Origin of the sequence: Rhizobium giardinii bv. giardinii H152 (genome assembly GCF_000379605.1) — a bacterium.
Taxonomy (GTDB): Bacteria; Pseudomonadota; Alphaproteobacteria; order Rhizobiales; family Rhizobiaceae; genus Pararhizobium; species Pararhizobium giardinii.
Genome location: NZ_KB902691.1, coordinates 223,385 through 279,214, shown reverse-complemented (window position 1 = coordinate 279,214; position 55,830 = coordinate 223,385). Strand labels below are relative to the sequence as shown.

Annotated in this window: 55 protein-coding genes (2 of these 55 only partly in view); 32 read left to right on the top strand and 23 right to left on the bottom strand. The window is 62.5% G+C overall.

From position 1 onward, the window contains the following. Positions 1–68, bottom strand: partial view of a nucleoside hydrolase gene (locus tag A3AY_RS0122930; RefSeq protein ID WP_018328026.1) — the beginning only. The gene continues 892 nt to the left of window position 1, outside the view; only the first 68 of its 960 coding nucleotides appear in the window; it begins with the start codon at positions 66–68; its stop codon lies off the left edge, out of view. A 90-nt stretch (positions 69–158) separates the two neighbouring features. Beyond that, positions 159–1,394: an NAD(P)/FAD-dependent oxidoreductase gene (locus A3AY_RS0122925; RefSeq protein ID WP_018328025.1), complete on the bottom strand. Its 1,236-nt coding sequence runs from the start codon at positions 1,392–1,394 to the stop codon at positions 159–161. 255 nt (positions 1,395–1,649) lie between these two features. Here A3AY_RS0122925 and A3AY_RS35880 point away from each other — a divergent pair, with 255 nt between their 5' ends. Then, a complete protein-coding gene (locus A3AY_RS35880; RefSeq protein WP_234913064.1) occupies positions 1,650–2,507 on the top strand; it encodes a hypothetical protein in 858 nt (285 codons plus the stop codon). 132 nt (positions 2,508–2,639) lie between these two features. Here A3AY_RS35880 and A3AY_RS38130 read toward each other — a convergent pair whose 3' ends face one another. The 3 genes from A3AY_RS38130 to gltX all read right to left on the bottom strand — a co-directional run bounded on the left by A3AY_RS38130 (position 2,640) and on the right by gltX (position 6,064). Next, a complete protein-coding gene (locus A3AY_RS38130; RefSeq protein WP_018328022.1) occupies positions 2,640–2,813 on the bottom strand; it encodes a DUF1328 domain-containing protein in 174 nt (57 codons plus the stop codon). Between the two features lie 109 nt (positions 2,814–2,922). Continuing rightward, a complete protein-coding gene (gene lysS / locus A3AY_RS0122905) occupies positions 2,923–4,419 on the bottom strand; it encodes a lysine--tRNA ligase (protein WP_018328021.1) in 1,497 nt (498 codons plus the stop codon). 178 nt (positions 4,420–4,597) lie between these two features. Beyond that, positions 4,598–6,064, bottom strand: coding sequence for a glutamate--tRNA ligase (gltX, locus tag A3AY_RS0122900; protein WP_026203730.1), 1,467 nt, complete (start codon positions 6,062–6,064; stop codon positions 4,598–4,600). Here gltX and A3AY_RS39825 point away from each other — a divergent pair. Further along, on the top strand, positions 6,063–6,209 hold the full coding sequence (locus A3AY_RS39825; protein WP_167332408.1) for a hypothetical protein: 147 nt from the start codon (positions 6,063–6,065) through the stop codon (positions 6,207–6,209). The genes gltX and A3AY_RS39825 overlap by 2 nt on opposite strands. Before the next feature lie 499 nt (positions 6,210–6,708). On the opposite strand, the gene A3AY_RS0122890 is transcribed toward A3AY_RS39825, so the two are convergent. The 3 genes from A3AY_RS0122890 to A3AY_RS0122880 all read right to left on the bottom strand — a co-directional run bounded on the left by A3AY_RS0122890 (position 6,709) and on the right by A3AY_RS0122880 (position 9,283). Next, positions 6,709–7,458, bottom strand: coding sequence for a TerC family protein (locus A3AY_RS0122890; RefSeq protein ID WP_018328019.1), 750 nt, complete (start codon positions 7,456–7,458; stop codon positions 6,709–6,711). 146 nt (positions 7,459–7,604) lie between these two features. Next, positions 7,605–8,444, bottom strand: a complete 840-nt coding sequence (locus tag A3AY_RS0122885) for an AraC family transcriptional regulator (protein ID WP_018328018.1) — start codon at positions 8,442–8,444, stop codon at positions 7,605–7,607. 113 nt (positions 8,445–8,557) lie between these two features. Next, entirely contained in the window at positions 8,558–9,283 is a 726-nt protein-coding gene (locus A3AY_RS0122880; RefSeq protein ID WP_018328017.1) for a TetR/AcrR family transcriptional regulator, read from the bottom strand. A 129-nt stretch (positions 9,284–9,412) separates the two neighbouring features. Here A3AY_RS0122880 and A3AY_RS0122875 point away from each other — a divergent pair, with 129 nt between their 5' ends. From A3AY_RS0122875 to A3AY_RS0122850, 6 genes are all read left to right on the top strand, one after another. Next, positions 9,413–10,639, top strand: a complete 1,227-nt coding sequence (locus A3AY_RS0122875) for an HlyD family secretion protein (protein ID WP_018328016.1) — start codon at positions 9,413–9,415, stop codon at positions 10,637–10,639. A gap of 263 nt (positions 10,640–10,902) precedes the next feature. Beyond that, positions 10,903–12,495 carry a DHA2 family efflux MFS transporter permease subunit gene (locus A3AY_RS0122870; RefSeq protein WP_018328015.1) on the top strand — a complete coding sequence of 531 codons (1,593 nt, stop codon included), beginning with the start codon at positions 10,903–10,905 and terminating at the stop codon, positions 12,493–12,495. 401 nt (positions 12,496–12,896) lie between these two features. Beyond that, complete coding sequence (locus A3AY_RS0122865; protein ID WP_018328014.1) at positions 12,897–13,934, top strand: LacI family DNA-binding transcriptional regulator; 1,038 nt, start codon at positions 12,897–12,899, stop codon at positions 13,932–13,934. Positions 13,935–13,991: 57 nt separating this feature from the next. Beyond that, on the top strand, positions 13,992–15,443 hold the full coding sequence (xylB, locus tag A3AY_RS0122860; protein ID WP_018328013.1) for a xylulokinase: 1,452 nt from the start codon (positions 13,992–13,994) through the stop codon (positions 15,441–15,443). Between the two features lie 30 nt (positions 15,444–15,473). Then, a complete protein-coding gene (xylA, locus tag A3AY_RS0122855) occupies positions 15,474–16,784 on the top strand; it encodes a xylose isomerase (RefSeq protein WP_018328012.1) in 1,311 nt (436 codons plus the stop codon). Positions 16,785–17,083: 299 nt separating this feature from the next. Beyond that, positions 17,084–18,598, top strand: a complete 1,515-nt coding sequence (locus A3AY_RS0122850) for a methyl-accepting chemotaxis protein (RefSeq protein WP_018328011.1) — start codon at positions 17,084–17,086, stop codon at positions 18,596–18,598. Positions 18,599–18,641: 43 nt separating this feature from the next. Here the strand turns inward: A3AY_RS0122850 and A3AY_RS0122845 are convergent, their stop codons facing one another. Further along, a complete protein-coding gene (locus A3AY_RS0122845; protein ID WP_018328010.1) occupies positions 18,642–19,673 on the bottom strand; it encodes a LacI family DNA-binding transcriptional regulator in 1,032 nt (343 codons plus the stop codon). A 165-nt stretch (positions 19,674–19,838) separates the two neighbouring features. Between A3AY_RS0122845 and A3AY_RS0122840 the strand changes: the two genes are divergently transcribed. From A3AY_RS0122840 to A3AY_RS0122805, 7 genes are all read left to right on the top strand, one after another. Further along, positions 19,839–21,365: a sugar ABC transporter ATP-binding protein gene (locus A3AY_RS0122840; protein ID WP_018328009.1), complete on the top strand. Its 1,527-nt coding sequence runs from the start codon at positions 19,839–19,841 to the stop codon at positions 21,363–21,365. Positions 21,366–21,430: 65 nt separating this feature from the next. Further along, entirely contained in the window at positions 21,431–22,435 is a 1,005-nt protein-coding gene (locus A3AY_RS0122835; protein ID WP_018328008.1) for an ABC transporter permease, read from the top strand. A 67-nt stretch (positions 22,436–22,502) separates the two neighbouring features. Next, on the top strand, positions 22,503–23,456 hold the full coding sequence (locus A3AY_RS0122830; RefSeq protein WP_026203729.1) for a substrate-binding domain-containing protein: 954 nt from the start codon (positions 22,503–22,505) through the stop codon (positions 23,454–23,456). 254 nt (positions 23,457–23,710) lie between these two features. Next, positions 23,711–24,763 (top strand): sugar phosphate isomerase/epimerase family protein, encoded by a 1,053-nt coding sequence (locus A3AY_RS0122825; protein ID WP_018328006.1) that lies wholly within the window; start codon positions 23,711–23,713, stop codon positions 24,761–24,763. Between the two features lie 216 nt (positions 24,764–24,979). After that, the gene (locus tag A3AY_RS0122820; protein WP_018328005.1) at positions 24,980–26,161 is read left to right on the top strand and encodes a Gfo/Idh/MocA family protein; all 1,182 of its coding nucleotides are present in this window, start codon (positions 24,980–24,982) and stop codon (positions 26,159–26,161) included. Between the two features lie 89 nt (positions 26,162–26,250). Then, a complete protein-coding gene (locus A3AY_RS0122815; protein ID WP_018328004.1) occupies positions 26,251–26,514 on the top strand; it encodes a type II toxin-antitoxin system ParD family antitoxin in 264 nt (87 codons plus the stop codon). Between the two features lie 244 nt (positions 26,515–26,758). Then, positions 26,759–28,135, top strand: coding sequence for a GH1 family beta-glucosidase (locus tag A3AY_RS0122805; RefSeq protein ID WP_026203728.1), 1,377 nt, complete (start codon positions 26,759–26,761; stop codon positions 28,133–28,135). 16 nt (positions 28,136–28,151) lie between these two features. Here the strand turns inward: A3AY_RS0122805 and trhO are convergent, their stop codons facing one another. The 5 genes from trhO to A3AY_RS0122780 all read right to left on the bottom strand — a co-directional run bounded on the left by trhO (position 28,152) and on the right by A3AY_RS0122780 (position 31,875). Beyond that, positions 28,152–29,111, bottom strand: coding sequence for an oxygen-dependent tRNA uridine(34) hydroxylase TrhO (gene trhO / locus A3AY_RS0122800; protein WP_018328001.1), 960 nt, complete (start codon positions 29,109–29,111; stop codon positions 28,152–28,154). 83 nt (positions 29,112–29,194) lie between these two features. Continuing rightward, positions 29,195–29,563 carry a VOC family protein gene (locus A3AY_RS0122795; RefSeq protein ID WP_018328000.1) on the bottom strand — a complete coding sequence of 123 codons (369 nt, stop codon included), beginning with the start codon at positions 29,561–29,563 and terminating at the stop codon, positions 29,195–29,197. 70 nt (positions 29,564–29,633) lie between these two features. Beyond that, complete coding sequence (locus tag A3AY_RS0122790) at positions 29,634–30,326, bottom strand: helix-turn-helix transcriptional regulator (RefSeq protein ID WP_018327999.1); 693 nt, start codon at positions 30,324–30,326, stop codon at positions 29,634–29,636. A gap of 177 nt (positions 30,327–30,503) precedes the next feature. Then, a complete protein-coding gene (locus A3AY_RS0122785) occupies positions 30,504–31,409 on the bottom strand; it encodes a CHAD domain-containing protein (RefSeq protein WP_018327998.1) in 906 nt (301 codons plus the stop codon). Next, positions 31,393–31,875: a CYTH domain-containing protein gene (locus tag A3AY_RS0122780; protein WP_018327997.1), complete on the bottom strand. Its 483-nt coding sequence runs from the start codon at positions 31,873–31,875 to the stop codon at positions 31,393–31,395. The genes A3AY_RS0122785 and A3AY_RS0122780 overlap by 17 nt, the downstream gene beginning before the upstream one ends. A gap of 237 nt (positions 31,876–32,112) precedes the next feature. Here A3AY_RS0122780 and A3AY_RS0122775 point away from each other — a divergent pair, with 237 nt between their 5' ends. The 4 genes from A3AY_RS0122775 (at position 32,113) to A3AY_RS0122760 (ending at position 34,685) form a co-directional block, all read left to right on the top strand. After that, positions 32,113–32,751: a 2-dehydro-3-deoxy-phosphogluconate aldolase gene (locus A3AY_RS0122775; protein WP_018327996.1), complete on the top strand. Its 639-nt coding sequence runs from the start codon at positions 32,113–32,115 to the stop codon at positions 32,749–32,751. Positions 32,752–32,881: 130 nt separating this feature from the next. Continuing rightward, the gene (locus A3AY_RS0122770; RefSeq protein ID WP_018327995.1) at positions 32,882–33,646 is read left to right on the top strand and encodes a tellurite resistance TerB family protein; all 765 of its coding nucleotides are present in this window, start codon (positions 32,882–32,884) and stop codon (positions 33,644–33,646) included. A gap of 134 nt (positions 33,647–33,780) precedes the next feature. Then, a complete protein-coding gene (locus A3AY_RS0122765) occupies positions 33,781–34,473 on the top strand; it encodes a GNAT family N-acetyltransferase (protein WP_018327994.1) in 693 nt (230 codons plus the stop codon). Continuing rightward, on the top strand, positions 34,470–34,685 hold the full coding sequence (locus A3AY_RS0122760; RefSeq protein ID WP_018327993.1) for a hypothetical protein: 216 nt from the start codon (positions 34,470–34,472) through the stop codon (positions 34,683–34,685). Before A3AY_RS0122765 ends, A3AY_RS0122760 begins: the two co-directional genes overlap by 4 nt. 10 nt (positions 34,686–34,695) lie before the next feature. Here the strand turns inward: A3AY_RS0122760 and A3AY_RS0122755 are convergent, their stop codons facing one another. From A3AY_RS0122755 to A3AY_RS0122745, 3 genes are all read right to left on the bottom strand, one after another. After that, on the bottom strand, positions 34,696–35,769 hold the full coding sequence (locus A3AY_RS0122755; protein ID WP_018327992.1) for a nickel/cobalt transporter: 1,074 nt from the start codon (positions 35,767–35,769) through the stop codon (positions 34,696–34,698). Next, a complete protein-coding gene (locus A3AY_RS0122750) occupies positions 35,763–36,404 on the bottom strand; it encodes a DUF1007 family protein (RefSeq protein WP_026203727.1) in 642 nt (213 codons plus the stop codon). Before A3AY_RS0122750 ends, A3AY_RS0122755 begins: the two co-directional genes overlap by 7 nt. A gap of 118 nt (positions 36,405–36,522) precedes the next feature. Continuing rightward, the gene (locus tag A3AY_RS0122745) at positions 36,523–37,416 is read right to left on the bottom strand and encodes a LysR family transcriptional regulator (RefSeq protein WP_018327990.1); all 894 of its coding nucleotides are present in this window, start codon (positions 37,414–37,416) and stop codon (positions 36,523–36,525) included. Between the two features lie 700 nt (positions 37,417–38,116). On the opposite strand from A3AY_RS0122745, the gene odc2 reads away from it, so the two are divergent. From odc2 to A3AY_RS0122725, 4 genes are all read left to right on the top strand, one after another. Beyond that, on the top strand, positions 38,117–39,250 hold the full coding sequence (gene odc2, locus A3AY_RS0122740) for an ornithine/lysine decarboxylase (RefSeq protein WP_018327989.1): 1,134 nt from the start codon (positions 38,117–38,119) through the stop codon (positions 39,248–39,250). Positions 39,251–39,341: 91 nt separating this feature from the next. After that, the gene (locus A3AY_RS0122735; RefSeq protein ID WP_018327988.1) at positions 39,342–39,932 is read left to right on the top strand and encodes a GNAT family N-acetyltransferase; all 591 of its coding nucleotides are present in this window, start codon (positions 39,342–39,344) and stop codon (positions 39,930–39,932) included. A 164-nt stretch (positions 39,933–40,096) separates the two neighbouring features. Next, entirely contained in the window at positions 40,097–40,789 is a 693-nt protein-coding gene (locus tag A3AY_RS0122730) for an OmpW/AlkL family protein (protein ID WP_026203726.1), read from the top strand. 542 nt (positions 40,790–41,331) lie between these two features. Next, the gene (locus A3AY_RS0122725; protein WP_018327986.1) at positions 41,332–41,775 is read left to right on the top strand and encodes a glyoxalase superfamily protein; all 444 of its coding nucleotides are present in this window, start codon (positions 41,332–41,334) and stop codon (positions 41,773–41,775) included. A gap of 48 nt (positions 41,776–41,823) precedes the next feature. Here the strand turns inward: A3AY_RS0122725 and A3AY_RS0122720 are convergent, their stop codons facing one another. From A3AY_RS0122720 to A3AY_RS0122710, 3 genes are all read right to left on the bottom strand, one after another. After that, the gene (locus A3AY_RS0122720; protein ID WP_018327985.1) at positions 41,824–42,813 is read right to left on the bottom strand and encodes a WD40 repeat domain-containing protein; all 990 of its coding nucleotides are present in this window, start codon (positions 42,811–42,813) and stop codon (positions 41,824–41,826) included. Next, positions 42,813–43,919 (bottom strand): CobW family GTP-binding protein, encoded by a 1,107-nt coding sequence (locus A3AY_RS0122715; protein WP_018327984.1) that lies wholly within the window; start codon positions 43,917–43,919, stop codon positions 42,813–42,815. Before A3AY_RS0122715 ends, A3AY_RS0122720 begins: the two co-directional genes overlap by 1 nt. Positions 43,920–44,063: 144 nt before the next feature. Continuing rightward, complete coding sequence (locus A3AY_RS0122710; RefSeq protein ID WP_018327983.1) at positions 44,064–44,855, bottom strand: creatininase family protein; 792 nt, start codon at positions 44,853–44,855, stop codon at positions 44,064–44,066. 94 nt (positions 44,856–44,949) lie between these two features. Here A3AY_RS0122710 and A3AY_RS0122705 point away from each other — a divergent pair, with 94 nt between their 5' ends. From A3AY_RS0122705 to A3AY_RS0122695, 3 genes are all read left to right on the top strand, one after another. Beyond that, positions 44,950–45,450: a MarR family winged helix-turn-helix transcriptional regulator gene (locus A3AY_RS0122705; protein ID WP_018327982.1), complete on the top strand. Its 501-nt coding sequence runs from the start codon at positions 44,950–44,952 to the stop codon at positions 45,448–45,450. 103 nt (positions 45,451–45,553) lie between these two features. Then, on the top strand, positions 45,554–46,582 hold the full coding sequence (locus A3AY_RS0122700) for a LacI family DNA-binding transcriptional regulator (RefSeq protein WP_018327981.1): 1,029 nt from the start codon (positions 45,554–45,556) through the stop codon (positions 46,580–46,582). A 28-nt stretch (positions 46,583–46,610) separates the two neighbouring features. Continuing rightward, positions 46,611–47,582: a 2-hydroxyacid dehydrogenase gene (locus A3AY_RS0122695; protein WP_040669113.1), complete on the top strand. Its 972-nt coding sequence runs from the start codon at positions 46,611–46,613 to the stop codon at positions 47,580–47,582. Between the two features lie 18 nt (positions 47,583–47,600). Here A3AY_RS0122695 and A3AY_RS0122690 read toward each other — a convergent pair whose 3' ends face one another. Beyond that, positions 47,601–48,359 (bottom strand): gamma-glutamyl-gamma-aminobutyrate hydrolase family protein, encoded by a 759-nt coding sequence (locus tag A3AY_RS0122690; RefSeq protein WP_018327979.1) that lies wholly within the window; start codon positions 48,357–48,359, stop codon positions 47,601–47,603. 410 nt (positions 48,360–48,769) lie between these two features. Between A3AY_RS0122690 and A3AY_RS0122685 the strand changes: the two genes are divergently transcribed. From A3AY_RS0122685 to A3AY_RS35875, 5 genes are all read left to right on the top strand, one after another. Further along, entirely contained in the window at positions 48,770–48,994 is a 225-nt protein-coding gene (locus tag A3AY_RS0122685) for an aa3-type cytochrome c oxidase subunit IV (RefSeq protein ID WP_018327978.1), read from the top strand. Positions 48,995–49,190: 196 nt separating this feature from the next. Further along, the gene (locus A3AY_RS0122680; protein WP_018327977.1) at positions 49,191–50,342 is read left to right on the top strand and encodes a Re/Si-specific NAD(P)(+) transhydrogenase subunit alpha; all 1,152 of its coding nucleotides are present in this window, start codon (positions 49,191–49,193) and stop codon (positions 50,340–50,342) included. Positions 50,343–50,403: 61 nt separating this feature from the next. Beyond that, entirely contained in the window at positions 50,404–50,814 is a 411-nt protein-coding gene (locus A3AY_RS0122675) for a proton-translocating transhydrogenase family protein (RefSeq protein WP_018327976.1), read from the top strand. A gap of 12 nt (positions 50,815–50,826) precedes the next feature. Next, the gene (locus A3AY_RS0122670) at positions 50,827–52,227 is read left to right on the top strand and encodes an NAD(P)(+) transhydrogenase (Re/Si-specific) subunit beta (RefSeq protein WP_018327975.1); all 1,401 of its coding nucleotides are present in this window, start codon (positions 50,827–50,829) and stop codon (positions 52,225–52,227) included. Between the two features lie 14 nt (positions 52,228–52,241). After that, positions 52,242–53,570 carry a GGDEF domain-containing protein gene (locus A3AY_RS35875; protein WP_154663323.1) on the top strand — a complete coding sequence of 443 codons (1,329 nt, stop codon included), beginning with the start codon at positions 52,242–52,244 and terminating at the stop codon, positions 53,568–53,570. Positions 53,571–53,607: 37 nt separating this feature from the next. On the opposite strand, the gene A3AY_RS0122660 is transcribed toward A3AY_RS35875, so the two are convergent. Next, entirely contained in the window at positions 53,608–54,528 is a 921-nt protein-coding gene (locus tag A3AY_RS0122660; RefSeq protein WP_083926018.1) for a tetratricopeptide repeat protein, read from the bottom strand. 251 nt (positions 54,529–54,779) lie between these two features. Beyond that, positions 54,780–55,016 carry a 30S ribosomal protein S21 gene (rpsU, locus tag A3AY_RS0122655; protein WP_018327972.1) on the bottom strand — a complete coding sequence of 79 codons (237 nt, stop codon included), beginning with the start codon at positions 55,014–55,016 and terminating at the stop codon, positions 54,780–54,782. A gap of 415 nt (positions 55,017–55,431) precedes the next feature. Between rpsU and A3AY_RS0122650 the strand changes: the two genes are divergently transcribed. Next, positions 55,432–55,830, top strand: partial view of a sarcosine oxidase subunit beta gene (locus A3AY_RS0122650; RefSeq protein ID WP_018327971.1) — the 5' end (the start) only. 855 nt of this gene lie beyond the right edge of the window; the window shows 399 of its 1,254 coding nt (coding positions 1–399); its start codon is at positions 55,432–55,434; its stop codon lies beyond the right edge, outside the window.

The window sequence follows — 55,830 nt, the reverse complement described above, 5'->3', positions numbered from 1 at the left end:
TTGTGCAGGAAAAGCAGCGCCATCGCATCGTCGACGCCGGGGTCCGTATCAAAAATTACCTTGTGCATGATGCCTTCTTTTCTTTGCTTTGAAATGCTGCGGAACTGCCGCGACTGAAACCGGCACGGCTGTCGAAAGTCAACCGCGCGCGCCGGGCGTCATTGGAAGCGCTGGATGCTGAAGGGGCCAAGGTCCGGTGTTTCGCCGGAATTCAGCAGCTGGGCGATCTTCCGGCCGGTGATGGCCGAAAGCGTCAGGCCGAGATGGCCGTGGCCGAAAGCCAGGGCGATGCGCGGGTCGGCCGGGCAAAGGCTGATGACGGGCACCGAATCCGGTGTCGACGGCCGGCGACCCATCCATTCGGTGCCGCCGGTTTCCGGCAGGCTCGGGACGTAGCGCCGCATCTTCTGGCGCATGGCGGCGGCGCGGGCGAAATTGGCCGGGGCTTCCGGCCTTGCCAGTTCCACCGCACCGCCAACGCGCAAGGCGTTGCGCAGGGGTGTGGCGACAAAGCCGTGTTCGGCGAAGAAAACCGGCAGGTCGAGCGTCACCTGCGGATTGGTGAAGGTGGTGTTGTAGCCGCGCTCGGTTTCGAGCAGGACCCTCAATCCCAGCTGGCGCACCAGGGTGCGAGACCAGACACCGGCCGCTATCACCACCTTGTCGAATGTCGCGGGCGCTTCCCCTGTCGCGAGGAAGGTGACACCATTGGCCTCCTGTCGAACGCTCTCCACCGCCGCATCGACAAGCGTGGCGCGTTCTCGGACATAGGCCTGGAGATGTCTGAGCAGGGCGAGCGGGTCGAGGAAAGTCTGGTAGCCGGCGGAAAGGACGCCGCCGGCGAAGTTTCCCTCCAGCGCCGGCACGCGGGCCCGGGCCTGTTTAACATCGAGTTTCTCGACCGTATATCCAAGCAGTGCGGCGTTCTCGCGGCTGTGGCGAAAGGCATCGTCAACCGCCTTTTCGCTGTCGTAGATCGTCAGCGCGCCGGTTGGCGTCATGTGACCCGAAAGACCGGTCATCCGTGCAAGGTCGTCGTGTGCGCCAAGGGCGTCCTGCATCAAACCCAAAAGCGCAATCCGTGAATGTTTGACCCGGCCCGGCGTGGCCGCCATGAGGAGGCCCACCAGCCACGGCGTCAGCGCCGGCAGGTCCTGCCAGCGCAGGGTCAGCGGCCCGAGCGGGTCGAGCAGCCATTTCGGTGCGGACAGGATCATGTCGGGACGCGCCAGCGGATCGATCTCCGGCACGGCGAGAATGCCGGCATTGCCGACGGAGGCGGGCAGGCCGCCCAGATCCTTTTCGAACACGGTGACGTCGTGACCCTGCTCGATCAGATGAACGGCGGTGGCGCATCCGATGATGCCCGCCCCCGCGATGCCAATGCGTGCCATATCCTGCTCCGAGCCTACTGCTGCTTGCCGCCTGTCTTCGCCCGCCATATGGTTTCGATCAAGCCGTCTTCCGCGAAATTTTCACTGCAATTTCCCTGTTCCTGTCGAAACAGCGTGCAACCTCGGCTTTGCGGACTTGTGCCAGCCATCGTCGTCAAGGTCGCCACGGCGTTTAAACTTCCGAAACGTCGCGCGCGTAGACTGTCGTCTCGGTTCATGAATGGTTGGAGTTGAGCGAATGGCGGAGCGACGCGCGTGAAGGCGGTCTTCAAGAAGATACGCCCCCGGAAGGTCATGTTCGTCATCGCCGGCGTCCTCGTCCTGTCCGGCGCATCCGGCGCGTTTGCCGTCTATTCCGGCACGAATACGCTCCTGGGGGTCGGCAAGGGAAAGGCCCCTTCGCTTTCGGGTCTTGCCTGCACCACCGTCGAAACGCTGAAAATGCGCCGCAACGGCCAGCGCTGGATCCGCAAATATGTCAGCACCGAGAGCGCCGACGGCGTCGATCGCGTGCGCACGGCGTTGCGGATCACCGGCCTGCTTGCCAAGGACGAAAAGGCCGATCTCTATCAGGTCGTCGTTCTCGACCAGGCCGGCCCGCAGGACCGAGCCGAACGACGCGGACCGGCCATCGGCGCGGAAGTGCTGTTTGCGCCCGATCCGACCGGGATGCCGGGCATGAGCACACCGTTCGTTGCGCGCTACAATGAAGGCAAGGCCAACACGGCGGGCCTGTTCTACGGCCGCGAAATCGCTCTGACGACCGACGATATCAAGAGCACGATGACGGCGATGGACGACAAGTCGGATTGCTTCGATCCGGTCGCCGCTGCCGCTGCGGCCGCTGCGGGAGCCGCCGGCTCCGCATCGAACGCGCATGGCGAGGAAGCTGCGGCTGACCAGGCAGAGGCCACTGTCGAGCACGGCGCCGAGGCCGCGGCACCGGAACATGGCCAAGAACCGGTGCCGGAGCATGGTGAAGCGAAGGCGCAGGAGAAGGGTTTCCTCGGCTCCATGATGGCAATGGTCTGGGGCGAAAGCGCAGGACCGGCCGCGGAGGCGCCCGCCGCTCACGCTGCCGAAAAGGCCGAGGGCGAGGCGGCTGGCCACTAGACCCGGATGTTTCAGGTCGAATCGACCTGAAATCTCAACCGGCTCTACAAAACCAAGAAGTAGAGCAGGATTTCGGCCGGAAACCGCTTGGTGAGTCGGACTCTCACCGTACCAGCGACGCTTGTTGCTCTGTCAAACGACCGCGCTGGTAGCGAAGAAGGCGAGAGCCACGAAGATCAGGAAGATGATCAGGGCGATGGCGAAGAGCACGCGCGAGATTGTCGCGGCTGCGGCCGAGACGCCGGAAAACCCGAGAAATCCTGTGATCAGCGAGATGACCAGAAAGATAAGAGCCCATTTGAGCATGGGAAGGTTCCTTTGCCGATTCTGCCCGGATTGACGCGCGGGATCGGTAAAAGTTCCATTTGCCGGGGGAGAGACGCCGCCTGCGGCCGGCGCGCTCCTGACGTGGGTCTCAGTCCCCCTTGCTGCGGCGGGCCGGGAAGAGGATGACGTCGCGGATCGACGGTGCGTTGGTGAGCAGCATGATCAACCGGTCGACGCCGATGCCGAGGCCCCCGGCGGGCGGCATGCCCTGGTCGATGGCGTCGAGGAATTCGTCGTCCAGCTGCTTTGCCTTCTCGCCGCGCGCATGCGCCTGCTCCAACTGCTCGACCATGCGGGCGCGCTGCTCTTCCGGATCGTTGAGTTCCGAAAAGGCGTTGCCGAGTTCCCAGGTGTTGCAATAGGTCTCGAAGCGCTCGACGAGGCGCGGCTCGCCCGGCACTTCCTTGGCAAAGGGCGAGATGTCCTTCGGGAAATGCGTGACATGGGCCGGCTGGATCAGGGTGGGCTCGACCTTCTCTTCGAAGATGAAGGCGAGGCATTCGCCCCAGGTCCAGTCCTTCTCGACCTCGAAGCCGGCAGCCCTGGCGGCGGTACGCGCTTCCTCGTCGGTCTTGATCGACAGGAAATCGATGCCGGTCGCTTCCTTCACGGCATCCGGCATCGGCACGCGGCGGAACGGCCCCTTGAAGGAGATTTCCTTGTCGCCATAGGCGAATTCGGTGCTGCCATGGACCTTCATCGCCAGTTCGGAGAAGAGCCGCTCGACGAGGTCCATGATGTCCTCGTAATCGGCATAGGCCCAGTAGCACTCCATCATAGTGAATTCGGGATTGTGCCGGGTGGAGACGCCTTCGTTGCGGAAGTTGCGGTTGATCTCGAACACCTTGTCGGTGAGGCCGGAAACCAGGGTGCGCTTCAGGAACAGCTCGGGCGCGATGCGCAGGTACATGTCGAGCTTCAGCGTGTTGTGGTGCGTCTTGAAGGGCTCGGCGGTGGCGCCGCCATAGACCGAGTGCAGCATCGGCGTCTCGACTTCCATGAAGCCGTCGTTTTCCATGAAACGGCGGATGCCGGAGACGATCTTCGAGCGGCTCTGGAATCGCAGCTTCGATTCGTCGTTGGTCATGATGTCGAGATGACGCTTGCGGTAGCGCAGCTCGATGTCGGACAGGCCGTGCCACTTTTCCGGCATCGGCAGCAGCGACTTGGTGAGCATGGTGATCTCTTGCGCATTGATCGTCAGCTCGCCGCGCTTGGTGCGGCGGACAATGCCGGTGACGCCGATGATGTCGCCGATGTCGACCATCGGCAGCAGCGCGCGGGCTTCTTCCGGGGTCGTGTCCTTGTGGGAAAAGATCTGGATCTTGCCGCCGGCATCCCGAATATCCATGAACATGCCGGAATTGCGCGAGGAATAGACGCGGCCGGCAACGGTCACGACATCCTGCGTTTCCGTATCGGGCTCAAGGCTCTCGTATTTTTGCGCCAGTTCGCCATTGGTGATCGAGCGATGGAAATGCGCCGGATAGACGTCGCCGACCTGTTCGCGCAGCAGCTTCAGCTTCTGGGCGCGCACTTCCGTGACATCGGAGGAGAGGGCTGTTTCCTGGGTCTTGTCGTTCATTGTTCAGTTCCTGTCGCGGCCACTGCCGCGATATACAGTTTCATTTCGCCTGTGTGTGGGGCTGTGCCCCTCACCCTAACCCTCTCCCCGCAGGCGGGGAGAGGGGACTAAAGAGTTTGCCGCCTGTTCTTCTCCCCCTATGCGGGGAGAAGGTGCCCGGAGGGCGGATGAGGGGCAGCTAAGCCTTGCTGCTGCCGCTGCCCGCCATGCTCGCCGCAACCTGGCCGGCAACCTTCAGCCGCTGGCGCACGACCGAGCGGCCAAGGATCGCCATGGAATCAAACAGTGGCAGCGAGCGCGACGAACCGGAAACGGCGATGAAGAGCGGCGCGACGACCACCTTCAGCTTCTTGTCGAGGCGTTCGGCCACCGCGCGCAGTTCGGCCTCGATCGCTTCGACGTTCCATTCGAGGATCTTTTCGAGCGAGGGCTGCACCTCGTTGAAGATGGCGACCAGCTCGTCGGGCGGCGACTTCACCTTGGCGAAAGACGACGCATCGAGGCCAAGGTCCGACTTGAACAGGAAGCCGGCTAGGTCGGGCAGTTCGCCAAGCTTGGTGATGCGCGACTGCGAGAGCTTGAGGCCCTGCTTGACGCGGTCGTTTTCCATTGCCCAGGAGAGCACGCGGGCGGCAAATTCCTCTTCGCTCAGACCCTCGCGCAGCCAGCGGCCGTTCAGCCAATCGAGCTTCTGGATGTCGAAGATCGCACCGGCCTTCGAGAGGTTTTCCGGATCGAATTTTCCGGCGAGCTGATCCATGGTCAGCATCTCCTCGCCCTCGGCGATCTGGATGAAGAACAGGCCGAGGAAGTTCATCAGCGCTTCCGGCAGGTAGCCGAGCGCCGTGTAGTAGGAGATCGATGTCGGGTTCTTGCGTTTCGACAGCTTGGACTTGTCGGCATTGCGCATCAGCGACAGGTGCATGAACACCGGCGGCTCGAGGCCGAGATACCGGTAGATCAGGATGTGCTTCGGCACCGAGGCCAGCCACTCCTCGCCGCGGGCGACATGGGTGATCCTCATCATGTGGTCGTCGACGACGTTGGCCATATGATAGGTCGGCATGCCGTCGGCCTTGAGCAGGACCTGCATGTCGACCGCATCCCACGGGATTTCCACGTCGCCATAAACGCCGTCATGGAACTTGCACGAGCCTTCGGTCGGGATCTTCATCCGCACCACATGCGGCTCGCCCGCGTTGACGCGGCCGGTGACTTCCTCCGCCGAAAGGCTCAGGCAACGGCCGTCATATTTCGGCGGCTTGCCGGCGGCGCGCTGCGCCTCGCGCATCTGCTCGAGCCGCTCGGGCGTGCAGAAACAGCGGAAACCATGGCCGTTTTCGACGATCTTCTCGACATAGGGGCGGTAGAGATCCTTGCGGTCACTCTGCCGGTAAGGGCCATAGGGACCGCCGATATCCGGGCCTTCAGACCATTTCAGCCCACACCATTTCAGCGCGTCCAGCACCTTCTGCTCGAACTCCGGCGTCGAGCGGGTGGCATCGGTGTCCTCGATGCGCAGGATGAATTCGCCGCCGTGCTTCTTCGCGAAGAGATAGTTGAAAAGGGCGATATAGGCGGTGCCGACATGCGGCTCGCCGGTGGGGGAAGGTGCAATCCGCACCCGGACTGGTCTGTCTATCATGATCCTGGCCCGCGTTGACGTGCTTTCGGCCTTTGGTGCCGGGGAGTGGTGTCCGGACGCGAAGGCGCATGCTTTAAGGGAAGGAAATGCCCGATTGATGCCTGAAATGGCGGAAAATACCGGAAATTCCATTTGGCTGGCGTGAGACCATATTCAACCGGGCGCGTCAAGGAAAACTGCGCTCCAGCCGTTGGCCGCGGGTTTTGTGCCCGGCTACCGGCAAATCGCGCGTTTTTCGACAGGGAGCGGCGGCAAGGCTTTGCGCAGGGCTGAAAAACCTGAAGGCAGAGCGGAAAAATAGTCGAAAAAGCTGGAACCATTGCTGCGGCCGGCCGTTTTCTTGCTGAGGAATGCGAATCCGTGGCAACCGGACGCGAGGGAGATGGAGAATACGGAGATTTTTCCGGTTTCTCTTCGTGGCCAACGAAAAGGCAGACGAGCTCCTTACCCCTTCGGCTTCGTATCCTCACTGTGTGCAAACGTTGAAAAGCCTCGGGATGGGCGGTCCCGGGGCTTTTTCATGTCCTGTCCGCCGGTCGCGACAGGCTCCCGATGACCAGCGACCTGACAAAAAAAGGAAGCGCCGCCATCCGGCAGCGCTCCCTTCATGCTCTCGGGCTCTTTGCCCCGGTTCTATCGCGTGGTCAGTGTTGCGCAGCCTTTTCCCTCTGCCGCTTGCGGCGCGACAGCATGTTGAGCACTTCGACAAGGGCAGAAAAAGCCATGGCGGCGTAGACATAGCCTTTCGGCACATGGAAGCCGGCGCCTTCGGCGATCAGCGTCGTGCCGATCATCAGGAGGAAGCCGAGCGCCAGCATGACGATGGTCGGGTTCCTCTCGATGAAGCGGGCAAGCGGGCCGGACGCCACCAGCATGACGGTGACGGCGACGACGACGGCGACCACCATGATCGGCAGATGCGGTGTCATGCCGACGGCGGTGATGATGCTGTCGACGGAGAACACCAGGTCGAGCAGCAGGATCTGGCCGATCGCTGCGGCAAAGCCGGTGGTCGCCGAGCTGGCAATGAAATCCTCCTCGTGATCCTGCGGATCGACATTGTGGTGAATTTCCTTGGTGGCCTTCCAGACGAGGAACAGGCCGCCGGCGATAAGGATCATGTCCTTCCAGGAGAAGCCATGGCCGAAGGCCTCGAACACCGGCGTCGTCAGTTGCACGATCCAGGCGATCGTCCCCAGCAGGCCGAGCCGCATGAGCAGCGCCAGGCCGATGCCGATGCGACGGGCCTTCTCGCGGTGCTCCGCCGGCAGCTTGTTGGTCAGGATCGAGATGAAGATGAGGTTGTCGATGCCGAGCACGACCTCCATGACGATCAGCGTGATCAGGGCAATCCAGGCGGTCGGATCTTGCAAAAGGAGCAAAATGTCCTGCATCGGGGGGTGGTTCCTTCCTCGATTCAAAGGGCACATAAGGGAGCCCGCGCAACCGAGGGGTGGCGCGGGCGAAATGACTTTCCCTATGTATGCAGAATCTGCGCCATGACAAGCGCTGCAGGGCATTCCGGCGGCTATTGATACCGTTAATTGGTCACCGGAATCCATATTTCGGTGAGCCCCGTGCCGGTGCGGACATCGAACCGGTCGTCATAACGCTCCATCAGATCCGGAAGTCCGGCGTGCTCGTAACCTGAGGCGGGAAGCCATTCGGCAAAGATCGCATGGCAAGTCGCCTGAATGCTGGAGATATGGCCGCGATGGGCAAACACCGCATAGGTCTGGGCGGGAAGCTTCAGGGATTCGAAGCCGGCCGGCAAGCCATCAGTAGCGCGCACTTCGACCGCGGTCATATATTGAAAGCTGCCGTCCTGGCCGTCTGCCTGCGTGCAGATGCCATAGGCGACATTGCCGATCTGGCTGGGGATTTCGCCGAAATACACGTTGAATTGCTGCCATTGAGAGGGAATCCCGGCATTGCCGCCATGGCTGTAGGTCTGCTGCAGACCCGCCATCAGCATGGCGGGCGTGGTTTCGAAACGGGGTTCTTCCAGTTTGGGGAGGGGCGTGGTGTCCATGCGGATAGGCTCCATGAGATCGAGGTCGCCAAGGTGCCCCCGGTTGCGGACCTCTTCCGGCGTCACGCCGAAATGATCGCGGAAGGCACGGGTGAAGGCTTCATGCGAGTTGTAGCCCGCATCAAGGGCGACTGCGAGAATGTTGGGTGCGCCGCCGGCAAGCGACAAGGCCGCCGCGCTCAGGCGCCGGGCCCGGATATATTCACTGATCGACCGGCCCGTTGTCAGGCCGAAGACGCGCGAGAGATGGTAGCGGGAAAGCCCCGCCGTCTCGGCGACGTCTTCCAGTGTAATATCGCTGGCGAAGTGGCTTTCGATGAACCAGACCGCCTTGCCGATAGCATTCATTTCGCCTCCCGCAGCAAACCGGATGCCGTTTTAGCGCCTGTAGCCGAGCCGCGCTTGATCGTGGTTGCTGAATAGGGAGAAAACTGGCGCAGGCAGGCGACCAGGCAAGGTCGTCAGCGATGCGCCCCGGTGCCGTAGCCCGCCCGGAACAGCCTGATGGCCGAGGCCACGGTTTTTTCGATATAGCCGCGTTCGGGCGTTTCGGTCATTTCGCTGAACAGGCGGCGCTTCAACATGCCGGCCAGGCAGAGTTCGATGAATTGCCGGGCGGCCAGGTCGGTATCCTCGATGTCGAGCGCGCCGGCGGCGACCTGCCTGTCGAGATAGGCCTGAAGGACGGTCAGGCCACTTTCCGGCGTCGCTGCGAAAAAGCGCTTGGCCAGCTGTGGCATGCGGTCGCTGACGCCCACGACCATGCGCATGGCGCGGATGGTGGGGTCGGCGGTGATATGCGTGGTCAGCGTCACGCCGAAGTCGAAAAGCGCCTCGTCGATCGCCTCGTGATCGTCGAGCGCGTGCTTGACGGTCTGGACGACGCGATTGCGCTCGCGCTCGATCATCGCCGCAAACAGCTCTTCCTTGTTTTCGAAATAGACGTAGATGGTGCCTTTCGACACCCCGGCTTCCCGCGTTATGTCGTTCATGCTGGCGGCGTCGAAGCCCACGCTCATGAACACGCGCTTGGCGCCATCGATGATCTGGCCGCGTTTGGCCGGATCCTCGCCGGCGGCGCGGCGGCCGGGAAGAGCGCATGCGTCGGCCGGACTGTTCTCGCCGCCCCGCGCCTTCGTCACATTCGGTTCTGCCGGTTCTGCCAATTTTTCGTCTTGTCCGGACATTTCTTGTCTCGTTGTTAACTTTTTCGAACCGATCGGTTCGATTTCACTTGATATGCGAGCGATTTGCCATTATGTCAATCGAACTGAACGGTTCGGTTCGAATTCTCCCACATAAGGGTTGGTGACGCAATGTCAGTTTCAAGCAAGACCGGTGCTGCGCATGTTCGCCCCGTCGGCGACGATTTCGAAGCTCCGAGCGAACACATCGCGACCCCGGAAGCCAAGAGCGTAACCGAGCCCGCCACCGAAGCGCAAGCGGCACCGCAGGCTGTCGTGGCTGAGGAAAAGCCGGCGCCGAAGCGCCGCAAACTTCTGATGCCGATGATCGCCATGGCTGCGCTCGCGGCCGGCGGCTGGTACGGCTACGACTGGTGGACCAATGGCCGCTTCATGATCTCGACCGACGATGCCTATATCGAGGGCGACATCGCCTCGATCTCGCCGAAGGTTTCCGGTTATGTCGAGAAGGTCAACGTCGTTGCCAACCAGCATGTCAAGGCTGGCGACCCGCTGATCACGCTCGACAAGGAAGATTACCGCATCGCTGCCGACCAGGCCAAGGCGCAGATCGACACCGAAAAGCTGTCGTTGCAGCGCTTCGACGCGCAGATCGCCGGCGCCAAGGCCAGCCTGCAGCAGACGCAGGCCCAGAAGGCCGCGCTCGAGGCGAGCGTCCGGGGCGCCGAAATCACTTTCAAGCGTGCCAGCGAGCTCCAGTCAAAGGCAGTCGGTACGGTCGCCGACCTCGACAGCGCGCAGGTTGCGCTCGACCAGGCCAAGGCCAACCTCGCCGGTGCGGATGCCAATATCGTTGCCGCGAACGCCAACATCGCGGTCCTGACCGCGCAGCGCGCCGAAGCAGAGAGCACCATCCGCTCGCTCGAACTGGCGCGCGACAAGGCCGAGCGTGACCTCGGCTTCACGGTCCTGAAAGCACCCTATGACGGTATCGTCGGCAATCTCGCCGTTCAGGACGGAGACCTGGTGTCCGCCGGCCAGCGCCTGGCTGCCCTTGTTCCGGTCGACCAGCTCTATATCGACGCCAATTTCAAGGAAACGCAGATCGCCCACATGGTGCCGGGCTCGAAGGTCAGCATCCATGTGGACGCCTTCGACGAGGAGCCCATCGTCGGCACCGTGCAGTCGATCTCGCCGGCCTCCGGTGCGGTCTTCTCGCTGCTGCCGGCTGAAAACGCCACCGGCAACTTCACCAAGGTGATCCAGCGCGTGCCGGTCCGCATCGTCTTCCCGAAGGACGTGCTCGACAGCGGACGGTTGCGCGCGGGTCTCAGCGTCGTCGTCGATGTCGATACCCGCACGGCGCCGCAGCACCAGGCTGTCGCCGCGGTCAAGTGATCGGGTGCCCGTGATAGCCTTGTTCTTTCGACCAAGCTCCTCCAACTAGCCCTCTCCCCGCATGCAGGGAGAGGGGATAACAGAGCTTGCCGCTTGTCCCTTCTCCCCGTCAAACGGGGAGAAGGTGGCCGATAGGCCGGATGAGGGGCGTCTCGCGATCAACCAGTCGTCCGGAAGCCGGATGAAAGCTACGCATTTTACGTTGATGACCAAGATGGCCGCACCGTTCGTCGCAACGGGAGCCGGGCCGGGAGCAAGAGCCGATGGCTGCCACTGCCACTGCGGGCACGATCCCGCTTCCTGACGCCGGTGCGGCCGAGCGGATGGATCCGAAGCGCCTGATCGCCTTCTTCGCGATGGTCTTCGGCATGTTCATGTCGATCCTCGACATCCAGATCGTCTCGGCCTCGCTTGCGGAAATCCAGGCGGGCCTCAGCGCCGGCTCCGACGAGGTCGCCTGGGTGCAGACGGCCTACCTGATCGCCGAAGTGATCATGATCCCGCTGTCGGGCACGCTGGCGCGCATCGTTTCAACCCGCATCCTCTTTTCGGTTTCGGCGGCCGGCTTCACCATCGCCAGCGCGCTTGCGGCTACTGCCACCAATATCGACCAGATGATCGTCTACCGGGCGCTGCAGGGCTTCATCGGCGGCGGCATGATCCCGTCGGTCTTTGCGGCCGCCTTCACGATCTTCCCGCCGTCCAAGCGCAGCATCGTCTCGCCGATCATCGGCCTCGTTGCCACGCTCGCCCCGACCATCGGCCCGACGGTCGGCGGCTATCTCAGCCATGCCTTCTCCTGGCACTGGCTGTTCCTCGTCAACATCATCCCCGGTATTCTGGTGACGATCGTCACCTGGAATTTCATCGACTTCGACAAGCCCGAACTCGGCCTGATGAAGAAGTTCGACTGGTGGGGCCTGCTCTCCATGGCCGTCTTCCTCGGCTCGCTCGAATACGTGCTCGAGGAAGGCAATGCCAATGACTGGTTCAGCGACGAGTATATCTTCCTCGGTGCCATCGCCTCCGCGATCGGCGCACTGGTCTTCTTCTACCGCGCCTTCAACGTCGAGTTCCCGATCGTCGATCTAAGAGCCTTCGCCAACCGCAACTTCGCCTTCGGTTCGCTGTTCTCCTTCATCATGGGCATCGGTCTTTATGGCCTGACCTATCTCTATCCGCTCTATCTCGGCCGGATCCGCGGCTATGATTCGCTGATGATCGGCGAAACCATGTTCGTTTCGGGCCTTGCGATGTTCTGCACGGCGCCGATCGCCGGCAAATTGTCGACGAAGCTCGATCCGCGTGTGATGATGGCGATCGGCTTTGCCAGCTTCGCCTCCGGCACCTGGATGATGAGCCACATGACAGCCGACTGGGATTTCTACGAACTCCTCGTTCCGCAGATCCTGCGCGGTTGCGGCCTGATGCTCTGCATGGTGCCGATCAACAACGTCGCGCTCGGGACGCTGTCTCCGGAGCGGGTTCGCGGCGCCTCCGGCCTGTTCAACCTGACCCGCAATCTCGGTGGCGCCGTCGGCCTCGCTGCGATCAACACCATCCTGACGCAGCGCCAGGAAGAGCACTATGCCCGGCTGCAGGAGCATGTTCAGTGGGGCAACCCGGAAGCCGTCGACCAGCTAAACAGCATGATCGCGAAATACAATTCGCACGGTCTCGACGGCGCAACGATCGCCATCCAGAAACTCTCCGGCATGGTGCAGCAGCAGGCGACGATCCTGTCCTTCATCGATGTCTTCCTGATCCTCACCTTCCTGTTCGCAGCCTTGGTCGTGGCCGCGTTCCTGATCAAGAAGCCGCAGGCTGCGCCGGGCGGCGGCGGGGGCGGTCATTGACCTGCCGCTGTCGCGAAAACCTCTGTACGCCACCGGTGTGATCGACCAGACTGCCCTAAGGTGATTCCTCGGGGCAGTCTGCATGAACAGCGACGCATTTCTCCCGCTCTCCACGCGCGCGCGCTCTTCCCCGCCGATGTCCATGCGTGCCCGTCTCCGGCCCCAAGCCCGGTCCGAATGCGCTGCCAAACGAGGCTTTGCGCTCGTCCATGTCAAATCGCTATATGGATGTGGCTCTCGCACAAGCCGGGAGAAGCGATGGCGGCGCGGCCTTCAGGAACGTCTTCAAGCAAGCGTCTTGCCTAGCGCTCGACGGCGTGCCAAGCCGCTTTCAAAATGCCGGAGTAATTTTCTGATTTACGTACCTCAAATTTTCCGGTAAAGGTTCTCGCGGAGGAAACATGCGCCCGACAGTTCACGATATTGCCGCTGCGGCCGGGGTCAGCCTTGCGACCGTAGACAGGGTCTTGAACCAGCGCGCAGGTGTTCGCAAGGTCACCCGCGACCGTGTCGAGCAGGCAATCGAGAGGATTGGCTACGTCCGCGATGTGGCGGCGGCGAACCTCGCCAAAAGCCGTAAATACCCGTTCGTCTTCATCCTGCCCTCCGGCGATAATTCCTTCATGCGCGGTCTTGAAGCGGAAGTGCATGCGGCGATGGCCCGCGGGCCGCTGGAGCGGATGGTGATTTCCATCGTCAAGGTTCCGGCCTTCGACGCCGAAGCCCTGGTTGCGGCGCTCGACGAGGTCCGCGCGACGGCGCCGGCCGGTGTCGCGGTGGTGGCGGTTGAATCTCCGGAAGTGATTGCCGCCGTAAACCGCCTGCGGGCCGACCGTATTCCGGTGGTGACGCTGGTTTCCGATCTGGCCGGCTCTGCGCGCGATCATTTCGCCGGCGTGGACAACGTTGCGGCAGGGCGAACGGCGGCAAGCCTGCTGGGCCGTTTCCTCGGTGGCCGACCCGGGCCGATCGCCGTGCTTGCCGGTTCGATGCTGGTGCGCGACCATCGCGAACGCCTCGACGGGTTTCGCGCGGTGATGGACGAGGACTTTCCGGGCCACACGCTGCTGCCGGTTATCGAGGGACAGGATGATCCTGTCCTGACGGAAAAGCTTGTCGGCGAGGCGCTTGCCGCATCGCCCGGGACTGTCGGCATCTACAGCCTCGGTGCCGGCAATCGTGGCCTGATCGCCGCCTTGAAGCAGCGAAAAGACGCTCCGCCTGTCTGCGTCATTGCTCATGAACTGACGCGGCATACGCGCGCGGCGCTGAATGAGGGGCTGATCGACGCCGTCCTCAATCAGGATGCCGGCCACGAAGTGCGCAGCGCCGTGCGGGTGCTAAAGGCCAAGGCCGATGGCGCCGCGGTCATCGGCGCACAGGAGCGCATCTACATCGACATTTTCCTCAAGGACAACCTGCCCTTCGACGAAGGGTGACGAAAACCAAAAGCCCGGGCAGGGCGAAGAACGATAAAGAACTACAGGGAGACCTTCATGTATCTGGGGATCGACCTCGGCACGTCCGGGGTAAAGGCGCTGTTGATCGATGACGGCCAGCGGGTCATCGGTTCGGCATCGGGCGCCATCGACGTTTCGCGTCCGCATCCCGGCTGGTCGGAGCAGGATCCGGCACACTGGATCCGGGCGACGGAGGAGGCGATCGCCGGGCTGAAGGCGGCCTATCCGGCAGAACTCGCCGCCGTCAAAGGCGTCGGCCTTTCCGGCCACATGCACGGGGCGACACTGCTCGACGACCAGGACAAGGTGCTGCGCCCCTGCATCCTCTGGAACGATACGCGCAGTTTCAAACAGGCGGCGGCCCTGGATGCCGATCCCCAATTCCGCGCCCTGACCGGCAACATCGTTTTCCCCGGCTTCACCGCGCCGAAGCTGGTCTGGGTTGCCGAAAACGAACCGGAAATCTTTGCCAGGGTCCGTTGGGTGCTCCTGCCCAAGGATTACCTGCGTCTCTGGCTGACCGGCGAGCATATCTCGGAAATGTCCGATTCTGCCGGGACCTCCTGGCTGGACACAGGCAAGCGCGCCTGGTCGGAAAGCCTGCTTTCCGCAACCGGCCTCAAGGAGCGCCACATGCCGAGCCTGGTGGAAGGCACCGAGGCGGGCGGCCAATTGAGGAGCGATCTTGCCGCCAGCTGGGGCATGGGTTCGGGCGTCGTCGTTGCGGGTGGCGCCGGCGACAATGCGGCCTCCGCCTGCGGCATGGGCACGGTCGGCGAGGGAAATGCCTTCGTCTCGCTCGGCACCTCCGGCGTGCTGTTCGCCGCCAATTCCAGCTACCTGCCCAATCCGGCAAGCGCCGTCCACGCCTTCTGCCACGCGCTTCCCGACACGTGGCACCAGATGGGCGTCATCCTGTCGGCGACCGACGCGCTCAACTGGCACTCCGGCGTAACCGGCAGAAGTGCCGGCGAGCTGACGGGGGAACTCGGCGAAACGCTGAAGGCACCGTCGGGCGTGACCTTCCTGCCTTATCTTTCCGGCGAGCGCACGCCGCACAACGATGCAGCGATCCGCGGCGTCTTTGCCGGTCTCGGCCATGAAAGCAGTCGCGTCGTGCTGACCCAGGCGGTTCTCGAAGGTGTGTCCTTTGCGCTGCGCGATAGCCTGGAGGCCCTCAAGGCCGCCGGCACCACCTTATCCCGCGTCACCGCTATCGGTGGCGGTTCGCGCTCGCGCTACTGGCTGAAGTCGATTGCGACCGCGCTCGGTATTCCCGTCGAAATCCCGGCGGATGGCGATTTTGGCGCTGCCTTCGGTGCTGCCCGCCTCGGTCTCGTCGCCGCGACCAAGGCCGATCCGTTGTCGGTCTTCACCGCCCCGGTTACCGCCGAAACCGTTCAGCCCGACGCTGCGCTCAAGGCGGCGTATGAAGATGCCTATCAACGCTATCGCCGGCTCTATCCCGCGATCCGCGCCGCTTACTGACCATACCAAGACAAGAGAGAGGAAATATCCATGAGCACCGGTTTCTTCGGCGATATCGCCAAGATCAAGTATGAAGGCCCCGACAGCACCAACCCGCTGGCCTTCCGCCACTACCAGCCGGAGGAGATCGTCCTCGGCAAGCGCATGGAAGACCACCTGCGCTTTGCGGTCGCCTACTGGCACACCTTCACCTGGCCGGGCGGCGACCCCTTCGGCGGCCAGACCTTCCTGCGCCCGTGGTTCGAAGACACCATAAAAGCCGCGAAACTGAAGGCCGACGTCGCCTTCGAATTCTTCTCGCTGCTCGGCGTGCCCTACTATTGCTTCCACGACGCCGACGTGCGCCCGGAAGGCAAGAACTTTGCCGAGAATACGAAGAACCTCAACGAGATCGTCGACTACTTCGCCGAGAAGCAGGCCGCGACCGGCGTCAAGCTGCTCTGGGGCACGGCAAACCTCTTCTCCAACCGTCGCTTCATGTCGGGCGCCGCGACCAATCCGGATCCGGACGTCTTCGCCTTCTCGGCCGCGACGGTAAAGACTTGCATGGACGCGACCCAGAAGCTAGGCGGCGAGAACTACGTGCTGTGGGGTGGCCGCGAGGGCTATGAAACCCTGCTCAACACCGACCTGAAGCGCGAGCTGGATCAGCTCGGCCGCTTCCTCAACCTCGTCGTCGAATACAAGCACAAGATCGGTTTCAAGGGCACGATCCTGATCGAACCGAAGCCGCAGGAGCCGACCAAGCATCAGTACGACTATGACGTCGCAACGGTCTACGGCTTCCTCAAGAAGAACGGCCTCGAAAACGAGGTGAAGGTCAATATCGAGCAGGGCCATGCGATCCTTGCCGGTCACTCCTTCGAGCATGAACTCGCGCTTGCCAACGCGCTCGGCATCTTCGGCTCGATCGACATGAACCGCAACGACTACCAGTCCGGCTGGGATACGGACCAGTTCCCCAACAACGTTCCGGAAATGGCGCTCGCCTACTACCATGTTCTGGCAGGCGGCGGCTTTACGACCGGCGGCACCAACTTCGACGCCAAGCTGCGCCGCCAGTCGCTCGATCCGGCAGACCTGCTGATCGGCCATATCGGCGGCATGGATTGCTGCGCCCGCGGCCTGAAGGCGGCAGCGAAGATGATCGAGGACAAGGCGCTGTCCCAGCCGCTTTCCGATCGCTATGCCGGTTGGGATACGCCCGAAAGCCAGAAGATGCTGCGCGGCGAATATTCGCTGGAAGAGATCGCGCACTATGTCGAGGCCAGGGACATCAACCCGCAGCCGAAATCCGGCAAGCAGGAACTGCTTGAGAACGTCGTCAACCGTTACGTCTGAGCGTTCAGTCGATTTCCATCAAGCATTTCGGAAGGGCGCTATCGGCGCCCTTCCTGCTGACAGCCGCTTTGATAGCGCCTTTGGTCTTATGCGACATTTTGTCGACAAATGTCGTAGAGAACGATTCAGGAAATAAAATCAATAAGATCGATCATTTTGCCACCATTAGGCTGCCAAGGCTTAAAGGCAATCTTAACCATGGCGGCCTAACGCTTGCCAGGCGCGTATTCTTACCTGCCGGCATGAAGCCGATCGAGCAGTCCGCATCTCTTTTCAATTTTCGATGTAGGATGACCGGCATGACTGTTTCTGCTTCCAGACCCCAACACCTCAAAGAGCGGCTGGATTTCGTCGGACTAGGCGACGAGGAGCGTATTGCCCTGGGTCGGGCAAAGCCCACCATTTCGGCCTCGCTGGACGGCGCGCTCGATGCTTTCTACCGCAAGGCGACGGCCAATCCGATCACTGCAAAATTCTTCTCCAGCGACGCGCACGTCAAGAGCGCCAAGTCCCGTCAGGCCCGGCATTGGGACCAGATCGCGAGCGGCGCTTTTGACGAGACCTATGTCGACGCGGTGACCGCAATCGGCAAGGCCCATGCCCGCCTTGGTCTCGAGCCGCGCTGGTATATCGGCGGTTACGCGCTGATCATGGAATCGATCATCAAGGCCGTGGTGGAAAAGCATCTGGAAGGTTTCCTCTACAAAAAGAAAGCCAAGGCCATCAGTGCCGAGGTAACGGCCATCATGAAGGCGGCGTTCATCGACATGGACTACGCGATATCGGTCTATCTCGAAGCCTTGCAGGCCGAGCGAGTGAAGGTGGAGGCGGAGCGTCAGGCGCTCGGCGCACAGCAGGACGAGGCGCTTTCCGCGCTGGACAAGTCGTTGACCGGGCTTGCCAGGGGGGACCTTACCGCTTCGATCGACCAGGCGCTCGCACCGCAGTTCGGCGAACTGCGGTCCAATTTCAATTCGGCGCTCGCCACGCTCGACGAGACACTCGGATCGATCGTGCTTGCCGCAGGCGAGACCTCGGGCAATGCCGGCGAACTTGTGACCGCGGTGGATGATATGGCCCGCCGCACCGAGCAGCAGGCCGCCTCGCTCGAGCAGACTGCGGCCGCTCTTGAGGAAATCACGACGATCTCGAAGGAGGCGGCAATCCGCACCGAGGAAGCCCGCCGCGTTGTTGGTCATGCGACCGAAGAAGCCCGCAAATCCGGCGAGGTCGTCGAACAGGCGGTTGCCGCGATGAGCGCGATCGAGGAATCCTCGCAAAAGATCACCCAGATCATCAGCGTCATCGACCAGATCTCGTTCCAGACGAATCTGCTTGCCCTCAATGCCGGAGTCGAGGCTGCACGTGCGGGCGATGCGGGGAAGGGTTTCGCCGTGGTCGCTCAGGAAGTTCGCGAACTGGCGCAAAAATCGGCTGCTGCTGCTCAGGAAATCAAGTCGCTGATCGACAAGTCCTTCGAGGATGTGTTGACGGGCGTTTCCCTTGTCAACCGTACCGGCGAGGCGCTGCGCACCATCGGCGAGCAGGTGACGCATATCAACGGACATATCGATGCCATTGCCGGATCTGCGCGCGAGCAGGCGATCGGTATCAGCGAGATCAACACGGCGGTAACGGGCATGGACCAGATGACCCAGCAAAATGCCGCCATGGTCGAAGAGACCCATGCCGCGACCCGCAATCTGATGCGCGTCAGCGCCGGGCTGAAGGGGCTTGCCGATCAGTTTACCGTCTCGCAGCCGGGCCACACTGCCAATGTCGTGCGGCACCCTGCGCAACGGCGTTATGCCTGATCGATCGGTGGCGGGACGCTCGGCGAAGCGCTGACCGCAAGCCTCAGCGCTTCGTCCACGCGCGCGACGGCGCCGAAACCGAGTTGCGCACGACAAGATCCGGACGCAGCAGGATTTCCGTCTCGGCCGGCCGGCCGTCGGAGAGCAGCTCCAGCAGCAGCGCCATCGCATGCTTGCCGATCAGCGTGCGCGGCTGGCGGATGGTGGTGAGGGCCGGGGACGTGAAGACCGCCTGCGGCACGTCGTCGAAGCCCGTCACCGAAAAGTCCCGCGGGACATCATAGCCTCGCGCGCCAAGGCCGATCATCACGCCGATCGCGGTCTGGTCGTTGACGCACATGAAGGCGCTCGGCAGCGTATCGCGCATGAACAGCTGCTCGACCGCCAGCCGTCCGCTTTCGATGGTGCCGTCACCTTCGAGCACGATGCGAAGATCGGTGCCGATACCGGCCGCGTCCATCCCGGCCTCATAGCCCATGCGCCGCCGGCTATAGGCAAGCCGGGTGCGGCAATCGCCGACGAAGGCGATCTTGCGGTGGCCCTCGGCAATGAGCAGGTCGACCGCCTTGCGCGCGCCTTCGATGTCGTCGACGCCGACATAGGGAATGCCGCCGTTGAACACCGGTTCGAAGACACCGACGCTGGGCGGCAGCCGCGCGGTCATCGCCTGATGGCCGAACGGCAGTATACCGGTGAACAGGATGAGCCCGGCCGCCTGGTTGGAATTGAGGAACTTCAGATATTCCAGTCCGCGCTGCGGGTCGTTCTGCGTATGGCCGATCAGCACGCCGTAACCATGCGAGCGCGCCTCGTTTTCCAGTCCGACGAGAATGTTGGAGAAGTTCGGGTCGCCGATGTCGGGTGCCACGACGAGAATCATGTTCGACCGGCCGAGCCTCAGGCTGCGCGCCATGGCGTTGGTCGTATAGCCGGTGATGGCGATCGCCTGGTTGACCTTGAGGCGTGTCGAGTTCGCGACCTTTTCCGGCGTATGGATCGCCCGCGAGACCGTCGCGATCGAAACCTCGGCGATACGGGCGACGTCCTCGATTGTTGCCGGCGTGGAATTCGACACTGCGTTCTGCCTTGGGTTAGCTCGGCGGGACACTACACAGACTTCCCCAGGCGTCAAAGGCCGCCCTCGGAAATTCTGTGTTCTGCCCAGATGTAAACCTTTACACGATCTATGTAAAGGTTTACATAACACCCAAGCGGATGGGAGCCGCAGGGAGGGAACGTGATGGATTCGGAGGCCGTCGACGCCGGCACGGTGGTGCTTTCCGCTAGGCGAATAAGCAAATCTTTCAGCGGCGTGCAGGTGCTCTTCAGTGTCAATTTCGACCTGCGTGCCGGCGAGATCCATGCGCTGATGGGCGAGAACGGCGCCGGCAAGTCGACCCTCGTCAAGATACTCTCCGGTTTCGAGCAGCCGACCTCAGGCGAAATCATTCTCGATGGCAATCCGGTCAAGCTGCCGCCCAATGGCGCGGCAGAGGCGCTCGGCATCGTCATCATTCACCAGGAACTCAATCTGGCCGAACACCTGACCGTCACCGAGAGCCTGTTTCTCGGTCGCGAAGTCACCCGCTTCGGTGTGCTCGACCGCAAATACATGCGCTCCGAGGCGCGCCGCGTCCTTGATCTCCTCGGCTCGCATGTCGATGAAAATGCGATGATCAGCACGCTTTCCATCGCCGACAAGCAGATGGTGGAAATCGCCAAGGCGATCAGCCGTGATGCGCGGGTGGTGTTCATGGATGAGCCGACCGCGGTGCTCTCGCGCGAGGAGACCAATTTCCTGTTCAGACAGGTGCGCAAGCTGCGCGACCAGGGCACGAGCTTCGTCTTCGTGTCGCACAAGCTCGACGAGGTCATGGAATTGACGGACCGGGTCACGGTCCTGCGCGACGGCCAGTGGATCAAGACGTCGCCGACATCGCTCCTGGACGGTGAATCGATCGCCCAGCTGATGGTTGGCCGCGAGCTCTCCAAGCTCTATCCGGCCAAGCGGGAGCCGAATGTCGACGAAGAGGTCATGCTCAGCGTCAACGCGCTCTCGACCGGCTATGTCCGCGATGCGAACTTCGAGGTCCGCAAGGGCGAGATCCTCGGCTTCTCCGGCATGATCGGCTCGGGCCGGACCGAATTGATGGAGGCGGTCGCCGGCTTGCGCTCTCGCACCCACGGTGAGGTGATCATCAAGGGGGAGGCGGTGCCGTCAGGCGACGTCCATGCGGCAAACCGTTGCGGCCTTGCCTACATGACCAAGGATCGCAAGTCCAAGGGGTTGCTTCTCAATTCGCGCATGACCGCCAATCTGACGCTGCAGTCGCTGGAGAAGCACGGCAAGTTCGGCTATCTCAGCCCCGCGAGCGAGGCGTCCGCCCTGGAGCGGGCACGCCGGCGCTTCGACATCCGGGTGCGCGACGGCAATGTGGTCGCCGGCCGCATGTCGGGCGGCAACCAGCAGAAGCTGCTTCTCGCAAAGGTGATGGAAACCGAGCCGGAGATCATCATCATCGACGAGCCGACCCGCGGCATCGACGTCGGCACCAAGCAGCAGATCTATCACTTCATCTCGGCGCTTGCCCGCGACGGCCGCGCGATCGTCGTTGTCTCGTCGGAAATGCCGGAGGTGATCGGCCTTTGCACCCGCGTTGCGGTCATGCGCGAGGGACGGATCGTCGGCATGCTGGAGGGGGAGGAAATCTCCGAGCAGGAAATCATGCGCTATGCGGCGGGACTGAAGAAAAAGGCGGTCGCCTGATCCGGCATAACGGCGCGAAACAGAAGAAATTCCCAGGGACAATGGGACGGGAGGTTGGTTTGGATATGAGCGTGAACGAGGAAACCCGGGCAATCCGGCGCCGGACCTGGCGGGATATCGATCTTCGGGCTGTCGCGCCCTTCGCGGCCTTGGTGCTGCTCCTTATTCTCGGGGCGATCGTCAATCCGAATTTCATCGGCATCACCAACCTCGCCAATGTCGCGACCCGCAGCGCCTTCATTGCCATCATCGCGGTCGGCGCGACCTTCGTGATCTCCTCGGGCGATCTGGATCTGTCCGTTGGGTCGATGGTTGCCTTTGTCGCAAGCCTGATGATCCTGTTCATGAATTCGGGTGCCATTGCCGATCCCGCGCTGATGCTGACCGCGGCCGTTCTGTTCACGGTCATTGCCGGCGCACTCTGCGGCCTCGCCAATGGCCTGATCACCACAGTCGGCCGGATCGAACCATTCATCGCGACGCTCGGCACGATGGGCATCTATCGCGGCCTGACCACCTGGCTGTCGCAGGGCGGGGCGATCACGCTGCGCGAGCCGGAACTCCAGGAAATGTACCGTCCCGCCTATTTCGGCTCGATCCTCGGCATGCCGGTTCCGATCGCGGTCATTCTTGCGGTCACTGGCGTTGCCGCTTTCGTCCTTTACCGCACCCGCTATGGTAGGCATGTCGTCGCCGTCGGGTCGAACAGCGATGTCGCCCGCTATTCCGGTATTCCGGTCAATCGTGTGCGCACCATCGCCTTCGTCATCCAGGGGCTTTGCGTCGCCATCGCGGTTCTCCTCTACGTGCCGCGCCTCGGATCGACCTCGGCGACGACCGGCATCCTCTGGGAGTTGCAGGCGATCACCGCCGTCGTGGTCGGCGGTACGGCGCTCAAAGGCGGGGCGGGACGTGTCTGGGGCACGATCTGCGGCGCCTTTATCCTCGAACTCGTCGGCAACATCATGCTGCTTTCCAATTTCATCAGCGAATATCTGATCGGCGCTATCCAGGGTGCGATCATCATCATCGCGATGCTCGTGCAGCGCTCGCTTGTGCGGAAATCGTGAACAACCGGGTTCATGGGTCGCCCGGTCTCAAAGACGAAAGGCCCGCATTCACCAGGGAGAGAGAAACATGCGTAAAGGACTAATGGGCGTTGCAGCCGTCGCCATGATGGCGCTGACCGGCGTGGCCCACGCGCAGGAGGAGAAGAAGGTCACGATCGGCGTTTCAATCCCGGCCGCCGACCATGGCTGGACGGCAGGCGTCGTGTTTCACGCCGAGCGCGTTGCCAAGCTCCTGATGGAGCAGCATCCGGGCCTCAATGTCATCGTCAAGACGTCGCCGGATCCGGCAAGTCAGGCCAATGCCGTGCAGGACCTCGAGACCCAGGGCATCGACGCGCTCGTCATCCTGCCGTCCGACCCGGATCCGCTGGTCAACGCCATCAAGGAAGTCAAGGGCAAGGGCACGTTCGTCGCGCTCGTCGATCGCGCCCCGAGCGTCAACGACAACACGGTTCGCGACCTCTACGTCGCCGGCAACAACCCGGCACTGGGCCAGACCGCTGGCGAATATATCAAGGCAACGACGCCGGACGCCGAAGTCGTCGTCATCCGTGGCCTGCCGATCCCGATCGACCAGCAGCGCCAGGACGGTTTCGACAAGGGTATCGAAGGCTCCAACATCAAGGTTCTCGACCGCCAGTTCGGCAACTGGAACCGCGACGACGCCTTCAAGGTCATGCAGGACTATCTGACCAAGTATCCGAAGATCGACGTCGTCTGGTGCCAGGACGACGACATGGCCGTCGGCGTACTGCAGGCGATCGAGCAGGCCAAGCGCACGGACATCCAGTATGTCGTGGCCGGCGCCGGCTCGAAGGACATGGTCAAGAGGGTCATGGACGGCGACAAGATGATTCCGGTCGACGTGCTCTATCCGCCGGCAATGGTCGGTACGGCGCTTGAGATGACGGTTGCCAATTTCTATGGCCAGGTGCCGGTTCGCGGCGTCTACACCATCGATGCGACGCTGATCACCAAGGAGAATGCGAAGGATTTCTATTTCCCCGATTCGCCGTTCTGATGCTGATCTGACGCTTGGGCTGCCCGTCGCGCGATGGCGGGCAGCCTTTCATTGCCATCCTGATTGCCCGACGATTTCCCGAAATTTATGCCGAAGCGGATTGCCCGCCGGTGCAAACATGATAGCTTCCGGGCGTCCTGCAACGTTTCAGGTTAAGCCGTTGCTACTATATTGACGTGCGACGGAGAGGTTTTTTCGAGATTTGATCGATGTGGCCGGGATGAGCGGCCTTCTTTCGATGGAGGAGACGACAGATGAAGACCATCAAGGGCCCCGCGCTCTTTCTCGCACAATTCGCCGGCGATGCCGCCCCGTTCAACTCTTGGGGCGAGATCACCAAATGGGCCGCCGATTGCGGCTACAAGGGCGTCCAGGTGCCGAGCTGGGACGGACGCCTGATCGACCTGAAAAAAGCCGCTGAATCCAAGACCTATTGCGACGAATTTGCAGGCAAGGCGCGCGACAACGGCATCGAGGTGACCGAACTCTCGACCCATCTTCAGGGGCAACTCGTCGCCGTCCACCCCGCCTATGACGAAGCCTTCGACGGGTTTGCTGCGCCCGAAGTCCGTGGCAACCCCAAGGCACGCCAGCAATGGGCGGTCGATCAGGTCAAGCTGGCGCTGACGGCGTCGAAAAACCTCGGCCTCGATGCGATGGCGAGCTTTTCCGGCGCGCTTGCCTGGCCCTTTGTCTACCCGTGGCCGCAGCGTCCGGCCGGCCTCGTGGAGACCGCTTTCGACGAGCTTGCCCGCCGCTGGAAGCCGATCCTCGATCACGCCGAAGATTGCGGCGTCGACGTCTGCTACGAGATTCACCCCGGCGAAGACCTGCATGACGGCGTCACCTACGAGATGTTCCTCGAGCGCACCGGCAACCACGCGCGCGCCAACATGCTGTACGACCCCTCGCACTACGTGCTGCAGTGCCTCGACTATCTGGAAAACATCGACATCTACAAGGATCGCATCCGGATGTTCCACGTCAAGGACGCGGAGTTCAATCCGACCGGTCGGCAGGGCGTCTATGGCGGTTATCAGGGCTGGGTCAACCGGGCCGGACGTTTCCGTTCGCTGGGCGACGGCCAGGTCGATTTCGGCGCGATCTTCTCCAAGATGGCAGCCAACGATTTTGCCGGCTGGGCCGTGGTCGAATGGGAATGCGCCCTGAAGCATCCGGAAGACGGGGCGCGTGAAGGTGCGGAATTCGTCAAGCATCACATCATCCGCGTCACCGAAAAGGCTTTCGACGATTTCGCCGACAGCGGCACCGACGAAGCGGCCAACCGGCGGATGCTCGGGCTCTAGCGGTTCTCATCATTCTATTTGGAGACTAGGCAACCCCCCTCTGTCACTCCGTGACATCTCCCCCACAAGGGGGGAGATCATTCTTTTCCCTTATAAATTTTGAGTAAGGGAGGCACGAGGTTCGCGATCCATCTCCCCCCTTGTGGGGGAGATGTCGGCGTAGCCGACAGAGGGGGGTAAGCCCTCCGCAAACTCTGAAATCCAAGGGAGAAAAACATGGCAATCGAAGGAACCACAGAGGTTCGCGAAAAGCGCATTCGGCTCGGCATGGTTGGCGGCGGGTCGGGCGCGTTCATCGGCGCGGTTCACCGTATGGCGGCGCGTCTCGACGATCATTTCGAGCTGGTCGCAGGCGCCCTGTCGTCGACACCGGAAAAGGCCAAGGCGTCGGGCGCCGAACTCGGCCTCGATCCGTCGCGCAGCTATTCCGATTTCCGGGAAATGGCGATCCGCGAGGCCAAGCTGAAGAACGGCATCGAGGCGGTCGCCATCGTCACGCCGAACCATGTGCACTACGAAGCTGCCAAGGAATTCCTCAAGCGCGGCATCCACGTGATCTGCGACAAGCCGCTGACCTCGACGCTTTCGGACGCAAAAAAGCTGAAGAAGCTGGCCGACGAGAGCGATGCCCTGTTCGTCCTGACCCACAATTACACCGGCTATCCGATGGTCCGCCAGGCCCGCTCGATGGTCGCGAATGGCGATATCGGTGCGGTCCGGCTCGTGCAGATGGAATATCCGCAGGACTGGCTGACGGAAAACATCGAGCAGTCCGGCCAGAAACAGGCCGCCTGGCGGACCGATCCGGCCAAGTCGGGTGCGGGCGGTTCGACCGGCGATATCGGCACCCATGCCTATAATCTCGGCGCCTTCGTCTCGGGCCTCGAACTGGAGGAGCTTGCCGCCGATCTCGATAGCTTCGTCAAGGGCCGGGCGCTGGACGACAACGCCCATGTGATGATGCGCTTCAAGGAAAGGGACGGCCAGCGCGCCAAGGGCCTGCTCTGGTGCAGCCAGGTCGCCCCCGGCCACGAGAACGGGCTGATGGTGCGCGTCTATGGCACCAAGGGCGGGCTGGAATGGACGCAGAAGGATCCGAACTACCTGTGGTACACGCCGTTTGGCGAGCCGAAGCGGCTGATCACCCGCGCCGGCGCCGGTTCCGGCCCGTCCGCCGCCCGCGTCTCGCGCATCCCGTCGGGCCATCCGGAAGGCTATCTCGAAGGCTTCGCCAATATCTACACCGAAGCCGCCCGCGCCATCTTCGCCCGCCGCAAGGGCGAGGCTGTCGACCCGGCTGTCATCTATCCGACAATCGACGATGGCATGAAGGGCATGGTGTTCGTCGATGCCTGCGTCCAGTCCTCCAAGCGTAACGGGGCGTGGGTGAAGGTCTAGGTCTTCGCCCTCAGCGGTCTTTAACGGTTCGCGCTTGCTTCTATGCTGACTGTTATTGCCTCCTGTCAGAAGACGGAGAGGAAGGTGGCATGGCCAGCAGCGCAAATCTCGGGCGGCATCTGGAACACTACGTGACCGATCTGGTGAAACGCGGACGCTACAACTCTCGCAGCGAAGTGCTGCGAGAAGGCGTGCGCATGATCGAGGATCGCGAGAAACGGCTGGCCGCGCTCGACCTCTCGATCGCCCGCGGGCTTGCGGATGTAGAGGCTGGGCGCCTGAAACCGGCGAAGGATGTTCGGGCGCGCCTCATGGCCAAATATCAAGACGAGGCGAAAGACGCCGATTTGTGATCGTTGTTTTTACCGACGAGGCTGAAAGGGACATCGAGCATATCGCCTACTACATCGCCCGTGACAATCAGGATTGTGAGGCCATTCTTTTTCCTGAAACATGAAGAGCTGATACTTGCCTGGGCCGCATGGCGCCTTGCCGAAAACGGTTGACTTTTCCGCATACAATTCTACTGCAACGTTTCAGATTTCATGACTGACGCGGGCCGAATCCTGGTTGGTGCCGCGCGATTTTAGGAGAGCGATGATGGTCGAAGCAAAGAAACTGGCAAAGCGCTTCCCCGGCGATTTCCTCTTCGGCGTGGCCACCGCCTCGTTCCAGATCGAGGGTGCGACGAAGGCCGACGGGCGCAAGCCGTCCATCTGGGACGCCTTCTCCAACATGCCGGGCCGGGTCTATCAGGGCCACAACGGCGATATTGCCTGCGACCACTATAATCGGCTGGAGGACGACCTCGACCTGATCAAGAGCCTCGGCGTCGGGGCCTACCGCTTTTCCATCGCCTGGCCGCGGATCATCCCGGAGGGCACCGGCCCGGTCAACGAGAAGGGACTGGATTTCTACGACCGCCTCGTCGACGGCCTGAAGGCCCGCAATATCAAGGCCTTCGCGACGCTCTACCATTGGGACCTGCCGCTGGCTCTGATGGGCGATGGTGGCTGGACGGCGCGCTCGACGGCCTATGCCTACCAGCGCTATGCCAAGACGGTGATCGCTCGCCTCGGCGATCGGCTGGATGCGGTCGCCACCTTCAACGAGCCGTGGTGTTCCGTCTGGCTCAGCCATCTCTGGGGCATCCACGCGCCGGGCGAGCGCAACATGGATGCAGCCCTTCGGGCGCTGCATTTCACCAATCTCGCCCATGGCCTCGGCGTTGCCACTGTGCGCGAGGAGCAGCCGAAACTGCCGGTCGGCATCGTCATCAACCCCATGCATGTCTATGCCGGCAGCGACAGCGCCGAAGACAAGGCGGCGGCCGACCGTGCCTTCGATTTCCACAACGGTGTGTTCTTCGGCCCGGTCTTCAAGGGCGAATATCCGGAGAGCTTCCTCTCTGCGCTCGGCAATCGCATGCCGGCGATCGAGGATGGCGACATGGCGACGATCAGCCAGAAGACCGACTGGTGGGGCGTCAACTACTACACGCCGATGCGTGTCTCCAACGATCCGGTCGAAGGCGCCGAGTATCCGGCAACGGTCAGCGCCAAGCCGGTCAGCGACGTCAAGACCGACATCGGCTGGGAGGTTTTCCCGCAGGCGCTCGGCGACCTGATCCGCACGGTGAACGCGCGTTACCAACTGCCGGATTGCTACATCACCGAGAACGGCGCCTGCTACAATATGGGCGTCGAAAACGGCGCGGTCGACGACCAGCCGCGGCTCGACTATATCGCCGACCATCTCTCGGTCACGGCCGACCTGATCGCCGAGGGCTATCCGATGAAGGGCTATTTCGCCTGGAGCCTGATGGACAATTTCGAATGGGCGGAAGGCTACAGGATGCGCTTCGGCATCGTCCATGTCGACTACGAAACCCAGGTCCGCACCATCAAGAAGAGCGGCCACTGGTACAAGGAACTGGCAGGGAAGTTCCCGAAGGGCAATCACAAGGCGGAGTGACCGCCTTGTTCGATCGTCAGCTTCCCAGGTGCCGCTCGCCGCGCTTCTTGGCGAGCTCGATCTGCTGCTGGCGCTGGCGGTAGCGCTTGCGGTCTTCTTCCGTGCGCGTGTCGTGGCAGTGCACGCAGGAAACGCCCTCTTCGTGGTGGGGCGACGTCAGGTCTTCCGGCGTCAGCGGCTGGCGGCAGGCGTGGCAGAGCGTGTGCTCGCCTTCCTGCAGGCCATGCGTCACCGAAACCCGGTCGTCGAAGACGAAGCAGGCGCCGTCCCAGAGGCTTTGTTCCTGCGGCATCTCCTCCAGATATTTCAGGATGCCGCCCTTGAGGTGGTAGACCTCCTCGAAGCCCTGTTCCTTCATGAAGGCTGTTGCCTTCTCGCAGCGGATGCCGCCGGTGCAGTACATGGCGATCTTGGGCTTGTTGGCGAGATCGGTATTGTTCTTCACCCAGTCGGGGAAGTCGCGGAAACTCTTGGTCTTCGGGTCGATGGCGCCGCGGAAGGTGCCGATCGCGGTCTCGTAGTCATTGCGGGTGTCGATCACCAGCGTATCCGGATCCAAGATCAGCGCGTTCCAGTCCTGCGGCGCGACATAGGTGCCGACCACCCTGTTGGGGTCGATATTCTCGACGCCCATGGTGACGATCTCCTTCTTCAGCCGCACCTTCATGCGCAGGAAGGGCATGGACGACGCCCAGCTTTCCTTATGCTCGAGGTTCGTGAATTCCGGCTGGCTGCGGAGAAAGGCCAGAACGGCCTTGATGCCGTCCTGCGGCCCTGCAATCGTGCCGTTGATGCCCTCGTGCGCAATCAGCAGGGTCCCCTTCACCTGATTGTCGTCGCACATCGCCTGCAGCGGTTGCCGGAAGTCGGCGAACCGGTCGAAGGAAATGAAATGGTAAAGTGCTGCCACCAGAAACTGGCCATTGGCATCCGGAAGGCTGGCTTCCGGGCGAGGGGTTTTGAGCGTGTCTGTCATGCGGCGTGAAATACAGCTTTCGGCTCTTTCGCGCAATCCGCATCGCGGCCCGGCGGTTTGAGGCCGGGCCGCGACATTTCGTGTCAGATGCCTTCGGGCGTGAAGACGCGCAGGCGGTGGCCATCCGGGTCGGCGCCGGTGAAGGTATAGCCGAAGTCCATCGCCACCGGCTCCTGCAGGATGGTGATGCCCTTCCTGCTCCATTCGGCATGCAGCGCATCGACGCGCTCGCGGTCGTCGACGGAAATCGCCAGTTCGCTGCCGCCGGCATCGACGACCACCTTGGGTTCGATGGTCTTCCTCGACCAGAGGCCGAGCTTGGTGCTTTCGTTCATCTTGAACAGCGCGAAAGTCGGCGAAAGCTCGAGCGGCGTCGTGCCGAGAACGACCTGGTAGAAATTGGCGCTTTCTGCCGGGCTGTCGACGGCGAGCAGGATGTAATCGGCTTTCATGATGGTCGTCTCCTTGGTGGTTTGCGGAGACCGTTTTATTGAGGCCTGCTGTCAGTTTCTGGCAGTAGGATCACATGTCGCTCTTCACATTGTGGACCCGGCGCCATTCCGCCAGCAAGTGACCTCGCGTCTGCGGAACGCGGATATCCGTCACGATCATCGAGGCAATCCGTTCGGCTCGAAAATGCCGGAAATCCTCGCGCAGCTCGCACCAGGCGGCGAGAACGCGGGTTTCCTCGAAATAGCCGAGCGCAAACGGCCAGATGCGCCGGTTCGTCGATCGGCCATTTATGTCGGCATAGCCGATATCGAGCTTGAAGCCCTGGCGGATCGCTTCGCGGACCGCCGCCAGATCGGTGATGCCGACAACAGGTTTTCTGGCCGAGGAGACGAGCAGGGAGTTGGTCTCCAGCTCGCGCCTGAGGTCGGCCGGCAGCACGGCGGCGATCTTTGCCAGCGCATTGCGGGCGGCGTCCTTCAGTTCGTCGTCGGTTCGCGCCGCCACCCAGCGGGCACCCAGCACCAGCGCCTCGATCTCCTCTTCGCTGAGCATCATCGGCGGCATCAGGAAGCCGGGCTTCAGCACATAGCCGAAGCCGGGGGCGCCCTGGATATCGGCGCCCTGCGCCTGCAGGGTGGCGATGTCGCGATAGAGCGTGCGGATGCTGATGCCGAGGCGCTGCGCCAGTGCTGCGCCGCTCACCGGGCGGCGGTAGGTGCGCAGAAGCTGGATAAGGTCGAGCAGCCGGGTCGAGCGGGTCATGCCGCACGGTACTGCCACGAAATGGCAGCATCAACCCCAAAGCGAACAGGCGCGTGTATGTCACTTCACAGCGCCGAGCGACTTTCAGATGCCACCGTCACGGCGGCGAGAAGATGGCGCCTGTCTTGTCGAACAAGGCGACCGGATGAGCGGCAATGAGACCATTATGCAGTCGTTTCAGGCCTCGTCCTGCCACAACAGTCGGATTTTCCGGCTTTCGTCCACTGGATCATCTCGAAAAACGGACCCGGCAGCGGCAACGGCTGATTTGCGCAGAGCCTCCTGTCGCGTGATCACCGCCGACAGGAGATGGACGAGGTCCTCGCTTTTGCCGAAAAGGTCCGGCTGCTCGTTGACGAGGGAGGTAAGCAGCGCGAGATCGTTGTGGTGGCCGAGCAGATCGACGATCTCGGTCGCCTCGACCCTCTTTGCATGCATCGCCGAAGGCCAGAGCGGCTGCAGCAGATAGAGGTAGTAGCGATAGTCCTGGCAGCGTTTGCGCAGTTCGTGAAACAGATGCGCGTCCGTCGTGTCCGTGCAGGTCTCGCGTGCCGCCGCGGCGCGCTTCAGCATTTTGCGCCAACTTTTCGCCAGGTGTTTGGCGTTCCTGTCGCCGTCATCCTCGAAAGTGACATGCGACAGCGCTTCCAGGGCCTGGCCGCAGGTAGCAATCGCCGTCGCCACGTTTTCCTCCAGCGGTTTCTCATCAGCCGCGAGTTTGTCGCGCCGGACCGCCAGCATCTTGGCGATCCGCTTCAGTGCAGCGCGCTCCTCGTTGCTTTGCGCTTGCTTGAGCAGATATTGGCTGACTTCAGCCAGAGCCGTCGCGTCGCGAAACGTCGAAAGCGTTTTTGCCATCTCCCGTATGCGCGCGTTTTCGGCCTGCCTGAAAGCGGGCGCCGCGGTGGCGGTGAGGCGATAGAGGGAACGCAACCGCTTGAAGCATTTGCGGGCATCATGAATCGCTTCCAGCAGCCCCTTTGGGCGCTCCGTCAAGGCGGCAATCGCGAGGTTCAGCTGCTCGCTGCCAACCGCCCGGATTTCCTTCGTGAAGTTCTCAGAAGGGTCAATGTGATAGCTCATGCTCGCTCTTTGAAGCCAAGGTGGCCAGAAACTGGTTCGAATAGCGTGGGTCGCCGGTCACTTCGGCACCCAGCCAGGCGGGAAGATCCGGCGCGTCGCCTTCGGCGCTCAACTCGACCTCGGCGATGACGAGGCCTTCATGCGCGCCGCCGTAGACATCGACTTCCCAGACAAAGCCGCCATGCATCACCTCATAGCGAGTCTTCTCGATCACGAGGCCGATCGCCTTGACCATTAATTCCTTCGCATCGGTGACCGGAATGTCATACTCGAATTCGTCACGCGTCATCGAGCCGTTGGTGATCTTGATCGTCAGCTTGGCGCGTTCGTCGTCCATCAGCCGCACGCGGGCCGAACGGTCATCCATGGTTACGACATAGGCCTGCAGCAGGCATGTGCCGCGACCCGCCTCGCTTCTCCATCCGTCGGAAGCTACCAGAAACTTGCGCTCAATTTCCTTGGCCATCGCATTGCTCGCTGCCTCGCGGAGGTCGATTATGCATAGATTACAGGTTTGTGATGCGGTAACAAGCAAGCACTTCGGGTTAGGGGCGGGTATCGCCACGCGCTGCGGCGCCTGTTGTCAAGCCTGCGTCATCCTGCTCGAATAGGCTTTCGAAAACGCCCGTTTGGTCTCGACAAATGCGGACGGGAAGAGTATTCGAACTGCGATTTCAATCGTTTTAAAGCAAAGGCGGCCGGCATGAGCAAGAAAACCGATACACTTCTTTCCGTCCTCAAATTGCAGCCGGTGGTACCGGTGCTGATCATTGATGACGTCGCAACCGCGGTGCCGCTGGCGCGGGCTTTGGTCGCAGGCGGTCTGAAGGCGATCGAGATCACCTTGCGCACGACGGCCGCGCTCGAAGCGATCCGCGCCGTTGCCAACGAAGTCGAGGGCGCTGTTGCCGGTGCGGGCACCATCCTCAATGCGGCCCAATATCAGGCCGCGGTCGAAGCGGGCTCTCAGTTCATCGTCAGCCCCGGCACGACGCAGGAACTGATCGACGCTGCCAATGATTCCGACATCCCGCTTCTGCCGGGCGCCGCCACCGCCAGCGAAGTCATGGGCCTGCGCGAGGAAGGCTACGAGGTCATGAAATTCTTCCCCGCAGAGCAGGCCGGTGGCGCGGCTTACCTGAAGGCGTTGTCCTCGCCGCTTGCCGGCACGCTGTTCTGCCCGACCGGCGGCATCTCGCTGTCGAATGCGAAGGACTACCTGTCGCTGCCGAACGTCGTCTGCGTCGGCGGTTCCTGGGTGGCGCCGAAGGACCTGGTCGCCAAGGGCGACTGGGCCGGCATCACCAGGCTCGCTGCCGAAGCGTTTGCCCTGAAGGGCTGATTGCCGCGCATGGATGCGCAGGAGAGGCCGTGCCCCCGGGACACGGCCTTTTTCGTCTTCGCGTTTGTATTTCCTTCGTCGCATTCCTATGTCTCAATCCGACTTCGACCGGCCAAGGGAGTGTGACCGTATGTTTGACGCGAAGAAATTGCTCGATCAATTCCTGGGTTCGCAGGTCCCGGGCGCCGGCGGCACGGTGCGCGGTCGTGCCGGGCAGGTCACCCAGATGGCCAAGGACAATCCGCTCGCCGCCGGCGCGCTCGCCGCCGTGCTGCTCGGTACCGGCACCGGCCGGGAAGTGACGGGCGCTGCGCTGAAGCTCGGCGGTCTCGCCGCCATCGCCGGCCTCGGCTACCAGGCCTACAAGAATTACCAGGCCGGCAAGGAGCCTGTCGCGCAGCCCGAAGCGCAGCCGCTGCCCGAGCTTCTGCCGCCGCCGGCCGATTCCGGTTTCAGCACCGAACCCGCCGTCGTTCGCAACGATTTCGTCCTCGTCCTGGTTCGTGCCATGATCGCCGCGGCTCGCGCCGATGGCCATATCGACGATGCCGAGCGCGCCCGCATCATGGACAAGGTCAGGCTTTCGGGGCTCGATTCCGAAGCACAACAGTTCCTCGATGACGAGCTGAGCAATCCCGTCGATCTCGACGCGATCGTCGCGGCCGCAACGACGGAAGAGGAACGCGTCGAGCTCTACACCGCTTCGCGCCTGGCCATCGAGCCGGACAGCCGCGCCGAACGCGGCTACCTCGATCTCCTCGCCGGCCGCCTCGGCCTTGCCGATGCGCTGGTCGATCATATCGAGGCGACGGTGTCGGCCGCCAAGACGCCGGTTGCCGAACCGAAAACCTCCGTTCCCCGGGCCGGGGAGCCGCCGATCAAATCGCCGTGGTGATCCATCCATCACCACTTTGCATTTGTGCGGATGCCTGAGCTGTCCTATGCCAGCGGCAAAGCTTGGGGAATTCGGCTCGGGTGATCCCCGGGCCGATTCCGAGCCGGTTAAATGGTGTCTCGGGAGAGCAGCAGATGCGCGATTTGACGAATTGGAGCGGTTGCCCGGCGCCGAAGCCGGTGACCCTGGAAGGCCGGTATGTCCGCATCGAGCCTTATGATCGCACCAAGCATCTGGCCGCGCTGTGGCAGGCCTTTGGCGGTCTCGATATCAATGCGCGCCTCCAGTATTTCTCCCAGGACGATTTCCGCGGCATCGAGGATTTCGATGCCTGGCTGACCACCGTCCAGAAATCCGGCTGGGTCACCGAAGTGTTCTACGACAAGGCAAGCGGCGATGTCGTCGGCATGGCCAACTACATGCGTCCCGACCCGGCAAACGGCGTGGTCGAGGTCGGCGGCGTCGCGCATTCCTTCGCCATGGCCCGCTCGCCGCTTTCCACCGAAGTGCATTACCTGATGGCCAGGCACGCCTTCGAGGATCTCGGCTATCGCCGCTACGAGTGGAAATGCGACAACCGCAACGAAGCGAGCAAGAAGACGGCGCACCGCCTCGGCTTCACCTTCGAAGGGGTTTTCCGCCAGCATATGATTTCCAAGCGGGCAAACCGGGATACGGCCTGGTTTTCGATGATCGACGGTGAATGGCCGCAGCTCAAGGCAGCCTTCGAAGCCTGGCTGTCACCGGACAATTTTTCAGCCGACGGAACACAAAAGCGCAGGCTTGAAGATATTCGCGCAGCGCTGGCGCAGAAGGAGACGGCATGACCGCGCCGGAAAAGAAAGACCGCTCGCCGGCCATTGCCGCCGCCATCATCCTCGTCGTGGTCGGCTTCGGCTTCTTCATCCTGCCGAAGATCATGCTGTCGCTCGGCGATATCTCGCCGTGGCTGGCGGCCGTCGTCGGCGCGCTGTTCGTGCTCGGCTTCTTCCTGATCTTCTGGCTGCGGGCGCGCCACCAGCGGCGACGCGGGCTTTGAAGGTTCGCGCTCAGCCCTGCAGCGAGGCCCCGAGCAGCACCAGGCCGAGCACCAGCACCAGCAGTGCGCCGGAGATTTCGATGCCATTGCTGATCCGCATCGCCGCGTTTCCGCTTGCGGCATAGCGCACGGCGAGGTCCTTGGCGGTTACTGCCAGTGTTGCCAGCGCCGAGACGGTGATGGCGGTGCCGATCGACATGGCGAAGACCGAAAGCACGCCACCCAGATAGAGGCCATTCAACAGCGCGAAGCTGAGCACGATCAACGCGCCTGAGCAGGGCCGCAGGCCGACGGCGATGATCGCCGACCAGGCTTCCCGCAGGGCGAAGCGGTCGCCCTTGAGCATCGACGGATCGGGCGCATGCGCATGACCGCAGGTGTCGCAGACCTCGCCCGGTCCATGGCTGTGGCCATGATGGCCGTGATCGTGATGGCTGTGGTTCTGGGAATGATGCGCATGGTCATGGTGTCCATGATCGTGCTCGTGTGCGCTGTGATGATGATTGGCATCTTGCGCCATGGCCGGGACCAGCCGGCGCTGGTGCAGCCCGCGCAGCTTGCGAAACAGCAGCCAGCCACCGAAGGCGGCAATCAACGCGTAGCTCACCACCTCGAGAAAATGCGTCGCCTGCGTCATCGAGATCGAGGAACCGCGCAGCACCAGATAGGCGGCGCCGACCAGCAGGATGGCAACGCCGCCCTGCATCATCGAGGAGAGGAACGACAGGAGCACGCCGCGCTTCAGCTCGGTCTCATTGGCGATCATGTAGGAGGAGATCACCGCCTTGCCGTGGCCGGGGCCGGCGGCGTGGAAAACACCATAGGCGAAGGAGAGCCCGATCAGCGACCAGAGCTGCCAGGGGTTTTCCCGCATGCCTTTGATCGCTTGCGTCAGCGTATGGTAGAAACGCTGCTGCTCCATGTTCACGAAGGAGAAGAAGCCACCGAACAGGCCCGTCGTCTTGAAGGCCGGCTCGGCCGTGCCGATGCCAAGCGGCGACTGAGCATGGGCCGCGGCAGCGCACGCAACCGTCAGCATCAGCGCCAGGCCGAGCAGGCGCGCGGGTCTGCGCATCGTCAGCATTTGAATTCGATCCTCGTCGCAAACATTTTCGACATGTCCGTCCCCGTCGGGTCGTTGAAGAAGGCGTCGGTGAGGCTCGCCTGGTTCTGCGCCAGCACCTCGTCCGGATCCGGGCGCACCACCTTGTGTTCGCACGCCTTCAGCTGATCGCCGACCGGCACCAGATCCTCATCGGTCGGAAAATCCATCGCCGTATACATGGTCGGATCGTAGACGCCGAACGACAGGCTGCCCTTGAGCGGCATCGCCTCGGCGGGCTTGACGGCGAACATCAGAAGCAACTGGCCGTCCTTGTAGTCGGCGGTGATCGCGTCGGGCTTGTTGACCTTGATGGATTTGCCGTTGTCGTTGATCGTCGTGTAGTAATTGTATTCCGAAAGCGAATCGAGAACGGTCTGGCCGACTTCCTGCAACTCGTCGGGATCGAGCTGCGCGTTGGAGTTCTTGTCGAAATCCATCACGACGCTGGACGAAAACAGCTCGTCGAACCGCCAGACATTGCGCAGTTCGGTGATCTGGTTCGTCCCGTCGGCGACGATCTCCAGGCGCGCCTCGGCGAAGATGTGCGGGTGGGCGAGGGCGGCGCCGGGGGCAAGGGAGGCCGCGGCCGCCAGGATCAGGGACAATGGTTTCATGGTGGTCGTGCTTCCCTTCGCTGCACCGGCGCAGCCGATCGATCTGCCCAATATATCCTGCAATGGATGTCAAATGGGACGGAATTGGGACTTTGCAACTGCGGCAAAGTCGACAATGTCAGGTGTTCTTGCGGAACCAGTTATAGAGGAAATCGACAAAGGTCCGCACTTTCGTCGGCAGGTAGCGCCGATGTGGATAGATCGCATAAATGCCGCGGTCCTTGGGAAGATAGGTTTCCAGGATCGGCACGAGCGTTCCGGCGGCAATCTTCGGCCGGGCGATGAATTCCGGAACGCCCGATATGCCAATGCCCGATTCGGCCGCGCGCACGGCGGCAAGCGGGCTGTTGACCTCAATCGGCCCGCCGACCGGTACGCTGAACGTCGTGCCATCCGGTTCGACGAAGCGCCAGTTGCTGTAGGAGCGACCGTTGGTGTCGAGGATGCAGGCGTGCCGTGACAGTTCGGAGGGATGGTTGATCGGGCCGTTCTTTTCCAGAAATGCCGGCGATGCACAGATCTGCACCTGGAAGTCGTCCAGCTTGCGGGCGATCAGCGTCGAATCCTCCAGTTTGGTGATGCGGATCGCGACATCGAAACCTTCTTCGACCAGGTCGACGAACCGATCGTCGGAGACGATCTCCAGCGACAGTTCCGGATGCGCCTTGCCGAAATCGATCAGCGATTGGCCGATCTCGGCATCGACGAAGGTGCGCGGCGCGGAAATGCGCAAGCGGCCCTTGAGATCGGAATTGCTGGCGCGCACGAGGTCGGCGAGGTTGTCGATCTCCTTGAGGATCTCAGACGCCGTCCGGTAATAGGTGTGCCCGGCCTCCGTCAGCGAAAATTGCCGGGTGGTGCGGTTGAGCAGCAGGGCGCCGAGCTCGTCCTCGAGTTCGCGCACATATTTGGAGAGCAGCGCCTTGGAGCGCCCGCCGCGGCGGGCCGCGGCGGAGAAGCCCTCGGCATCGACCACGTCGATGAATGCGCGAATCCGGGTCAGAGTATCCATCGGTCGTCATTCCTTTTGCACAACTAACGCATTCGATTCGCGCCGCCTATCGGGCGACCGCATTGCACCATCGAACGGCGGTCTTTCGCACTGCCGATTTCGCTTGCCGCAACTTGCGAAAAGAGGGGCCAGTTTTTTGAAGTGAAAACGATTGGAATCAATGGGTTGGTCCCTCCGTTCCGGCGCCCCTCATTGTTCATTAAATGTGAACGTCGTGATTGTTTCCGTCTCTGCAAAAAATTCAACAGAAAAACGGAAAAAACGCTTGATTACGACAGGGTTTTTTCTTATCTCCCACTCAGCCCAAAGTCGCACGTGCCCATGGGTGTCCGCCGAACCCTCGAATTGGTGAGGAAATCGGTAAGGTACCTGGAATTAACCCCTCCAGTCGCTACTCCGGCCAACCGGAAAATGCGAGGACATCTGAAGCAACGACGGTGCGGGCCTTTTTGTTCTCTTCCGGCTTTCCATCAGCCGGGGTTACTGAAGAGGCACACCTTCATTGCCGGAAGTGCGGTAGGGTTCTCCCTCCAATCAATGGCAGACAAAGCCGAACAAAGCTCTTGGCGGGGCGTTGTTCACCATCCGCGCATCGTGCGCATGTCTGGTCCCGGGGTCTCCACCGGCTGGTACCAGGACGTGTTCGCGTATGCCCTTTGTCCTCCGGCTTGCCGGAGCCTAACTGATTGGGGATACCCTTATGACGACTGCACGCATCATCGACTTCCTGAACACCCGACGTCCCGAAGGCCCGTGCCTTGTGGTTGACCTCGATGTCGTGCGCGACAATTTCAAGGCTTTCCGTCATGCCCTGCCGGACAGCTCGATCTACTATGCCGTCAAGGCCAACCCGGCGCCGGAAATCCTGCGGCTGCTCGCCTCGATGGGCTCCAACTTCGATTGCGCGTCCGTCGCTGAAATCGAAATGGCGCTCGATGCCGGTGCGACCGCCCACCGCATCTCCTTCGGCAACACGATCAAGAAGGAGCGCGACGTCGCCAAGGCGCATGCGCTCGGCGTTTCGCTCTTTGCCGTCGACAGCCACGAGGAAGTCGAAAAGATTTCCCGCGCGGCTCCGGGCGCACGGGTGTTCTGCCGCGTCCTGACCGATGGCGAAGGCGCCGAATGGCCGCTGTCGCGCAAGTTCGGCTGCGTTCCGCAGATGGCCGTCGACGTTCTCGTCTACGCCCATCAGCTGGGCCTCACCTCCCATGGCGTCTCGTTCCATGTCGGTTCGCAGATGACCAAGGTCGATGCCTGGGATTCGGCCCTTGCCGATGCCAAGCGCGTCTTCGTGCAGCTGGCAAAGCAGGGCATCGAGCTCAAGATGGTCAACATGGGCGGTGGTTTCCCGACCAAGTACCTGCGTGACGTGCCGTCCGCCGAAGCCTATGGCAAGGCGATCTTTTCTGCGCTGCGCAAGCACTTCGGCAACAACATCCCGGAAACCATCATCGAGCCGGGCCGCGGCATGGTCGGCAATGCCGGCGTGATCAAGTCGGAAGTCGTGCTGATTTCGAAGAAGTCGGACAACGACAACCACCGCTGGGTCTTCCTCGACATCGGCAAGTTCGGGGGTCTCGCCGAAACCATGGACGAGGCGATCCGCTACCCGATCCGCACCGCGCATGACGCCGACGAGATGGAGCCCTGCGTGCTCGCCGGCCCGACCTGCGATTCGGCCGACGTGATGTACGAGAAGAACATGTATCCGCTGCCGATCTCATTGACGATCGGTGACGAGGTTCTGATCGAGGGCACGGGCGCCTATACGACGACCTATTCGGCCGTCGCCTTCAACGGCTTCGAGCCGCTGAAGTCCTACGTCATCTGACAAGCCTGCTCCGGTTTTTTAAGGCCGGAGCAGCAAGTTCACAATTTTCGTTCATCGCCGCTTATCACGGTATTGGGTACGGGAGGCCAAAATGGCCGCTGTTCTTGATTCTGTCCGCGCGTTCTTCGCGCAGAATGCCTTCACCATCGACATGGAAAACCCCGGCGACGTCGTCGCGCGGGAAAACCTGCTCGATCGCGCCATGGGGCCGAACCGCCGCCGCAAGTCGTCGGAAGCGCTGCGCCGCGGCCGCGTGCCGGCCGAGGGCCTGGCGCTGGTTGCCCGCGATCCGGACGGACACGTCATCGGTACGGTGCGGCTGTGGAACGTCGAAGCCGGTGTCGGCCGTGACGGTTCGCCGGTCGATGCCCTGCTGCTCGGCCCGCTCGCGGTCGATGCCGCCCATGAGGGCAAGGGCATCGGCGGCGCGCTGATGCGTGCCGCCATCGGCGAGGCGAAGACCCGCGGCCACGGCGCCATCCTGCTCGTCGGCGATGCGCCCTACTACGAGCGCTTCGGCTTTTTCGCCGCCAAGGCGCAGCACCTCGTCATGCCCGGCCCTTTCGAGCGCAACCGTTTCCTGGGCCTGGAGCTGAAGGACGGCTGGCTGGAAGGCGCTGCCGGCATGCTCGTCGCCAGCGGCCGCAAGCTCGCCCTGCCGAAACTGCGCCGGGCCGCCTGAGAAACGCCGTTCGTGGCGCTCGCCACGAACGGGAATTCTCCTGTGCTCAAAATGCCACATTTGCGTTTTGTGGCGTGGCGTTTGATCTGGCTCAACTCGTTTCCGTCTCGTTTCTCCAAATGCTCGTTCCGGTTCTAGTGGCCGATTTGATGCTGAAGGAGAGAATGATGACTATGAAGACGACGGTACCCGGAGCGGTGGCTGCCTTTGCAACGCTGATGTTCGCGGGTGTTGCCACCCACGCCGGCGATCTGACGGCGCCGCTGGTCGCACCGGCTGCGTTGGAGGACACTGCGCAAAGCCCGTGGATGATTCGTATGCGGGCTCTTGGCGTCATCACCCACGACAGCGGTTCGGTCGATGGCATTCCAGGGTCGGATCTGTCCTATTCGGATTCAATCACGCCCGAACTCGACATCACCTATTTCTTCACCGACAACATCGCCGCCGAACTCATTCTCGGCACGACCAGTTCCAAGGTCTATACCGAAGGTTCCATCGCTGGACTGGGGCAGGTCGGCAAGGCCTGGCTGTTGCCGCCGACTGTGACGGTGCAATACCATTTCACCGATTTCGGCGCCTTCAAGCCCTATGTCGGCGCGGGCGTGAACTACACCATCTTCTACAATCACTCCGATGCCGGCGCGTTCACGGACTTCAAAATCGACGACACCTTCGGCGCTGCGCTGCAGGTCGGCTTCGATTACAAGCTCGACGAGCATTGGGGTCTCAACTTCGATGTCAAGAAGCTGTTCCTCGAGCCGGAATGGAAGGCCAATCTTGGCGGCACGGCGCTGTCCGGCAAGGCCAAGCTGGATCCGTGGCTGATCGGCGCCGGTGTCAGCTACCGCTTCTGACCGCGCGATCACTACGGGGACGGCTTCCTGCCGCGCATGACCAAATGTTCTTGGCAAAACAGCGGTTTGGCGAAGGGCGGACGTTTTGTTGGGGCCGTTTTTTCCCCGGGCCGTCGTCCGGTGGCACTCTTGGCCTGTCTTCAGGGCGGGAAACCGGGATCGCGAACCGGCCTCGCCACCCGGCGCGGTCCGGTCCTGAAGGCGGTGCCGGAGAGATGGGCAAAATGCCCGGAACATCCGGTGCCGGCAGGCAGCAAAGCCTGACACATCTACCAAACCGATACCGCTGCCTGCCGATCCCAAGCAGCGCCGCTCCGGAGTCCCGACTGTCTCCGGAGCGGAGTTTCGCCATGGGTGAAATTGACAGCCCCGTCCGGATGAACTACAGGCGATGGCACGGGTGAGAGCCCCGGCCGTCCGCAGGCGTAATGCCTATGGTGAAGTCTCTCGTTCCCAATTCGGTCGTCCATCATCATGGCGTGCGAACGGTGGCAAGGCGGGCTCCCTCCGAAAGACGGCACGCTCCATGTTGGAGACCTCACATGCGCGGATCAATCCCGCTCCCGTCCCTTGATGCCCTGAAAGACCAAGCGAAGCGGCTCCGCGCCGGTTTGGCCACCGAAGGGCAGCCTATCAGCCACTCGAAATCCCTCGAACTTCTGGCCGCGCAATACGGCTTTCGCGACTGGAACACGCTTCATGCGATGGCGGGCAACCGGCCGCCGCTCAATCCCTGGATGCTTGGCTCGCGCGTCAACGGCCATTATCTCGGCCAGCCTTTCGAGGCAAAAATCCTCGGCGTCCAGGCCGTCACCGCCCAGCCCGGCCGCTACCGGCTGACCCTCGATTTGGATGAGCCCGTCGACGTCGTCACCTTCGACAGCTTCTCGGCCTTCCGCAAGCGCGTCCATTGCACGATCGACGAAACCGGCCGGACGGTCGAAAAGACATCGAATGGCCGGCCGCATGTCGAACTGATGTGGTGATCGTCGCGGGCCTTTGCGGCCCGCGATGCCTGTTGCCGCAGAAGGAGATCAGGCGGTGATATCGACCACGCCGCAATCGCCGGCTTCCGAGCCGAAGGCGAGTTGCGCGCCGTTCTTGCTCCAGGCCATGGCGGTGATCGCGCCCTTGCCGGGGCGGCGCAGCAGCACTTCCTTGCTGTCTGCGAAGCGCACGACGAGGATCATGCCGTCGGCATAGCCGATCGCGACGATCTCCTCGACCGGATGGCATGAGACCTGGGTGACCATGATGTTGGCGCGCGTGCCGAGTTCGAGCGGTGCCTTTCCCATCGGTCCGTCCTTGGCCTGGAAAGGCCAGACGATGGCAGCCGGCGCCCCGGAGGAAGCGAGCCATTTGCCCTTGGCAGACCAGGACGTCGATTTCACCTTGGCGGGGTAGCCGGTCATGCGCATGTGGCGCGTCTCGGCGCCGGGCTTGGTGTCGAGCTTCCAGCCGTGCAGGGCGTTTTCCTGCATGGTGGTGACGACGAAGCGGCCGTCGGGCGAGAAGGTCACGCCGGTATGGGCGCCCTTCCATTCAAGGTCAGTCGGCTGTCCGGCCATTGCGACCCAGTGGAGCGACACGCCGTTGTAGCGGGCAAGCGCGATGCGCATGCCCTTTGGCGCAAAGGCGATGCCTTCGACGGTGCGCTCCTCGGTGAAATCCTTGACAGAACCGTCGGCGAGCCGGACATGCGCCGTCTTGCCGTAGGCATAGCCGACAGACCCTTGCGGGCCGGCGGCGACCTGCGAGATCCATTTACGGGGCACGCTGGCGATTTCGGTCGTCGTCCCGTCCGCCTTGACGCGCAGCACCTTGCCGTCCTCGCCGCCGGTCAGCAGCGTATCGGTGGCGTCGTCGCGCACGCAGGAGAGAAGGCCCTCATGGGCTTCGACGGTCTTGTGGCCATGGTCGAGGCGATGGATCAGGCCGGAGGATTCGGCAAAGAACGGCACGTCGCCGAGAAAGGCCACGCCCGCGACGTGGCCTTCGAGATCAAGGGGAGCAACTGTCGGCATCAGTGCGCTGCGGCCTCGGCGGGAGCGGCCTCGCAGGCCTTGAAGGTGCGTTCCAGCTTCTCGCGGTCAAGCTCGCGGCCGATGAAGACGAGGCGGCTTTCGCGCTTCTCGCCGTCCTTCCACGGGCGCTGGTGGTCGCCCTCGATGATCATGTGCACGCCCTGGACGACATAGCGCTCCTCGTCGCCCTTGAAGGCGATGATGCCCTTGAGCCGCAGGATGTTGGGGCCCTCCGTCTGGGTGATCTTCTGGATCCAGGGGAAGAAACGGTCCGGATTCATCTCGCCGCCGCGCAGCGAAACGGATTGCACCGTGACGTCGTGGATCGGCGAGGGGCCGTGGTCATGATGATGGTGGTCATGGCCGTGATGGTCGTGATCATGATGGTGGTGGTCGTGGTTGCAATCCGGGCCACAGGCGTGGTCATGATCGTGGTCGTGATCGTCCTGATCGAGAAAATGCGGGTCGTTTTCCAGCGCCCGTTCCAGATTGAAGGCGCCCTGGTCGAGAACCTTCGTCAGGTCGATCTCGGAGCGCTCGGTCCGGTGGATGCGAGCAGTCGGGTTGATGACGCGGACGGTCGCCTCGACCTTCGCAAGTTCTTCCGGCGTCACCAGGTCGGTCTTGTTCAGAAGCACGACATCGGCAAAGGCGATCTGGTCTTCCGCTTCGCGGCTGTCCTTCAGGCGCAGCGGCAGATGCTTGGCATCGACCAGGGCGACGACCGCGTCGAGCTCGGTCTTGGCGCGCACATCGTCGTCCATGAAGAAGGTCTGGGCAACGGGGACGGGATCGGCAAGGCCGGTGGTTTCGACGATGATACCATCGAAGCGGCCGGGACGGCGCATCAGGCCCTCGACGACGCGGATCAGGTCGCCGCGCACGGTGCAACAGACACAGCCATTGTTCATCTCGTAGATCTCTTCGTCGGATTCGACGATCAGGTCGTTGTCGATGCCGATCTCGCCGAATTCATTGACGATGACCGCATATTTCCGGCCATGGTTCTCGGAAAGAATGCGGTTGAGCAGCGTCGTCTTGCCGGCGCCGAGATAGCCGGTGAGCACGGTAACGGGAATTGGCTTGGCGGTGGATGCTTCGGTCATGGGGAAACCTCAAGAAAATTCGGGATGCGTCGGCATCGGTTGGTGCTGATATAGGAGATGGAACGCGCCAGCGCAAATGCCAGGCCCGTATTCTTCCGCGTGTTTTGCCGGTGTCGACAGTTCGTGTTCAATGGCCGCCCGTTGCTATCGGAATATAGACGGATCAAAAGCTCCCACATCCTCCAGCAGTTCGATGATCCCGCAAACCACATGAGCGATCAGTTGCTCGCCCCGCTCGGCCGTTGCGGGCGAAGCATCGCCGGCGACGCCCGCCTCGTTCAGGTCCGACATTTTCCAGCCGAAGGCGTGCCGGCCATAGGCGCGCAGGTGCTTGTAGCGTTCGGCAAAATCGCTCTGGGACGACCCGAATCGCGCCGCTTTCGCCATGTCCACCTTATCCGGATGAAGCGCCAGCATCACCGACGTCTCGATATCGCCGCCATGAATGTCGATCGCCTTGTCCTGCGGCTTGATCCAGCCGTCCGGCTGCCCGAAGCGGGTCCAGCTCGTCGCGACCGCCAGCATGTTGAACCGCACCCGGGCTTCCGTGGCGACGATCGTCATCAAGGGCGAATTGCCGCCATGGGCGTTCAGCATGACGAATTTGCGGATGCCCTTTTGGTGCAGGTTCTGCGCGATCCCGAGCCACCGTCCTACCGCTTCGTCGTAGGCGAGCGAGCGTGTGCCGTCGACGTCCATGTGCTCGATCGAGTAGCCGACCGGTTCCGCCGGCAGGAAAGTCACGGGCAAAGCGGGGGGCAGTCGCGGGATCAGCCGCTCGACCAGCCCCTCGGCAATCAGCGTATCGGTGTCGAAGGGCAGGTGTGGTCCATGCTGTTCGGTCGCGCCCAGCGGCAGCACGGCGATCCAGTCTTCCCGCCCGGCCGGCGGAAGATCGGAAACATTGTCTTTCCAACGGGGTGCCGGGAATGCCATGCTTGCGTCAGCCCTTCGGTCATACTTGCGGTGTAGGTATTATTCGAGTCATACAGTGGTCAGGTGGCCGCGCAAGAAATTTGGTGGAGGACCGATGGGAAAGAAGAACAAGGCCGAGAAAAAGGCCAAGAGCGGCAAGAAAAAGCATCAGGATGTTGCCGTCGAGGCCCAGGATCTTGCCTCCGTGCTGGTGCAGGCGGCGCGCTCCATGCGCACCGTGCTGTCGCGCAATCTGCTTGAAAGCGGTCTTTATGCCGGTCAGGACGGCGTGATGCTGGCCCTTGCCGAAACCGACGGGCTGACGGCAGGGGTGCTGGCGATGAAGCTCGGCGTCAAGGCGCCGACCATGACCCGCACGATCGGCCGGATGGAGGCGCAGGGCTTTCTGGAACGGCGGGCGGACGAGGAGGATGCCCGGCTGACCAAGGTCTATCTCACCACCAGCGGCCGCGACCGCCTCCAGACGATCGCCGCCGCAGGCAAAACCTCCGAGGAAATCGCCACCAAGGGCCTGAGCGAAAAGCAGATCAAGACGCTGATGAAGCTGCTGCGCGTCGTCGACGGCAATCTCCAGAGCACCGGCGCTGCGGAATAATTCCGAAGAACGCGCCATAATTTGGCGATTGCAGTGCTAATTTAAACAGTTTAAAGAGGATTTAAAAATACCGGTGTCAAACCGGGCAACTGAAGGGGGAAACGTGGCGCAGAAGATCAAGCTCTCAACCATTGCCGAAACGCTTGGGGTCTCCACGGCGACCGTTTCACTGGCATTGCGCGACAGCCCGCTCGTTGCCGCCATCACCCGCGACAAGATCAAGGACCAGGCGCGGGCGCTCGGTTATATCTACAACCGCCGCGCCGCCAGCCTGCGCACATCCCGCTCCGGGATCATCGGCGTCGTCGTGCACGACATCATGAACCCCTTCTACGGCGAAATCCTCAAGGCCATCGAGGCCGAACTCGATCGCGACCGGCAGACGTTCATTCTTTCCAACCACTATGATTCCGTCGAAAAGCAGCGCGCCTTCATCGAGACCCTGCTGCAACTGGGCGGCGATGGCGTCATCATGTCGCCGGCCATCGGCACGCCGCCGGAGGATATCCGCCTTGCCGAAGACAACGGCATGCCGGCGGTGCTGATCGCCCGCTCGATCGAAGGTCTCGACGTACCGATCTTCCGCGGCGACGACGCCTATGGCATCTCGCTCGCCACCAATCACCTGATCAGCCTCGGGCACCGCGTCATTGCCATGGTCGGCGGCACGGATCAGACGTCGACTGGCCGCGACCGCTATCAGGGCTATGTCAATGCGCTGCGCAAGGCCAATATCGATGTCGATCCGAACCTGCGCATTCCCGGCCCTCGCTCGATGCAGGGCGGCTTCGAGGCGGCGGTGCATCTCTTGTCCCTGCCGCAGAAACCGACCGCGGTCGTCTGCTGGAACGATCTCGTCGCCATCGGCATGATGAACGGCATCGCCCGCGCCGGCCTCGTCCCCGGACGCGATGTGTCGGTCACCGGTTACGACGACCTCGAGGAAGCCTCGATCGCGACGCCGGCGCTCACCACCGTCTGGAACGGCCAGTCGGATGTCGGCCGCAGCGCCGCGCGCGCCCTGCTCGACAAGCTCAACGGCAGCCACGAGCCGGACGGCATCCATCTCATCAAGCCCGAAATGCGGATTCGCCAGTCGACGGGTCCGCTTCGGCCACCTTCAACCGAATAATCCGATCCAATCCCGGAAGGAGCGAAAGATGCCGCAAGGCCGCCCCCGTATTCTTGTGCCTGGAAGGATGAACAAGCGTGTGCTCGATCGCCTGCCGGATCATTTCGCGCCGGTCTTCGTCTCGGCCGCCGATCCTGCGCTCATCACCGCCGACATCGCTGCCGGTGTCTCCGGCGTCGCGGTGCAGGGAAAAATCCCCAACGATTTCATCGATGCGCTGCCCAACCTGGAAATCATTGCCAATTTCGGCGTCGGCTATGACGGCGTCGATGCCGGACATGCGGCAAAGCGCGGCGTCGTCGTCACCAACACGCCGGATGTGCTGACGGAAGAAGTGGCGGACACGGCGATCGGCCTGCTCATCAATACGGTGCGTCAGCTGCCTGCCGCCGAGCAGTGGCTGCGGCAGGGGCGCTGGGCCAGGGAAGGCGCCTTTGCCCTGTCGCCGCTGACGCTGCGCGGCCGCACCGTCGGCCTCTACGGGCTCGGCCGTATCGGGCTCGCAATCGCCAGGCGTCTCGAAAGCTTCGGGGTATCCATCGCCTATCATACCCGCACACCGCGCCCGGGTCTCCTTTACCGCCATTTTTCGACGCTCAAGGCAATGGCGGAGGCGGTCGACACGATCATCGTCATCGTGCCGAGCACGGAAGCCACCCATCGGACCGTCAATGCCGAGGTTCTGCAGGCGCTCGGGCCACAGGGCGTGCTGATCAATGTCGGGCGTGGCGCGACCGTGGATGAGGCGGCGCTTGCCGATGCGCTGCAGCGCGGTGTCATCGCCGCGGCCGGTCTCGACGTATTCGAAAACGAACCTTATGTGCCGGACGCGCTTTTGGCGCTGCCGAACGTTTCGGTGCTGCCGCATGTCGGATCGGCCTCGCAGGCGACGCGCAACGCCATGGCCGATCTGGTCGTCGACAATCTGATCGCCTGGTTCGAGACGGGCGCCGCGCTGACGCCGGTGGATGAGACACCGTTCACCCGCAAGATCGCTTAAAGGCGCCGGGCAGAACTGTCAGCTCTTCGTCTTCGAGGCGGCATAGGCACGGACCGCGTCGCCGAAAGCCTGAAACAGGGTCGATGAGGGGCGGTCCTGGCCGACCCAGTATTCCGGGTGCCATTGCACACCGACGGCGAATGCCTTCGCATCGATGACCGACACGGCCTCGATCGTCCCGTCTTCGGCGACGGCCTCGACGGCGAGACGCGGCGCGGCCTCGGAGATCGCTTGCCGGTGCAGCGAATTCACCTGCACCTCGCCGGTCCCGAGAACGGAAGCAAGGCAGCTTCCTTCCTTGACGATGACCTTCTGGCGGATGCCGTAGGCGATATCGAGTTCCTGCACATCCGGCTTGCGGTGATCCCAGATACCGGGCCTTTCATGGATCTCGCTTGCCAGCGTGCCGCCCAGCGCGACGTTCAGTTCCTGAATGCCGCGGCAGATGGCGAGCAGCGGCACGCCGCGCTCCAGCGCCCGCCGGATCAGCGGAAGGCTCGTCGCATCGCGGCCCGGATCGAACGGCCCGTCCGCTTCGGTGGCTTGCTTGCCGTAGAGCGAGGGATGCACATTGCTGCGCGACCCGCTGACGAGCACGCCATCGACGCGATCGAGGATTTCATCGGTGTCGTTGCCGGTCTCGAGCGCCGGCACCAGGAAAGTCATCACGCCGGAGCCTTCGACGGCGGCGCGGACATATTGATGTGGCGTGGCATGCCAGACGTTGCCATCGATGGTCCTGAAATCGGCCGGTATGGCAACAACAGGTTTGGGCATTGCGGGTCTCCAGCTGTGGCTCCAGTCCCGTGGTCGCGCCGACTCGAAGCCTCTGTTTCACGTCTCTTGTCATTGCTCTCAGGCGCGGGCCAAAAGTCAACTCTCCTTGTCACTGGAGGTTTCCGTCCCTCGTGCAGAGACGCGTCGGATTTGGCCTTGCTTTACGGTGTCCTCATGAGCTGCAACGCTCCGGCGTGGCCGTGGTGCTCGCTTGCGTCCCTTATGTCGTCGGCCTGCCTCCCTCCTGCCTCCCGGTTTCCGTTGCGCTCAGCTGTCACATTGTGTAAGGGCAGCTATGCGTAATTGGCAGCTTGCGGCGCGTAGATGCGCATGCAATGAATTTTGAGACGAGGCATGGTGCCCGCGGGCCTGTTAGGTGCGGTGCCATGGTATCCAGGGAGACATGCATCATGGCTGAACATCATTCGGGACCGGTCGAAACGGGCGCGCCGATGGACTATTCCGAACACGAGAAGACCTACAACTTCTTCATCGAAGCCACGAAGTTCGGAACGCTGTTCTGCGTGGCGCTGTTGATCGCCATGGCCGCCGCGTTCTTCACGACCGCCGGCTTCTTTACCGCGCTCGTGCTGTTCATCCTCCTCAACATTGCCGGCTTCGTGCTTCTGCGCTGATCGGCTTTCCAAAGTTTTGACGAAGGCGGGCGCTTGGGAGTGAAGAGCCTGTTTTCACCTGGTCCGTCCGGCGCGGACCTGGAAAAGCATGCACGCGACCGGCCGTTGACGGCTTTGCGCGAATATCGAATGTGCGGGTATTTTGAGAGCTGGCGGTCTGGCCATGTTCCAAAACCCGTCTCGGGGAGGAGAGCCTGTGGCAGAGATCGTATTCATACCCTTGGAGAGCTTCTCGGGCGAAGGCCGCGTTGCGGCGTCGCCGGAAAGCGTGAAGAAGCTGACGTCGCTAGGCTTCGACGTCGTCGTCGAGGCGGGTGCCGGGTTGCTGTCGCGCATTCCGGATGGCGAGTTCGAAAAGGCGGGTGCGCGGATCGGTTCTGCCGCTGACGCTGCGAGCGCCGATGTGGTGCTGAAGGTGCGCCGACCGTCCACCTCCGAGGTCGCTTCCTACAAGTCGGGTGCGATCGTGCTGGCGATCATGGATCCCTATGGCAACGGTGAGGCGCTTGCCGACATGGCGAGCGCCGGGGTTTCCGCCTTTGCCATGGAGCTGATGCCGCGCATCACCAGGGCGCAGTCGATGGACGTCTTGTCGAGCCAGGCGAACCTTGCCGGCTACCAGGCGGTGATCGACGCTGCCTACGAATTCGACCGGGCGATGCCGATGATGATGACGGCGGCGGGCACGGTTCCGGCCGCCAAGGTGTTCGTCATGGGCGCCGGCGTCGCCGGCCTGCAGGCGATCGCGACGGCGCGCCGTCTCGGTGCCGTGGTTTCCGCCACCGACGTGCGCCCGGCCTCGAAGGAACAGGTCGCCTCGCTCGGCGCCAAGTTCATCGCAGTGGAAGACGAGGAATTCAAGGCGGCCGAAACCGCAGGCGGCTACGCCAAGGAAATGTCGGCTGAATACAAGGCCAAGCAGGCGGCGCTGACCGCCGAGCATCTCGCCAAGCAGGACATCGTCATCACCACGGCGCTGATCCCCGGGCGCCCGGCGCCGCGGCTCATCACCCGCGAGATGCTGAAGGCGATGAAGCCCGGCTCGGTGGCTGTCGATCTCGCCGTCGAGCGCGGCGGCAATGTCGAGGGCGCGGTCGCCGACCAGGTGGTCGAGGTCGAGGGCGTCAAGGTCGTCGGCTATCTGAACGTGCCCGGCCGCATCGCCGCCTCCGCCTCGTCGCTCTACGCCAAGAACCTCGTCACCTTCCTCGAGACCATGGTGTCCAAGGAGACGAAGGCGCTTGCGCTCAACGTCGAGGACGAACTCGTCAAGGCGACGATGCTGACGCATGGCGGCGCCATCGTGCATCCGAATTTCGTCCCGGCCCCGGCCGCAGTCACCGCTTGAAAATTGGAGAGGGCGGCTTGGCGCTTCGGGGGAAGCGCGGCCGTCCCAAGGGAGATGTTTGATGGCCAATGACCTTCTCGACAAGGCGATCGGCGACCTCGACCGGGCGGTCGAAGCGGTGCGCACGGCAGCCGAATATGTGCCGGATGCGGCGGGTGCTGCCGCCCATGGCTTGAGCGGGGGGGCGATCGACCCCTTCGTCTTCCAGCTGGCGATCTTCGTCCTGTCGATCTTCGTCGGCTATTATGTGGTCTGGTCGGTGACGCCGGCGCTGCACACGCCGCTGATGGCCGTCACCAACGCCATCTCCTCGGTCATCGTCGTCGGCGCGCTTCTGGCGGTCGGCATCTCGGCCTCCGGCCTTGCCACCGGCTTCGGTTTCGTCGCGCTGATCCTCGCTTCGGTCAACATCTTCGGCGGCTTTCTCGTCACCCAGCGCATGCTCGCCATGTACAAGAAAAAAGACAAGTGAGGGCCTGAGCTGATGTCACCCAATATTGCAGCCTTCCTCTACCTCGTCTCCGGCGTGCTGTTCATCTTGGCGCTGCGCGGCCTGTCGCATCCGACCACCTCGCGCCGCGGCAATATCCTCGGCATGACCGGCATGGGCATCGCCATCGTCACGACGCTGCTTCTGGCGACGCCGTCGCTGGGCGGGTTCGTGCTGATCGCCGTCGGCCTTGCCATTGGCGGCGGCGCAGGCGCCTATATCGCCCGCTCGATCGCCATGACCTCGATGCCGCAGCTGGTCGCCGGCTTCCATTCGCTGGTGGGTCTCGCCGCGGTCCTCGTTGCCGCCTCGGCGCTCTATACGCCGTCCTCCTTCGGCATTGGCGAGATCGGCTCGATTCATGCCCAGGCGCTTGTCGAAATGGCGCTTGGCGTTGCCATCGGCGCCATCACCTTCACCGGCTCGATCATCGCCTTCCTCAAGCTCGACGGGCGCATGTCGGGCAAGCCGATCATGCTGCCGTACCGACATCTGATCAACATCGCGCTTTTGGCGCTGATCGTCTTCTTCATCATCGGCCTGGCGGTTTCCGAAAGCCATTTCGATTTCTGGGCAATCGTCGTCCTGGCCTTGGCGCTGGGCGTCCTGCTGATCGTGCCGATCGGCGGCGCCGACATGCCGGTCGTCGTGTCGATGCTCAATTCCTATTCCGGCTGGGCCGCGGCCGGCATCGGCTTCACGCTCGGCAATCTGGCGCTGATCGTCACCGGCGCGCTGGTCGGCTCGTCGGGTGCGATCCTGTCCTACATCATGTGCAAGGGCATGAACCGCTCGTTCATCTCGGTCATCCTCGGCGGCTTCGGCGGCGACAATGGCGCTGCCGCCAGCGATGATGGCGTGCAGCGCACCGTCAAGCAGGGCTCGGCCGACGACGCCGCCTTCCTGATGGCCAATGCCTCCAAGGTTATCATCGTGCCCGGATACGGCATGGCGGTCGCCCAGGCGCAGCATGCGGTGCGCGAGCTTGCCGATGCGCTGAAGAAGAATGGTGTCGAGGTGAAATACGCCATCCATCCGGTCGCCGGCCGCATGCCCGGCCACATGAACGTGCTGCTTGCCGAAGCCAACGTGCCCTATGACGAGGTGTTCGAACTGGAGGACATCAACTCCGAATTCGCCCAGGCCGATGTCGCCTATGTCATCGGCGCCAACGACGTCACCAACCCGGCGGCGCGCGACGACAAGACCTCGCCGATCTACGGCATGCCGATCCTCGACGTCGACAAGGCCAAGACCTGCCTGTTCGTCAAGCGCTCGCTCGGCTCCGGCTATGCCGGCATCGACAACACCTTGTTCTACAAGGACGGCACGATGATGCTGCTTGGCGACGCCAAGAAAATGACCGACGATATCGTCAAGGCGATCAATCACTGAGCCTGTAGTGCCGCTTGTTCGAGCGGCACTACACTGTTCCCGTCTCCGATCTTCCTTCCCGCCCGGCATTTTTAATCGAAATTCAACTGTCCTCGCATAATCGTTGGTTGCCACCCGCAATGGCTGGCCGAAAGAGGATCATGAATTCATCTTCGCAATTCGGTGGCTCCCGGATCGGGCGCTACGCCCGGCAGCTCGACGTGGGGATCGGGTGTTTGCGGTTCCAGGGCGAGATGGAGCGCGAATACGCGTTGCAGATCGGCAGGGATCAGCGCCGGCCGGCGATGGTTAGCGCGGTTTTCTCCCTGGCCTTCGTCATCCTGTTCGGGGTCTCCGATCTGGTACGGCTGCCGGTGGAGCGTTTTCCCGATCTTACCCCCGATATGTGGGGTATTCTGACGAGCCGGTTGGTGACGATCCTGGTTCTGCTTGGCTGCCTTTATATTTGCCATCGACAGCGCGCCGCGCCGCGCGTGGCGCCCTTGTCGGTCGTTGCTATGCTGACGCTTGCGGTGTGTGGGGCGGTGTCGGTCTGCCTTTACAAGCGCAACCATCTCGGCCATGCCGAGTTCGCCCAACTTCTGTTCGTCATGGGAGCGTTCTCTCCGCTGGGGCTCCGCTTCCGTCACAGCATTGTGCTGGCAGCCGGCGTTGTCGCCATCGCCTTCGCAATACGATACTGGCTGCTGCCGGTGGAGCTGCAGGGGCAGCAATTCAACGCCATGCTGCTGTTGATGTTGATCTTCTCGGGAGTAGGCGGCTATCTCCGGGAGCGTGCGCATCGGGAGCAATTCCTCTTGCGGGGCATTCTCAAGGAACAGGCGTCGCTCGATCCGCTGACCGGGCTTGCCAATCGGCGTGGTTTTGACGAGCAACTCGAGATGATCCGTCAGCAAGCCCGGCGGGAAAACGTGCCGGTCGGCCTGCTGTTGCTCGATGTCGATTTTTTCAAGCGTTACAACGATCGCTATGGGCATCAGGCCGGCGATCTGGCATTGCAGCGCGTGGCGTCATGTCTGGAAGCCTTCGCGCGTCGTCCGCTCGATATGGCCGCGCGCATGGGCGGCGAGGAGTTCGCGCTTGTACTGTACGATTGCGGGGCAGCGTCGCTGAAGGACCGCGCGGATCAGCTCTGCGCCGACGTGCGGCGGCTCCGTATCGATCATGCCACTTCCGATATCAGCGCTTTCGTGACGGTCAGTGTCGGAGGTGTCCTGTTGCTGCCGCAGGAGACAGCCTGGTCCGCTCTCGATCGAGCCGACCAGTTGCTTTACGAGGCCAAACGGCAAGGGCGCGATCGCACATCGGTCGAGCGCCTGCTGCCGGCGGCTGCGGTCGCATGAGCGGCGCGGGTCGCATCCCCGCCGCGCATTTTTCTCGTCAGGCGCCTGCCTTGACGCGGGCGAGGCCGCTACGGGCAAGCTCGTATTTCGGATCGAGCTTGAGCGCATAGGAATAGGACTTCGCGGCCTTCGCCTTGTCGCCGCGGCGCTCATAGACGAGCGCCTGGTTGGCCCAGGATTCGGCGATCTTGCCGTTGAGGTTGATCGCGGTGTTGAAGTCGGAAAACGCATTGTCGTCGTCGTCCAGGGCGACATAGGAGATTCCACGGCCGTTGTAGGGCTCGGGTGAATTCGGCGCCAGCGAGATGGCCGTCGAGAAGTCCTCGATCGCCTGGGTGTGCTGCTTGCGCGCCTGGAAGATCAGGCCGCGATTGTGGTAGGCGCGCGGGTCGGTAGTGTCGAGTTCGATCGCCTTGTTGAAATCGCTGAAGGCCTGATCCAGCTGGCCGGCCTGGCGATACAGGTTGCCGCGGCCGATGAAGGCGACGTCATAACGCGGATTGATCTGCAGGGCCGTGTTGTAGTCGGCCTGCGCCGCCGCCTGGTCGCCCATGTTGCGTTCGACCAGCGCCCGGTTGGCGTAGGCCTGGTAGAAGCGCGGATTGAGCTCGATGGCCTTGTTGAAGTCGGCAAGCGCGCGACGGAACTCGCCGGCGCGGCCGTAAGCCGAGCCGCGGACGTTGTAACCTTCCGGATCGCTCGGATTGGCCGAGATCACGCCGGAGAGGGAGGCGATATTCTGCTCGGACCCTTGGGCCCGTTCGACGCGCATCATGTCGCTGGACGTTTCCGCCGTGGTGCAGCCCGAAAGCGCCAGTGCCGCGGTGACCGCCAGCATGGAGGCAAGAGCAAAACCGCTCCGGCGGGCGGCGCACAGGCCGGAATGATCGGAAAAATCCGCAGTCTTGGCAGTCAATGTCAAGATTGTTCCCTCAATTAAGCGAAGCCTCGGGCGCATGGTCCGGGCTTGCAGTGGCTTCCCGGATCGCCATGCGCAGTTTCAACAGGAGCGACTTACACGCATCTCTGTGGATGCCGGCTCCATGTCCGCAGACATTTAGCGCGCCTCGCGCACTAGCGGCATGTGTCCGGATATCGTCCGGCCACACAAGGTTTGAATCGGCCTGATGTGGCGCTTCAAACAGAAAAGGCGGCGGCGACCATGTCGCCCCCGCCGGACTTACGCGTGCTATGCGCGGGAAGCGCGGATCAGCGTGCCGGAGCCGCAGTGCGGCCGCCCGTAACAAGACCTTCGCGCTGTGCGCGCTTGCGAGCCAGCTTGCGAACGCGGCGAACGGCTTCAGCCTTTTCGCGGGCGCGCTTCTGGGACGGCTTCTCGTAGTAATCGCGCATCTTCATTTCGCGGAAAATGCCTTCGCGCTGCATCTTCTTCTTGAGTGCGCGAAGCGCTTGATCGACGTTGTTGTCGCGGACTAGTACCTGCACGTTAATCCCGTTCCTTTGGTTTCGAGTGATCGCCTCATGAAGTCAGGTCAACGAGGCAATAAAATAGGTTCGCAGAGCCGGAAGCCCTACGATTGATGAGAGCGGATACCAGATCGATCCGTCAAAGTCCAGACGCGAGTTGTCCGGGCCCTATCAATTTTGCCGGAATGCCGTGGTTTTCCGGCAAAGCCGCTTGCCGGTCATGACGGCGCCATATGACGCGTGTCAGGTCCAGCCCGGTCGCGCGCCAGAATATCGTGATCGGGAATCAATAATGCGGCATGTCGCAACTCGTGCGACTCGCGCCGTCTCGCGTCGCAAAAGAAACGTTGCGGAAGTTCGGGATTTGCGATTTCTAGCGTCGACCAGGGAAATTCACCGGCCTTACGGCAGGATCTACGGAGTGTGAAGGCGGATGCGCAAATATTCGGTTTTTGCTGTCGCTCGCGAAGCGATGCGCGGCCACAGGGGATGGGAGGCGCAGTGGACGTCGCCCGAGCCGCGCAAGGAATATGATGTCATCATCATCGGCGCCGGCGGCCATGGCCTCGGCACGGCCTACTACCTCGCCAAGGAGCACGGCATCACCAATATCGCCGTGCTCGAGAAGGGCTGGCTCGGCGGCGGCAATACCGGCCGCAACACCACCATCATCCGCTCCAACTATCTCTATGACGAAAGCGCCGGCATCTACGACCATGCGCTGAAGCTTTGGGACGACCTCAGCCAGGACCTGAACTACAACGTCATGTATTCGGCGCGCGGCGTCATGATGCTGTCGCACAACATTCATGACCAGCAGGTGTTCAAGCGC

Bases quoted from the DNA above. Each gene is read 5' to 3' on its own strand.
- A3AY_RS0122925 (WP_018328025.1), bottom strand. From the start codon at position 1,394: ATGGCACGCATTGGCATCGCGGGGGCGGGCATCATCGGATGCGCCACC.
- A3AY_RS38130 (WP_018328022.1), bottom strand. From the start codon at position 2,813: ATGCTCAAATGGGCTCTTATCTTTCTGGTCATCTCGCTGATCACAGGA.
- lysS (WP_018328021.1), bottom strand. From the start codon at position 4,419: ATGAACGACAAGACCCAGGAAACAGCCCTCTCCTCCGATGTCACGGAA.
- A3AY_RS39825 (WP_167332408.1), top strand. From the start codon at position 6,063: ATGATCCTGGCCCGCGTTGACGTGCTTTCGGCCTTTGGTGCCGGGGAG.
- gltX (WP_026203730.1), bottom strand. From the start codon at position 6,064: ATGATAGACAGACCAGTCCGGGTGCGGATTGCACCTTCCCCCACCGGC.
- A3AY_RS0122890 (WP_018328019.1), bottom strand. From the start codon at position 7,458: ATGCAGGACATTTTGCTCCTTTTGCAAGATCCGACCGCCTGGATTGCC.
- A3AY_RS0122885 (WP_018328018.1), bottom strand. From the start codon at position 8,444: ATGAATGCTATCGGCAAGGCGGTCTGGTTCATCGAAAGCCACTTCGCC.
- A3AY_RS0122880 (WP_018328017.1), bottom strand. From the start codon at position 9,283: ATGTCCGGACAAGACGAAAAATTGGCAGAACCGGCAGAACCGAATGTG.
- A3AY_RS0122875 (WP_018328016.1), top strand. From the start codon at position 9,413: ATGTCAGTTTCAAGCAAGACCGGTGCTGCGCATGTTCGCCCCGTCGGC.
- A3AY_RS0122870 (WP_018328015.1), top strand. From the start codon at position 10,903: ATGGCTGCCACTGCCACTGCGGGCACGATCCCGCTTCCTGACGCCGGT.
- A3AY_RS0122865 (WP_018328014.1), top strand. From the start codon at position 12,897: ATGCGCCCGACAGTTCACGATATTGCCGCTGCGGCCGGGGTCAGCCTT.
- xylB (WP_018328013.1), top strand. From the start codon at position 13,992: ATGTATCTGGGGATCGACCTCGGCACGTCCGGGGTAAAGGCGCTGTTG.
- xylA (WP_018328012.1), top strand. From the start codon at position 15,474: ATGAGCACCGGTTTCTTCGGCGATATCGCCAAGATCAAGTATGAAGGC.
- A3AY_RS0122850 (WP_018328011.1), top strand. From the start codon at position 17,084: ATGACTGTTTCTGCTTCCAGACCCCAACACCTCAAAGAGCGGCTGGAT.
- A3AY_RS0122840 (WP_018328009.1), top strand. From the start codon at position 19,839: ATGGATTCGGAGGCCGTCGACGCCGGCACGGTGGTGCTTTCCGCTAGG.
- A3AY_RS0122835 (WP_018328008.1), top strand. From the start codon at position 21,431: ATGAGCGTGAACGAGGAAACCCGGGCAATCCGGCGCCGGACCTGGCGG.
- A3AY_RS0122830 (WP_026203729.1), top strand. From the start codon at position 22,503: ATGCGTAAAGGACTAATGGGCGTTGCAGCCGTCGCCATGATGGCGCTG.
- A3AY_RS0122825 (WP_018328006.1), top strand. From the start codon at position 23,711: ATGAAGACCATCAAGGGCCCCGCGCTCTTTCTCGCACAATTCGCCGGC.
- A3AY_RS0122820 (WP_018328005.1), top strand. From the start codon at position 24,980: ATGGCAATCGAAGGAACCACAGAGGTTCGCGAAAAGCGCATTCGGCTC.
- A3AY_RS0122815 (WP_018328004.1), top strand. From the start codon at position 26,251: ATGGCCAGCAGCGCAAATCTCGGGCGGCATCTGGAACACTACGTGACC.
- A3AY_RS0122805 (WP_026203728.1), top strand. From the start codon at position 26,759: ATGATGGTCGAAGCAAAGAAACTGGCAAAGCGCTTCCCCGGCGATTTC.
- trhO (WP_018328001.1), bottom strand. From the start codon at position 29,111: ATGACAGACACGCTCAAAACCCCTCGCCCGGAAGCCAGCCTTCCGGAT.
- A3AY_RS0122795 (WP_018328000.1), bottom strand. From the start codon at position 29,563: ATGAAAGCCGATTACATCCTGCTCGCCGTCGACAGCCCGGCAGAAAGC.
- A3AY_RS0122790 (WP_018327999.1), bottom strand. From the start codon at position 30,326: ATGACCCGCTCGACCCGGCTGCTCGACCTTATCCAGCTTCTGCGCACC.
- A3AY_RS0122785 (WP_018327998.1), bottom strand. From the start codon at position 31,409: ATGAGCTATCACATTGACCCTTCTGAGAACTTCACGAAGGAAATCCGG.
- A3AY_RS0122780 (WP_018327997.1), bottom strand. From the start codon at position 31,875: ATGGCCAAGGAAATTGAGCGCAAGTTTCTGGTAGCTTCCGACGGATGG.
- A3AY_RS0122775 (WP_018327996.1), top strand. From the start codon at position 32,113: ATGAGCAAGAAAACCGATACACTTCTTTCCGTCCTCAAATTGCAGCCG.
- A3AY_RS0122770 (WP_018327995.1), top strand. From the start codon at position 32,882: ATGTTTGACGCGAAGAAATTGCTCGATCAATTCCTGGGTTCGCAGGTC.
- A3AY_RS0122765 (WP_018327994.1), top strand. From the start codon at position 33,781: ATGCGCGATTTGACGAATTGGAGCGGTTGCCCGGCGCCGAAGCCGGTG.
- A3AY_RS0122760 (WP_018327993.1), top strand. From the start codon at position 34,470: ATGACCGCGCCGGAAAAGAAAGACCGCTCGCCGGCCATTGCCGCCGCC.
- A3AY_RS0122755 (WP_018327992.1), bottom strand. From the start codon at position 35,769: ATGCTGACGATGCGCAGACCCGCGCGCCTGCTCGGCCTGGCGCTGATG.
- A3AY_RS0122750 (WP_026203727.1), bottom strand. From the start codon at position 36,404: ATGAAACCATTGTCCCTGATCCTGGCGGCCGCGGCCTCCCTTGCCCCC.
- A3AY_RS0122745 (WP_018327990.1), bottom strand. From the start codon at position 37,416: ATGGATACTCTGACCCGGATTCGCGCATTCATCGACGTGGTCGATGCC.
- odc2 (WP_018327989.1), top strand. From the start codon at position 38,117: ATGACGACTGCACGCATCATCGACTTCCTGAACACCCGACGTCCCGAA.
- A3AY_RS0122735 (WP_018327988.1), top strand. From the start codon at position 39,342: ATGGCCGCTGTTCTTGATTCTGTCCGCGCGTTCTTCGCGCAGAATGCC.
- A3AY_RS0122730 (WP_026203726.1), top strand. From the start codon at position 40,097: ATGATGACTATGAAGACGACGGTACCCGGAGCGGTGGCTGCCTTTGCA.
- A3AY_RS0122725 (WP_018327986.1), top strand. From the start codon at position 41,332: ATGCGCGGATCAATCCCGCTCCCGTCCCTTGATGCCCTGAAAGACCAA.
- A3AY_RS0122720 (WP_018327985.1), bottom strand. From the start codon at position 42,813: ATGCCGACAGTTGCTCCCCTTGATCTCGAAGGCCACGTCGCGGGCGTG.
- A3AY_RS0122715 (WP_018327984.1), bottom strand. From the start codon at position 43,919: ATGACCGAAGCATCCACCGCCAAGCCAATTCCCGTTACCGTGCTCACC.
- A3AY_RS0122710 (WP_018327983.1), bottom strand. From the start codon at position 44,855: ATGGCATTCCCGGCACCCCGTTGGAAAGACAATGTTTCCGATCTTCCG.
- A3AY_RS0122705 (WP_018327982.1), top strand. From the start codon at position 44,950: ATGGGAAAGAAGAACAAGGCCGAGAAAAAGGCCAAGAGCGGCAAGAAA.
- A3AY_RS0122695 (WP_040669113.1), top strand. From the start codon at position 46,611: ATGCCGCAAGGCCGCCCCCGTATTCTTGTGCCTGGAAGGATGAACAAG.
- A3AY_RS0122690 (WP_018327979.1), bottom strand. From the start codon at position 48,359: ATGCCCAAACCTGTTGTTGCCATACCGGCCGATTTCAGGACCATCGAT.
- A3AY_RS0122685 (WP_018327978.1), top strand. From the start codon at position 48,770: ATGGCTGAACATCATTCGGGACCGGTCGAAACGGGCGCGCCGATGGAC.
- A3AY_RS0122675 (WP_018327976.1), top strand. From the start codon at position 50,404: ATGGCCAATGACCTTCTCGACAAGGCGATCGGCGACCTCGACCGGGCG.
- A3AY_RS0122670 (WP_018327975.1), top strand. From the start codon at position 50,827: ATGTCACCCAATATTGCAGCCTTCCTCTACCTCGTCTCCGGCGTGCTG.
- A3AY_RS0122660 (WP_083926018.1), bottom strand. From the start codon at position 54,528: ATGCGCCCGAGGCTTCGCTTAATTGAGGGAACAATCTTGACATTGACT.